The organism is Faecalibacterium sp. AF10-46 (genome assembly GCF_003604105.1).
Classification (GTDB): domain Bacteria; phylum Bacillota; class Clostridia; order Oscillospirales; family Ruminococcaceae; genus Faecalibacterium; species Faecalibacterium taiwanense.
Genome location: NZ_QVGY01000006.1, coordinates 1 through 57085, shown reverse-complemented (window position 1 = coordinate 57085; position 57085 = coordinate 1). Strand labels below are relative to the sequence as shown.

General features: G+C 53.1%; 54 protein-coding genes, 1 tRNA gene, 1 pseudogene and 1 riboswitch (1 of these 57 cut by a window edge). Of the genes and pseudogenes, 28 read left to right on the top strand and 28 right to left on the bottom strand.

Going from position 1 to position 57085, the window contains the following annotated elements; translation table 11 throughout:
* The 6 genes from cbiD to DWV57_RS08025 form a co-directional block, all read right to left on the bottom strand.
* Nucleotides 1-1453 carry the 5' portion of a cobalt-precorrin-5B (C(1))-methyltransferase CbiD gene (cbiD, locus tag DWV57_RS08050; RefSeq protein ID WP_120020477.1) on the bottom strand. The gene continues 500 nt to the left of window position 1, outside the view, so 1453 of the gene's 1953 nt are visible here — the first part of the coding sequence; it begins with the start codon at nt 1451-1453; its stop codon lies beyond the left edge, outside the window.
* Complete coding sequence (locus DWV57_RS08045; protein ID WP_120020476.1) at nt 1450-2469, bottom strand: iron ABC transporter permease; 1020 nt, start codon at nt 2467-2469, stop codon at nt 1450-1452. Before DWV57_RS08045 ends, cbiD begins: the two co-directional genes overlap by 4 nt.
* Nucleotides 2470-2499: 30 nt before the next feature.
* Nucleotides 2500-3639, bottom strand: coding sequence for an ABC transporter substrate-binding protein (locus tag DWV57_RS08040; RefSeq protein ID WP_120020475.1), 1140 nt, complete (start codon nt 3637-3639; stop codon nt 2500-2502).
* Nucleotides 3640-3746: 107 nt separating this feature from the next.
* Nucleotides 3747-4598, bottom strand: a complete 852-nt coding sequence (locus tag DWV57_RS08035; RefSeq protein ID WP_120020474.1) for an iron transporter — start codon at nt 4596-4598, stop codon at nt 3747-3749.
* Nucleotides 4599-4715: 117 nt separating this feature from the next.
* Nucleotides 4716-5948, bottom strand: coding sequence for a sirohydrochlorin cobaltochelatase (locus DWV57_RS08030; protein ID WP_120020473.1), 1233 nt, complete (start codon nt 5946-5948; stop codon nt 4716-4718).
* A 167-nt stretch (nt 5949-6115) separates the two neighbouring features.
* Nucleotides 6116-6329: riboswitch (cobalamin riboswitch) on the bottom strand.
* 105 nt (nt 6330-6434) lie between these two features.
* Entirely contained in the window at nt 6435-6755 is a 321-nt protein-coding gene (locus DWV57_RS08025) for an Hpt domain-containing protein (RefSeq protein WP_347562384.1), read from the bottom strand.
* A gap of 410 nt (nt 6756-7165) precedes the next feature.
* On the opposite strand from DWV57_RS08025, the gene DWV57_RS08020 reads away from it, so the two are divergent.
* Nucleotides 7166-7250 (top strand) — tRNA-Tyr (locus DWV57_RS08020).
* A 152-nt stretch (nt 7251-7402) separates the two neighbouring features.
* Nucleotides 7403-7654, top strand: coding sequence for a DUF6061 family protein (locus DWV57_RS08015; RefSeq protein WP_120020471.1), 252 nt, complete (start codon nt 7403-7405; stop codon nt 7652-7654).
* Nucleotides 7655-7751: 97 nt separating this feature from the next.
* Here the strand turns inward: DWV57_RS08015 and DWV57_RS08010 are convergent, their stop codons facing one another.
* The 4 genes from DWV57_RS08010 to DWV57_RS07995 all read right to left on the bottom strand — a co-directional run bounded on the left by DWV57_RS08010 (nt 7752) and on the right by DWV57_RS07995 (nt 11676).
* Entirely contained in the window at nt 7752-7928 is a 177-nt protein-coding gene (locus DWV57_RS08010; protein WP_236131602.1) for a hypothetical protein, read from the bottom strand.
* 17 nt (nt 7929-7945) lie between these two features.
* Nucleotides 7946-9211, bottom strand: coding sequence for a plasmid recombination protein (locus DWV57_RS08005; protein ID WP_120020470.1), 1266 nt, complete (start codon nt 9209-9211; stop codon nt 7946-7948).
* A gap of 466 nt (nt 9212-9677) precedes the next feature.
* A complete protein-coding gene (locus DWV57_RS08000; RefSeq protein WP_120020469.1) occupies nt 9678-10994 on the bottom strand; it encodes a phage/plasmid primase, P4 family in 1317 nt (438 codons plus the stop codon).
* A 73-nt stretch (nt 10995-11067) separates the two neighbouring features.
* On the bottom strand, nt 11068-11676 hold the full coding sequence (locus DWV57_RS07995) for a CHC2 zinc finger domain-containing protein (protein WP_120020468.1): 609 nt from the start codon (nt 11674-11676) through the stop codon (nt 11068-11070).
* 248 nt (nt 11677-11924) lie between these two features.
* Between DWV57_RS07995 and DWV57_RS07990 the strand changes: the two genes are divergently transcribed.
* The 19 genes from DWV57_RS07990 (at nt 11925) to DWV57_RS07905 (ending at nt 30276) form a co-directional block, all read left to right on the top strand.
* Entirely contained in the window at nt 11925-12755 is an 831-nt protein-coding gene (locus DWV57_RS07990; RefSeq protein ID WP_120020467.1) for a helix-turn-helix transcriptional regulator, read from the top strand.
* Nucleotides 12739-13404 (top strand): sigma-70 family RNA polymerase sigma factor, encoded by a 666-nt coding sequence (locus DWV57_RS07985; RefSeq protein WP_120020466.1) that lies wholly within the window; start codon nt 12739-12741, stop codon nt 13402-13404. Before DWV57_RS07990 ends, DWV57_RS07985 begins: the two co-directional genes overlap by 17 nt.
* 181 nt (nt 13405-13585) lie before the next feature.
* Complete coding sequence (locus DWV57_RS07980) at nt 13586-14050, top strand: DUF3592 domain-containing protein (protein ID WP_120020465.1); 465 nt, start codon at nt 13586-13588, stop codon at nt 14048-14050.
* 281 nt (nt 14051-14331) lie between these two features.
* Complete coding sequence (locus tag DWV57_RS07975; protein ID WP_118526360.1) at nt 14332-14721, top strand: hypothetical protein; 390 nt, start codon at nt 14332-14334, stop codon at nt 14719-14721.
* A 188-nt stretch (nt 14722-14909) separates the two neighbouring features.
* Nucleotides 14910-15320: a hypothetical protein gene (locus DWV57_RS07970; RefSeq protein WP_015564578.1), complete on the top strand. Its 411-nt coding sequence runs from the start codon at nt 14910-14912 to the stop codon at nt 15318-15320.
* A gap of 439 nt (nt 15321-15759) precedes the next feature.
* Nucleotides 15760-16200 carry a hypothetical protein gene (locus DWV57_RS14340; protein WP_005929376.1) on the top strand — a complete coding sequence of 147 codons (441 nt, stop codon included), beginning with the start codon at nt 15760-15762 and terminating at the stop codon, nt 16198-16200.
* 324 nt (nt 16201-16524) lie between these two features.
* Nucleotides 16525-16830: a type II toxin-antitoxin system RelB/DinJ family antitoxin gene (locus DWV57_RS07965; RefSeq protein WP_035393314.1), complete on the top strand. Its 306-nt coding sequence runs from the start codon at nt 16525-16527 to the stop codon at nt 16828-16830.
* The gene (locus DWV57_RS07960) at nt 16827-17147 is read left to right on the top strand and encodes a type II toxin-antitoxin system RelE/ParE family toxin (RefSeq protein WP_120020464.1); all 321 of its coding nucleotides are present in this window, start codon (nt 16827-16829) and stop codon (nt 17145-17147) included. Before DWV57_RS07965 ends, DWV57_RS07960 begins: the two co-directional genes overlap by 4 nt.
* A gap of 13 nt (nt 17148-17160) precedes the next feature.
* The gene (locus DWV57_RS07955) at nt 17161-18693 is read left to right on the top strand and encodes a recombinase family protein (RefSeq protein ID WP_120020463.1); all 1533 of its coding nucleotides are present in this window, start codon (nt 17161-17163) and stop codon (nt 18691-18693) included.
* Nucleotides 18694-19325: 632 nt separating this feature from the next.
* Nucleotides 19326-20792, top strand: a complete 1467-nt coding sequence (locus DWV57_RS07950; RefSeq protein WP_097775018.1) for an aminotransferase class I/II-fold pyridoxal phosphate-dependent enzyme — start codon at nt 19326-19328, stop codon at nt 20790-20792.
* A 13-nt stretch (nt 20793-20805) separates the two neighbouring features.
* Nucleotides 20806-21663 (top strand): polyamine aminopropyltransferase, encoded by an 858-nt coding sequence (speE, locus tag DWV57_RS07945; RefSeq protein WP_044953854.1) that lies wholly within the window; start codon nt 20806-20808, stop codon nt 21661-21663.
* Nucleotides 21663-22538: an agmatinase gene (gene speB / locus DWV57_RS07940; protein WP_005943304.1), complete on the top strand. Its 876-nt coding sequence runs from the start codon at nt 21663-21665 to the stop codon at nt 22536-22538. Before speE ends, speB begins: the two co-directional genes overlap by 1 nt.
* A 36-nt stretch (nt 22539-22574) precedes the next feature.
* Nucleotides 22575-23834, top strand: coding sequence for a saccharopine dehydrogenase family protein (locus DWV57_RS07935; RefSeq protein WP_005943308.1), 1260 nt, complete (start codon nt 22575-22577; stop codon nt 23832-23834).
* Nucleotides 23834-25051 (top strand): carboxynorspermidine decarboxylase, encoded by a 1218-nt coding sequence (locus tag DWV57_RS07930; protein WP_120020462.1) that lies wholly within the window; start codon nt 23834-23836, stop codon nt 25049-25051. The genes DWV57_RS07935 and DWV57_RS07930 overlap by 1 nt, the downstream gene beginning before the upstream one ends.
* Nucleotides 25052-25320: 269 nt before the next feature.
* Nucleotides 25321-26538, top strand: coding sequence for an ABC transporter substrate-binding protein (locus DWV57_RS07925; RefSeq protein ID WP_120020461.1), 1218 nt, complete (start codon nt 25321-25323; stop codon nt 26536-26538).
* A 145-nt stretch (nt 26539-26683) separates the two neighbouring features.
* The gene (locus tag DWV57_RS07920) at nt 26684-27562 is read left to right on the top strand and encodes a branched-chain amino acid ABC transporter permease (protein WP_120020460.1); all 879 of its coding nucleotides are present in this window, start codon (nt 26684-26686) and stop codon (nt 27560-27562) included.
* A 5-nt stretch (nt 27563-27567) separates the two neighbouring features.
* Nucleotides 27568-28722: a branched-chain amino acid ABC transporter permease gene (locus DWV57_RS07915; RefSeq protein WP_243112324.1), complete on the top strand. Its 1155-nt coding sequence runs from the start codon at nt 27568-27570 to the stop codon at nt 28720-28722.
* Nucleotides 28719-29561, top strand: a complete 843-nt coding sequence (locus DWV57_RS07910) for an ABC transporter ATP-binding protein (RefSeq protein WP_118526885.1) — start codon at nt 28719-28721, stop codon at nt 29559-29561. The genes DWV57_RS07915 and DWV57_RS07910 overlap by 4 nt, the downstream gene beginning before the upstream one ends.
* Nucleotides 29554-30276: an ABC transporter ATP-binding protein gene (locus tag DWV57_RS07905; RefSeq protein ID WP_120020458.1), complete on the top strand. Its 723-nt coding sequence runs from the start codon at nt 29554-29556 to the stop codon at nt 30274-30276. The genes DWV57_RS07910 and DWV57_RS07905 overlap by 8 nt, the downstream gene beginning before the upstream one ends.
* A 311-nt stretch (nt 30277-30587) precedes the next feature.
* On the opposite strand, the gene DWV57_RS07900 is transcribed toward DWV57_RS07905, so the two are convergent.
* From DWV57_RS07900 to DWV57_RS07860, 10 genes and pseudogenes are all read right to left on the bottom strand, one after another.
* On the bottom strand, nt 30588-31298 hold the full coding sequence (locus tag DWV57_RS07900) for a response regulator transcription factor (protein WP_118526881.1): 711 nt from the start codon (nt 31296-31298) through the stop codon (nt 30588-30590).
* On the bottom strand, nt 31291-33174 hold the full coding sequence (locus DWV57_RS07895) for a DUF4118 domain-containing protein (RefSeq protein WP_118526879.1): 1884 nt from the start codon (nt 33172-33174) through the stop codon (nt 31291-31293). The genes DWV57_RS07900 and DWV57_RS07895 overlap by 8 nt, the downstream gene beginning before the upstream one ends.
* Before the next feature lie 280 nt (nt 33175-33454).
* Nucleotides 33455-34102 (bottom strand): TrkA family potassium uptake protein, encoded by a 648-nt coding sequence (locus tag DWV57_RS07890; RefSeq protein ID WP_120020457.1) that lies wholly within the window; start codon nt 34100-34102, stop codon nt 33455-33457.
* 11 nt (nt 34103-34113) lie between these two features.
* A complete protein-coding gene (locus tag DWV57_RS07885) occupies nt 34114-35451 on the bottom strand; it encodes a potassium transporter TrkG (RefSeq protein ID WP_120020456.1) in 1338 nt (445 codons plus the stop codon).
* A 168-nt stretch (nt 35452-35619) separates the two neighbouring features.
* Nucleotides 35620-35745 (bottom strand): annotated as a pseudogene (locus DWV57_RS14790) (DUF6061 family protein); the annotation flags it as partial.
* 13 nt (nt 35746-35758) lie between these two features.
* Complete coding sequence (locus DWV57_RS07880) at nt 35759-37318, bottom strand: recombinase family protein (RefSeq protein ID WP_243112323.1); 1560 nt, start codon at nt 37316-37318, stop codon at nt 35759-35761.
* A gap of 195 nt (nt 37319-37513) precedes the next feature.
* Complete coding sequence (locus tag DWV57_RS07875; protein WP_120020455.1) at nt 37514-39868, bottom strand: ABC transporter permease; 2355 nt, start codon at nt 39866-39868, stop codon at nt 37514-37516.
* Complete coding sequence (locus DWV57_RS07870; RefSeq protein ID WP_005942816.1) at nt 39865-40548, bottom strand: ABC transporter ATP-binding protein; 684 nt, start codon at nt 40546-40548, stop codon at nt 39865-39867. Before DWV57_RS07870 ends, DWV57_RS07875 begins: the two co-directional genes overlap by 4 nt.
* A 101-nt stretch (nt 40549-40649) precedes the next feature.
* A complete protein-coding gene (locus tag DWV57_RS07865; RefSeq protein WP_120020454.1) occupies nt 40650-41687 on the bottom strand; it encodes a HAMP domain-containing sensor histidine kinase in 1038 nt (345 codons plus the stop codon).
* Between the two features lie 9 nt (nt 41688-41696).
* A complete protein-coding gene (locus tag DWV57_RS07860; protein WP_120020453.1) occupies nt 41697-42377 on the bottom strand; it encodes a response regulator transcription factor in 681 nt (226 codons plus the stop codon).
* A 1095-nt stretch (nt 42378-43472) separates the two neighbouring features.
* On the opposite strand from DWV57_RS07860, the gene DWV57_RS07840 reads away from it, so the two are divergent.
* From DWV57_RS07840 to DWV57_RS07805, 7 genes are all read left to right on the top strand, one after another.
* Nucleotides 43473-43796, top strand: a complete 324-nt coding sequence (locus DWV57_RS07840) for a helix-turn-helix transcriptional regulator (RefSeq protein WP_117530195.1) — start codon at nt 43473-43475, stop codon at nt 43794-43796.
* The gene (locus tag DWV57_RS07835; protein WP_118554025.1) at nt 43793-44380 is read left to right on the top strand and encodes a DUF2812 domain-containing protein; all 588 of its coding nucleotides are present in this window, start codon (nt 43793-43795) and stop codon (nt 44378-44380) included. The genes DWV57_RS07840 and DWV57_RS07835 overlap by 4 nt, the downstream gene beginning before the upstream one ends.
* Before the next feature lie 344 nt (nt 44381-44724).
* Entirely contained in the window at nt 44725-45600 is an 876-nt protein-coding gene (locus DWV57_RS07825) for a hypothetical protein (RefSeq protein ID WP_120020451.1), read from the top strand.
* A gap of 137 nt (nt 45601-45737) precedes the next feature.
* A complete protein-coding gene (locus tag DWV57_RS14785; RefSeq protein WP_243112322.1) occupies nt 45738-46115 on the top strand; it encodes a hypothetical protein in 378 nt (125 codons plus the stop codon).
* A 385-nt stretch (nt 46116-46500) separates the two neighbouring features.
* Nucleotides 46501-46719: a hypothetical protein gene (locus DWV57_RS07815; protein WP_080545308.1), complete on the top strand. Its 219-nt coding sequence runs from the start codon at nt 46501-46503 to the stop codon at nt 46717-46719.
* A 183-nt stretch (nt 46720-46902) separates the two neighbouring features.
* Nucleotides 46903-47367, top strand: coding sequence for a hypothetical protein (locus tag DWV57_RS07810; RefSeq protein ID WP_120020450.1), 465 nt, complete (start codon nt 46903-46905; stop codon nt 47365-47367).
* Nucleotides 47368-47450: 83 nt separating this feature from the next.
* Nucleotides 47451-49088 (top strand): recombinase family protein, encoded by a 1638-nt coding sequence (locus DWV57_RS07805; protein WP_227612070.1) that lies wholly within the window; start codon nt 47451-47453, stop codon nt 49086-49088.
* A gap of 257 nt (nt 49089-49345) precedes the next feature.
* On the opposite strand, the gene DWV57_RS07800 is transcribed toward DWV57_RS07805, so the two are convergent.
* The 8 genes from DWV57_RS07800 to DWV57_RS07765 all read right to left on the bottom strand — a co-directional run bounded on the left by DWV57_RS07800 (nt 49346) and on the right by DWV57_RS07765 (nt 56829).
* Nucleotides 49346-50278 (bottom strand): M14 family metallopeptidase, encoded by a 933-nt coding sequence (locus DWV57_RS07800; protein ID WP_120020448.1) that lies wholly within the window; start codon nt 50276-50278, stop codon nt 49346-49348.
* Nucleotides 50275-51069, bottom strand: a complete 795-nt coding sequence (locus DWV57_RS07795) for a dipeptide/oligopeptide/nickel ABC transporter ATP-binding protein (RefSeq protein ID WP_120020447.1) — start codon at nt 51067-51069, stop codon at nt 50275-50277. The genes DWV57_RS07800 and DWV57_RS07795 overlap by 4 nt, the downstream gene beginning before the upstream one ends.
* The gene (locus DWV57_RS07790; RefSeq protein WP_120020446.1) at nt 51062-51895 is read right to left on the bottom strand and encodes an ABC transporter ATP-binding protein; all 834 of its coding nucleotides are present in this window, start codon (nt 51893-51895) and stop codon (nt 51062-51064) included. Before DWV57_RS07790 ends, DWV57_RS07795 begins: the two co-directional genes overlap by 8 nt.
* Nucleotides 51892-52716, bottom strand: a complete 825-nt coding sequence (gene opp1C / locus DWV57_RS07785) for a nickel/cobalt ABC transporter permease (RefSeq protein ID WP_005935744.1) — start codon at nt 52714-52716, stop codon at nt 51892-51894. Before opp1C ends, DWV57_RS07790 begins: the two co-directional genes overlap by 4 nt.
* Before the next feature lie 2 nt (nt 52717-52718).
* Nucleotides 52719-53657, bottom strand: a complete 939-nt coding sequence (gene opp1B / locus DWV57_RS07780; protein WP_165853678.1) for a nickel/cobalt ABC transporter permease — start codon at nt 53655-53657, stop codon at nt 52719-52721.
* Nucleotides 53658-53717: 60 nt separating this feature from the next.
* Nucleotides 53718-55343 (bottom strand): nickel ABC transporter substrate-binding protein, encoded by a 1626-nt coding sequence (gene nikA, locus DWV57_RS07775; protein WP_120020444.1) that lies wholly within the window; start codon nt 55341-55343, stop codon nt 53718-53720.
* A gap of 165 nt (nt 55344-55508) precedes the next feature.
* Nucleotides 55509-56411 carry a LysR family transcriptional regulator gene (locus tag DWV57_RS07770; RefSeq protein ID WP_120020443.1) on the bottom strand — a complete coding sequence of 301 codons (903 nt, stop codon included), beginning with the start codon at nt 56409-56411 and terminating at the stop codon, nt 55509-55511.
* 166 nt (nt 56412-56577) lie between these two features.
* Complete coding sequence (locus DWV57_RS07765; protein ID WP_120020442.1) at nt 56578-56829, bottom strand: DUF6061 family protein; 252 nt, start codon at nt 56827-56829, stop codon at nt 56578-56580.
* Between the last annotated feature and the right edge of the window lie 256 nt (nt 56830-57085).

Below are 57085 nucleotides of genomic sequence, written 5' to 3'. Positions count from 1 at the left end.
GCCGCCGGGGGCCTGGGGCATTTTTTGCGCGCAGTGCGGCCTGATTCATTTCCAGCTGGATGGTATCCAGAATGGCCTGCTGGCTCATGGGCTCCACGATGCCGCTGGTGCCCAGAATGGAAAGCCCGCCCTCCACCCCGATGTGCGGGTTGAAGGTGCGCTTTGCCGTCTCGGCACCGCCTTCCACAGAGATGGTCACCGCAAAGCCGCCGGTGTAGGCAGCATTTTCAGCTTCCCGTTCCAGCGCTTCGGCAATCATCTGGCGGGGCACATGGTTGATGGCGGCTTCGCCTACGGGCTGGTCAAGGCCGGGCTTCGTCACCCGGCCCACCCCCTCGCCGCCAAGGATGCGTACGCCGGGGGCATCCGGTTCCAGCACCACCGATGCAATCACCGGCAGGCCCGTGGTCACATCCACATCGTCGCCGCCGTCCTTGCGGATGGCACATGCGGCACCTGTGTCCGTGCTGCGGCACCAGAGGGGAGCCACCTCCACCACAATGCCCTTGGGCGTGCGCAGAGCCACCGTTTCCGGTTCGCGGCCGGTCAGCAGCAGACGCGCCGCCCCGGCAGCCCCCAGCGCGGCACAGGTGCCGGTGGTATAGCCGCAGCGCAGCAGCTTCTGCCCGCTGCGGACGTAATGCTCAAACTGCGGCTTTCCGGCGGGTGCCTTTTCGGCTTCCGGCTCCGGTGTGCCGAACAAAGCCGTGTACTGCTGTTCGGTCAGGCCGTACAGGGCGCGGATGTTCTCCGGCTGAAACGCCTGTTCCGGGGTCAGCACGCCGGAAACACCTGCGGGCGAAACGCACACCACCGTGTCCGCTATTTTTTCGGCCAATTCCAGCTCGTGCAGGCTCAGGATCACCGCCAGCTGACCGGTATGGGCCAGCTCCTTTAAAATGGTGAGCAGCTCGATCTTGCCCTTGATATCCAGAAAAGAGGTCGGCTCGTCCAGCAGAATCACTTCCGGCTGCTGGCACAGTGCCCGGGCCAGCAGGATGCGCTGGCGCTGGCCGTCGCTGATGCGGTTAAAATCCCGGTCTGCCAGCTGCGCCGCACCCACCAGCTCCAAAGCTCTGTGCACCTGCTGCCTGTCCTCGGCAGACAAAATGCCCAGCCGTCCGGTGTAGGGATAGCGCCCCGCCGAAACAAAGTCAAAGCAGGTGGTCAGCTCCATGCGGCGGCTGTGGGGAGCCATGAGAGCCAGCTTTTTGGCTCGCTCCGTTCCGGTATAGGCAGTAAGGTCCTTCCCCGCCAGCAGCACTGTGCCGCCCATGGGGGCAAGCTGGCCCGCCAGTGTGCGCAGTAAGGTGGATTTGCCTGCGCCGTTGGGGCCGATGAGGGTCAGGATCTGGCCCGGCTGCACCCCGAGGCAAATATTCGAGAGCAGCGGTGTCTTGCCATAGCCAATGGCAAGCTCCCGCGCAGTGCAAAGTGCTTTTTCGTTCATCATGCGCCCTCCCGCTCTGAATTGCGCCGCACCAGCAGCCAGATGACCACCGGTGCGCCGAACACGGCCGTGACCGAGCTGATGGACAGCTCCGTGGGCGCGAACAGACTGCGGGCCAGCAGGTCGCAGAACAGGCAGAAAGCCGCACCGCCCAAGCAGCACCCCGGCAGCACATACAGTGGCTTTGCGCTGCCCAGCAGCTGCTTGACAAGGTGCGGCACTGCGATGCCTACAAAGGAGATCGGCCCCGCAAAGGCGGTGACACAGGCCGCCAGCAGGCTGGAAAGCAGAACCAGCGTTGCCGAGAAAGGCTTGACCTTCACGCCCACGCTGCGGGCATATGCTTCGCCCATCTGGTAGGCGGCCATGGGCTTGGAAAGCAGAAAGGATGCCGCCAGCGCAGGCAGCGTCACCAGTGCCGCAGCCTGCACATTGGCCCATGTCACGCCGGAAAAGCTGCCCTGCGACCAGTTGTGCAGATTGACGATGTTGGAATCCTGCGCAAAGGCCACCACGATATCGGTGATGGCGGAGCAGATATAGCCGATCATCACACCGCAGATGACCAGAATGCTCATGCGCTGCACCCGCCGGGCCACCGCCAGCACAAAGGCCATGGCAGCCATGGCCCCCGCAAAGGCAGCCACGATCATCGTGGCCGAGCTGGTCAGCATCCCGCGGTCCAGAAACACCACCATGGTCAGGGCCACCGCCAGCTTTGCGCCGCTGGAAACGCCCATAACAAATGGCCCGGCAATGGGGTTTGCAAAAAAAGTCTGCAGCAGGTAGCCTGCCGCGCTGAGGGCTGCCCCCAACAGCGCCGCCATGACCGCGCGGGGCAGGCGCAGCTGCAGGATGATGTTCCCCGCAAGCGCATCGCCGCCCTTGCCCAGCAGCGCCGTCAGCACCGCACCCGGTGCAAGGGATACGCTGCCCCAGAACAGGTTCAGCGCAAAAAGCACAGCCACGGCTGCCGCAAGGGCAATATAGGCGGCTGCAAGGCGTCTGGTACGGGTCATAGGCTTTCCTTTCTGTAAAATTTTCCTTCTTTAATCCACATGGGTGAGGAATTTCAGGGTACTGGCGGCAGGTGTGCCCTTGGTAAACACCCGGTTCATATCCACGATCAGGTCTGCCAGCTCCATGCTCTGCTGGAACAGGCTCTGGGTGGTGCACCACACCTGACCGTTCTGCACCGCTTTGAACTCGTTCAGCAACGGGAAACGCTCGGTCAGCTGGCTCACCGATGCGATCATGCCCTCGATGGCGCTGTTGTAGATGAGCACGTCGGCATCCTTTGCGCCTGCATAGAAGTCCTCAAGCGGCAGGTTCATGGTAGCAAGGCTGTTGCCATTGTCCGTCAGGTCCGCAAAGACATAGCTGCCGCCTGCCATTTCGATCATACGGGCTACATAGTCACTGCCCTTGCGCACAGTGGCAAGGTTGTTGGTGGTCAGCGAGAAAAAGGCGCAGCTTTTTCCCGTGGGTTCCTGCGAGAGGATGGGCTGAACGGCTGTCTCCTGCGCGGAAAACACCTGCTCGGCCTGTTCTTCCCTGCCCAGCAGGATGCCGTAAAGCTTGATCCACTCCATGCGGGCCAGCGGGTCGCTCTCGTAGCTGGAACGCTCCACCAGCACCGGGATGCCAAAGTGCTCCAGCTGTTCCTTTACCTCCGGCGTGTGCAGGATCATGGTATTTTCAATGGCAAGGCGGCAGCCTGCCGCCAGGATCTGCTCGTAATCCGGGGCGCTGTACTTGCCGGCGTAGGCGATTTTTCCCTCTTCCATGGCCTGCTGCACCGCGGGCAGATACCAGCCCTCGGCCTTGGTGCCGGAAAAGGCCACGCTGTCCAGTGCATCCAGATGCAAAAGCAGATCCATCACCGAGGTGGAGACCAGATAAATATTCTCCACCGGCTGGCGCAGCACAGTCACGTCAGCGGGCAGGCTGTCCACCTCCGCAGCATCTTCCGGCACAACAAGGAACCGCGCATCCGACTCCGCGATGGTCAGCATGGTATAGCCGCCCTCATAGCAGTCCGCTGTGAACTGCTGCGCATAGTCCAGCTGGTAATGATGGGAGAAAACAAGACTTTCCGTATTGGCAGGTTGAGTCTTGCTGCCGCAGCCGGTCAGCGTCAGCGCCGCAGCGGGGATCAGTTTCAGAAATTGGTTGCGGGTGATCTTCATAGGGAACTCCTTCCGTCACGGCTTACGCCGCGCCACCTCCCTCATAGAGGGAGGCTTTGGCAGTACGGTAAAGTTTATCTTTTTGCCAAAGAAGGTGACTGGAGGAGTCACTTCAGACTTGCAGAATCAAAGGTCAGCGTATACTCGATCTCGTGGGGAGTGCTCATGGCAACGGTGTCGGCAGTGACATCCAGTGCGGTATCCAGCGCCGATACCGGAATTTCAAAGGTGGAGTTGCCCTCGGTGTTGGTGGGCAGATACTTCTCGCCGTCCACGAGCATATAGTCGTAGTTGGGGCTGCTCCACACGATGGTGGCGGTCATCTTGCCATCCGCCACGGTCAGCGCGGCGGGGCTGTCCACAGCAGCACGGCCAGAACCGCCCTCCAGCGTCACATCACAGGTGTAGGTGCCGTCTGCCGGGGTCTCGGCTTCCGCAGCCTTTTCCACGGCATCGCGCACGCTGACGACATGGTCGTACCACTTGCCCTTGGTGCCCAGAATGGCAAGGTCAAAGTCCGTATCCACAGCAGAAACCGGGATATCGAAGCCATACACCTCCTCCGAGGTGCCGTCGGCATAGGTGACGGTATCTGTGGTGGGCTGCAGCCAGTCGGCCTCGTGGTCGGCGGCATCGGAAGCCTTGCCCAGATACAGGTTGACGATGTGGGTGGAAGCAAGGCTGACATGGAAGGTCATCTGGCCGTTCTCCACGGTTAGGGTGCCCTTGCCGTCGCAGGCTTCGTTGGCGTGGAACATGCTGCTGTCGGTGTCAAACTCGGCGGTATACACACCATCCGGCAAAGCGGCGGTCTCAGCGGCAGAAGAAGCCACAGAGGATGCCGCCTCGGAAGAAGCAGCACTGGAAGCTGCAGAAGATGCCGTGGAAGAAGCGCCGCAGCCTACCAGCAGACTCAGTGCCAGAGAAGCAGCGACAACACAGGAAAAAACGCGTTTCATAGGAAATACCTCTACATTATAAAAAATCAGCTTTTATTATACCATTGTTCGGATAAAAAATGAACCCTCTCCACCGGATGCCGCAAAGCGGCCGCGAGACGGAGAGGGTTCGTTTGATCAACCGTTCAGAGAATCGATCGCCGCCTTGGTGTGGGCGACATACAGGTTCTGGACATCCTCGATCTCACCCAGACCAGCGATCTGGCAGTCGATGCTGTCGAAAGCACCGGAAGCCTTGAACTGGCTCAGCCAGGAGTCGGCATCCTCACCGGCCATATCGTTGTTGGCGTGATCGCCGGCAACCACCATCAGCGGGCGCAGGATGACCTTGGTGTAGCCCGCAGCCTTAACAGCCTCGATCACGTTCTCGCAGGCAGTCTCTTCCGGCTTGCCCTCAACGGTGCCAATGAACACATTGTCGTAGCCCAGAGTCTGCATGGTGGTCTGCATCTGGCTGTAGCTCACCTTTGCGGTGTGAGAGGTGCCGTGGCCCATAAAGACAAAGGCGACCTTGTCCGCAGCAGCGGCATCCAGACTGTCGTAGCCGGCTTCCTTCACGGCAGCAGCGGTGACAGCCTTGGCAACATCTTCCTTATCCTGATTGATGATGGTGGCATCGGAACCGACCTCGCCCAGCAGGGGCTCAGCCACAGCGACAGATTCAAACTTGTCGCGGTAGGTGTCGATCATTTCCATCATCTCGTCGTACTCAGCACCGTGCATCAGGTGGGTGGGCTGGACGACCAGATTCTTCACGCCGTTTTCCACAGCGCGGTCCATGGCCTGCTGCATGTTGTCGATCTTTTCGCCGTCACGAGCCTGCACATGGTTGATGATGATCTGTGCGGTGAATGCGCGGCGCACAGACCAATCCGGGTATGCGGCCTGCAGAGCATCCTCGATGCCCTTGATGTCCTTCACGCGGCTGTCGTTGAAGGAGGTGCCGAAGGAGACCACCAGCAGCTCGTTGTCGCCAATGTCGTCCTGATTGCGGGCATCGTCCTTGGAAGCATCGCCGGTGTCACGGCCAAAGTAGTCGGGGTCGGCATTCTCACCTTCCACCAGTTCCTTCTGGGTGTCGGTCAGGGCATCCCATGCAGCCTTGGCGGCTTCGCACTGGGCATCGGTATCCTCATTGCGCTCCTGCACATAGATGGCATCTATCAGGTCTGCCACATTCTTTGCTGCCATTTCGTCAGCCTCCTCGCTGCTCGCTTCGCTGGAAGCGGAAGACGCAGCGGTGCTGGATGCAGTGCTGGAAGCAGCCCCGCCGCAGCCGGTGAGCACGCCGGCGCACAGAGCCAGAGCCGTAACAGCTGCGGCCAGCTTTTTGGTTTCGATCTTTCTCATTGTTCTTGTCCTTTCCTGCTGGATAAATTGCGGTTTGAACCAAACAAAGGGTACAGGAAAGAGAGATGAAAAAAGAGGCCCTTCTGTCCTGCGGATGGCATGACAAAAAGACCTCTGTTGTTTCAGGGCTTTTTGGTACAACCAATTCCTCGTGATCTGGGGTTTGCACCCCCGTACCAACAGCAGGCAGGTTTCCTGACTGAAAGATCGCCGCCCGTCATCTCCTTCCCAGAGCAAAAGCTCCAGTGGCTGGTGCAAAGCACCCTGATGCGGACTCCCTTATCACAGTGACGAGATCGTGCGGGATCTGCACCCGCTTCCCTTTTACCCTTTCCGCCGTGCAGTGCATCGGCAAAAGGCACCTGCTGTTTTTCTGTTCAGTTCGTCCGGCATTATATCATAAAACTGCGCAGAATGCAATAAAAAACGGCATCCTGCCTTTTTATAAGGAAGGATGCCGTTTGGAGATCGAGCCAAATGCGGAGCTTACTGGAGCGCACGGATCGCATTGATGGTGATTTTGTACTGGCAGGTCACGCTGTCAAACAGCTCCTTGGTACCTTCCAGTGTGCCTGTGCGCAGCACCTCGGTCAAATCGTAGGTGGGCTGATACAGGTTGGTAAAGCCCAGGTTCTGGCACACGCCCTTGAGCGTGTGTGCCGCACGGAATGCTTCCTTCACATTTCCTTCCTTCAATGCCTGCTCCAGTTTCGGATAGCTGTCGTCGTTCAAAAACATCAGCGCAAATCTGCAGATCATGCCTTCGTTGTAAAGCCGCTTGAGCACGTCCTCATAATTTGCGCCCATCTGTCTATAACATTCCTGAATCGTCATGGTTTGTCGCTATGCCTTTCCTTTTCTACTTATCCCGCCTGATTTGCCACAGAGTGACAAAAGCACCATCCATTTTGTTGCACTTTGTTACGTTTTTAATATATCACGCCTTACTGTGTTTTTCAATGCAGAGATAAAAAAGTCTTGCACTTTTCACATATTGTCCCGAGTTTTTCTTGCAATTTTCCTATCAATTTCTTCCGGCTGGCTTTTTTCTCCGACTTTGCCGTGCCTGCGTGGCTGCAGGGCTTTTCCCGCCTTTGCTCAGCCGTTTCTCTGCACGGAAAATGCATTTGAAGAAAAACGTAAAAAACAGTTGACAAAAGCCTTCCTTCATGATAAAATAAGCAAGTCGTCCGGCGAAGGACACAAAAAGTGAATATGGGCGTGTTCCCGAGTGGCCAATGGGGACAGACTGTAAATCTGCTGCTTTCAGCTTCGGTGGTTCGAATCCACCCGCGCCCACCAAACAAGAAAAATCCGAACCTATTTCCGATTGGAGAAGGGTTCGGATTTTTCGTTTTCTTCGGGTACAACAACGAAGGTTCCTGTGGACGGCGCAAAACTCCGATACCTTGTCATAGACCGTAAGCCGATAACGAGAATTGGAGGATGCGATTATGAAGTACGATGAAAGAGCCTGCAAATTCAACATGGACACCGGGTGCGTAGAACTGCTGCTCCGGGATGGGAGAAAAATCTCCATTGACTGCACCGGGGTCGAGGATGCTCTGGATGTTACCATGGAGCAGAGGTCAGAACTGGACTACCTCATCTACAATGACCCGCTTGGCTATGCGGATTTGATTCTGAACGGTGACCCGGAGGAATATTTGAAGAATGTGGCCGGGAGCCATGGGTTAGAAGATTGAGGGCAAAAAATAAGAGGTGTGCCCAACTGGACACACCTCGGCGAGATACATCTATGTAAGGCAGGGCGTTCCCTTTACTGGGAGCGTCCTGCTGTTTTTATGCTGCAACAGGCAAGGCTTGTAGAGCTTCTTGCTCTTTCAGCCATTCCTCATATTCACGCTGGCCTTCCTCGCTGTTGAAAAACTCAACCATAGAGGGATAAAAGCAACGTGCCAGCGCCTTGATTGCTTCATCCGGGTAGCCGGATTTGTTCGACTTCTTCTTTTTGTTCAAATGGTATCCTCCGAAAATCAAAGTTCCATATCCTGCCCACGCTTGCGGTTTCGCTGCGGCACATTCATGGTGCGCTCCTGCTTGGGGGCAAGAATCTTTTCCAGAAAGCCGCGCACCAGTTCGGGCGCACGGTGGAGAGCATCCAAATAGGGCTTTACATCGTACCACAGGTCGTGGTACTTGTTGCTCCAATGAATGGCTTCCTTTTTGGCAGTGGAAAGTTCTTCTTTCAGGCGGAGGTTCTCCACGTCCATCATATAGCCATGGTCGGCCTGCTTTTTCAACTTAGAAAATTCCTCTTCGGTCAGCGAGTAGTTACCGAGAAAGGTGCGCTTGCCGATATAATCCAGATCACGCGCATGAATGAGGGCTTCTTTCGTGAGCGTGGTCTTTTTCTGAATGGAGGCAAGTTCTTTCTCCTTTTGGGAGAGGGTCTGACTGGTTTTAGCAAGCGATTGTGCCTGCTGGTCGGCTTGGGCGGTCAGGCTGTCCAGCCGCTCCTGCTCCCGTTGGACTTTGAACTGGGTGACGGTCAGGTGTTCTTCAGTGCTGCCACGCTCACCGCGCTCCACATCGGTATACCCGGCAGAGCGCATATAGTTGAAGAAATCGTCTTGCAGGATGCTGTACGACTTCTTCAAAACAGGCTTGCCGTTCTTTTGCAGGACGGGCTTTCCGGCATCGTCCAGCAAGGGCTTGGATGTCCACTTCTTGCTCCGGCTGACCTGCATGACGGTCTCCTTGACTGTGCCGACCAGTGCCTTATCCTTGCAGCGTTTCGACCACAGGATCTGCTTTTCCACCACAGGTACATAGACCACATGGAGGTGGTAGTGGTAGACCTCCCTGCCTAGTGCTTCGGTCATGGCGCGGTTGATCTCATCTGCGTGCATGACTGCCGAGAGGATATACTGCTCACCACCCACGATCTGAACGGCTGCTTTGTAGGCATCCTCATAGAATTGCTTGGCGAACTCGTAGCCACCGTGATTATCAAAATAGGCCGAGTTGACATCAAAGACAAGCTCGCAATAATGGGTGGCATCCGGCTTCAGGCCGCGCGTGGAAATCGTACCAGCGGTTTCCAGTTGGGCAAATAGGTCAGTGTAGCTGGCGGTAGGCTTTTTAAAGTGGACGTTCCATGCAGTGCGCTGGGGGATAATGTCGGGGTTCCGATAGCTGTCCTTTTCGCGCTCGTTGTGCTGCTGGGTATTGCCAACGGCCTTGTCCGAAACGGCGAGATTTCGGACACTGGTGCGGTCAACGCCATCGTTTCTTGCCAAAGGGCATCCCTCCTTTCGGGGTTCTGAGGAAGGTGACGGGGACGGAGATGCACTTCTTCGGAAGTGTAATAACCCACTATAACACTTTCATCCCTATGGGCTGCAAAGTGTAGTGGGCTCTTCGAGGACTCTCCGAGGGGGAACGTCTCCTGCGGGAGAGTTAATCAAGTTCACGTTTGCGAAGCAATGAAAGCCCCAGTGGGGCTTTTAAGTGACCGAACGGTCTTGCGCCAGTAAGATGGAGGGACCTCGCCCCGACAAGTTCGCACAATGCGAACTTGATTGCTCCGTACGCATCTGAAAAAATTGCGTACGGACTTCAAATAACCCGTACGGTCTGTACGGCGTACGGCGGCACAAAATATACACGATGATGCGTTTCAATTTGCTTCTGATTGCCGTACGGGTGCGTACAAGTACAGACCGTACAGGTTGTACGAACTTCTTCCGTGAAAAAATGCACTTTTTACGGGCAGGGGTGGACAAGCGGTTCGATGCCTACAAAGCCCCGCACCCTGCGGCCACCGGGCAGATAGATGTTGTTGGTGGCTTCAAGGTTGTAGCGGCGGTCATTTTGGCGCAGCTCTGCGCTGAAACGGATGGCAGACACGCTGTGGCAGGCGTTGTCCTCGCACCACTGCTTGTAAATGTCGTAGAACTCCTTGGAACTGATGGAGTAGTCCGCCTTGAAGCGGAAATAGCCCTCGGACTCCATGAAGTCGATGACATTGTTGCTGCTGCGCTTGATGGTGTCCACGTTGGCGGCGGCTCGTTCGCTGACCGGGAAGCGGAAATCGTTCTGCACCAGCCGGTGCAGCCCTTCCAGACACCAGAGCAGGATGCCCTCCAACTCGGCACACATCTTTTCGACAAGGAAAGGGTCATCCATGCGGTCGGTGGGCTTGTCCTTGGTGGTCAGGATGAGCTGGCGGCGGAAGAAGCCATCCGAATGGTCGTACAGCGAGGTCAACGCGCCGTTGCCGAAACAGAGGAACCGGGCGTAGATGTCCCGCTGGTAGCTCTGGACACCCTTGCGCTCCAAGTCCAGCTTGGCTTCGGCGGTCACGATGGTCTTGATATAGTTGGTCTTGGGCAGGGCGTTCATGTCCATGTCATCGTCGATCATCAGCAGGCGGCGCTCCAGATCGGCACGGGCAAAGCGGTTGTTCTCGACTTTCTGGACACTGCCGTTGCTGGCGGCATCTCCCATGAGCTGTTTGAGCACCAGCCCGATTCTGGATTTGCCCTCGCCGCCCTTGCCGACAATGAGCATCATCTTCTGTCCCTTGGTGCTGGGGATGAGGCAGTAGCCCAGATACTCCTGCAAGGTGGGGATGTCAGCATCGTCCAGCAGCTCATGCAGGAAGGTCAGCCAGCGGTCAGGGGTGGCAGCTTTCGGGTCGTAGTTCACAGGCAGACGGTTCTGGCAGAACAGCCGACTCTCCTGAAAAGAGCCGTCCGGCAGATGGTACACGCCGTTCTGGAGGTGGATGCAGTCCTGCTCGATGGGGAACGGGTCGGAAAAGGCCAGCAGCTTGATGGTCTCCAGAATGTTGGTGACCTTTTTGGACAGGCCGGAGGTGACATATTCCTCGATGTTCTCCAAGATGCGCTGCTTGATCTCGCTCTCATCCTCTACCGGGCCGTCTAGCGTGTACAGCGTTCCGTTGACGCATTTCAGCGGCCACTGTTCCAGAAAGGCACGGCCAAACTGGACTTCATCGATCTTTTTGCCGTTGTACCAGTCCGGCCATAAGGGGTTGCGGGAAATGTTTTTCTTCATAGGGTGGATCTCCTTTAGAAAAGTGAAGTGGTGGGTCTCACCGTGAGACCCACCACTTCAGGTGAATAAATCGTCAGGCGCACTTTGCCAGAGCAAGGCGGTCAGTGCGCTCCTCCAGCATCAGCAGGAACGACCCGGACAGCAGCCGTGCGGCGGCATCAGCCTTCTGCTGGGGTGTTCCAAATGCAACGCAGTCCGTCAGGTGCTCGATGGTCTCGGTCGTGTGGAGGGCTTCTTCAAACCGTGGGTCATGCGGCTCCTCCGGGGTGGCGGGCTTGTAGCGCTCCTGCCAGTCGTGCAGCAGGTCAAGATAATCGGTCAGCACCCGCAGGCAGTAGGCGATGTCTGCCCACTGCTCGTCCGTCAGGTCACGCTTGGGCGGCGGCAGGGCGATGGCATTGGCGGGCGGCTTATCCGGGTCAAGCCCGAAGTCGCGTGCGAGCTTCTCGGCGGCTTGCCGGGGGTTCAGGTCGAACAGCTTGGCGGTGAGGTCAATGGCATCTCCGTTGGCTCCGCAGCCAAAGCAGTAATAATAGGTGTCGTTCAGCTTCATGCTGGGGTCGCTGTCAGAATGGAACGGACAGCACACCATGCCATGGCGGTCTGGCTCCATGCCGTACATCTCTCCCACCTGCCGAACGGTGATAGCGGACTTGACAGTTTGATACAGGCTCAAGGGCATTCCTCCTTTGTTTCGTGCGTTGTACCAGAGTACCCAGCGTGGGAACTCTGGTGTTTTTTGCCTTGTGCCTGAATATACGGAAAATTTTGCAGGAAAGGCGAAAAAGCGGCAGAACTGCAACGGAAAAAGAAAAAAGCCCTTACCGGTTGCAGGATTGCAACAGCAAGGGCGGAGAGGAAACCGTATATTGAACAAAACGGCAGAGCGTATTATAATGAGGAAAAAGCTCAAAAAGGAGGGCCGACCACATGGCACAGGAATATCTGCCTGCACCATCCAACATCCGTCTTGCGGACTTGATGAAAGAGCACAACATCAGCCAACCGGAGCTTGCCAAGGAAATCGGCTGCTCTAAAAGCACTATCAGCCGTTTTATCAGTGGTGCGAAAGGAACTCTGACCCATGAGCAGGTGCTGAAGATCGCAAGGCTGTTCAACGTGTCCACGGATTTCCTGCTGGGAGAAACCAACATCCCTGACCGCAAGAACTACGACATTGCCGAGCTGGGCTTGTCCGTAGAAGCTGCAAAGAACCTCTACACAGGGCGTGTCAATGCAGAGGTGGTCAATCTGCTGCTGGAAAACACCCGCTTTGCAGAGCTTACTTACCGCATAGCGCAATATTTTGATGATACTTTTGCATCCGGCATCGCAGCACAGAATGCCATGCTCACGACATTGAGCACCTTGCTGCGCACCAAAGTCAGAACCCCAGAAGCAACCAATGCCGCAAAGGACATCAGTCTCCGAAGAAAGCCGGTGTACCAAGGCGACCTTGATAACATTGAAATGTACTTCATGGCGGCGGTCAAGGAAATCAAAAAGGGCATCGGGAGCCATTACGCCGAACAGGAAGCCATGAGCAAGAAAGTGGCGGAGAAAATGTTCACCGAATTGACCAAAGGGCAGGATGTGCAGCACCCAACGATCACGGCAGAGCAGTTGGCGGATGCCATGCTGGACAGCGTTTCGGGCATGGAAGGAGCTACGCCGGAAGCACTGGAACAGCTGCGGAGCGGTCTGCTGGGAATCTTGCAGTCTGCCGCAGAGCAGGAAAACGCCCATGAAGCAGACGAATGAACGGCTTTGTGTGCTGGCGCAGAAAGGCGATGCAACTGCGCTGGACAGCCTGATTGACAACAACAAGTCCTTTATTGGCAAGGTGGCAAATGACCTTTTTCGCAGCATGAATCTGGCACAGGCTGGCTTGAACCTTGACACGGACGATTTGAAACAGGCGGGCAATCTGGGCTTATGGAAAGCTGTGCCGAAGTTCGATGCAGCGCGCGGCATGAAGTTCCTGACCTATGCGGCTCCTGCCATTCATAACGCCATGATGGACATGGTGCGGGATGCCTTTGCCGCTTTTGAGCAGCGGATGGTGACGGAGGACAAGGACGGTATTTGCTACCAGCGCGTTTCGCTGGACGATGTTCTGCCGGGAGAAGAGCAGCTGCGGCGCATTGAAGCCATAGCCGACCCCTACGCCATGCAGCCGCAGAGCGTTATGGAAGAGCAGGAATCGCGCCGGGAACTGTACGATGGCCTGAAACGGCTGACCCAGCGCGAGCAGACCTACCTACTGTACCGTTATGGCTTTACCGATGGCAAGGAACATCCGCTGATTGGCACGGCGATATACTTTCACCTGACAAAAGGCCGCGCCAAAAAGACGGAGGAACAGGCCATGGATAATCTGTGGCTGGAACTGCCGTGGTGGTTTCTTTGAATAAAAAGAAAAAAATCGTGATTGTGCTACAAGCTTTCTGGAAATTTATGTGCAACCATACGATTTTGAAAAAAATTGTGGACGGATGAAACAAAATAGGATTAAATCTAAGTATCTAAGGAACGTTGATTTCACGAAGCTGCTGATTACCGACTGTAGGATTTGAGGAGGATGCCGTTTTATGAAAATTACACGAGATAAAATGTTTTTTTCAAAAGATCTTATTCATACACTGGCATATGTCGGAATGTTCGTGGCGGCAATTATATCGGTTGGAGCGTGTAAGTCTGGTATTTGGGTGGCTGCGATATTAGCATGGATTGTAGCAGGTATAATTATCGGATTGGCGATTATTTCCGACTATAAAAAGGCAGAACTTTTGAAAAATGGAACAAGAATCATCGGAAAGGTTACAGCAACAAAACGAGTACATATAAAATTTCATATGAGTACCTACCACCTTGCCGATGAAGATGTAATCTATCCATATGTGGTACATTATCAGTATAAAGTTAAAGGTGAAACCTATAATGGAAAGTCGCAGTGGTTTTCGTTCAATCCATGTATTCCGAAAGGGGCACCAATAAAAATTCTAGTAGACCCAAAGAATCCGGCCCGAAGTACAGTTCTCAAACCAGAAAGCTAAAGATGGCTTTCAATCGAGGTAAAACAAAAAGTTTATCCTTATAGCGTGTTTATTTAAAAGAAGATTGCGATTGTGCTACAAATTTTCAGGAAGTTTATGTGCATCTATACGATTTTGAAAAATTTTGTGGACAAACGAAATAAATCAGGCTTAAATTTCGTTATCTAAACAAAAAAGCAAGGCGGGAAGGTTTGATGATTTGTAAAAAATGAGGGCATAAAAATAAAGTAGGCGTTTGATATTTCCAGCAATGTGGGCAGTAGTGAAAGAAGGTATAGACAATGAAGAAAACTTTATATACATTTTTGGTTTGGAATTTTCTGTTGTTTGTAGCTGGTTTAAGTGATATTATTTTTTATAGAAATCTTACATCGGTAGAAGGTATGACAATAAGCTGGACCCAGCCAGCGCTTGTAAGTATTACTTCATTTTTAATATTGCTTTCAATATATTATGGGATGCACCAGCTCCTTTTCGGGAAAAATTTTTATTTGAAACTGGAAATCAAGCAGGAAGACATAGATAAATTGCGAAATTCAATTTATGATTTTCTGAAAAAAGGCGAAATTGACCCCGAAAAATTGCAGCAACACTTGAAGTGTTTGATAATTGCTGAAGTTGTTTTGTGGGGTGGATTCATCGTTTACTTATTTATATCAAAGGGCTACTAATTTTCAATTCTAATAATGGGGTAAAGTGGTACGAATGAAAAAGATACAGAACTTTTTCTCGACGATTTTGCAAAAGCTGTGGAAAAGTTCGATAACTATCGTTTATCATTAAAAACTACGGAAGCTTTACGCTGAAAGCTGTAACTTTAAGCAGACCGGAAAGCTTATAATGAGGGTAGAACAGAAATATGACCAACGAAGATACCACTGATTTTGACGAGCACTTCGCTAAAATTTCGTCCTATATTGTGGACACATTGCACGGCGTTCCACTTGAGATGACCGAGGATGAAAAAGAACAATTTCGCATACAGGTTATTTCAAATCAGTATGCAGAACGGTTGCTAAGTGAGGCCGAAAAGACAGAAACGTATAGAGGTTTATCAAAAATTGATATTCTCCATACAGTTTCTATCCCTCAACTGGCTAGAACAATCCCACTTAAAGGTTTGAATCTCAGTTTAGAAAAATACAGAATGCCGGATGGTGTAATAATAGAGGTTGAGAGTTCGTCACATTATTTGGGGTCATTTAGTGAGAAAAATGATTCTTCCACAAATTGGATAGAAAAGATCATGGAGGGTGTCGGTATTCACTAGATGGATTCTCAAGAAGCATAAACAGCCCGCTATTTGCAGAGAATTCTGGAAGAAAATTGAAGAAAGCATCCTTCCGGCAACAGCACCCCGGACGTTTGTGAACTCTCACAACAGAGATCAAGAACCAATCCCTGCTTTGCGCTTACACCGTTTTGGTGACATTTTTTCTCCGTCTTGCTACAATATTGTGGGTTTTTTTCTATTTGTGCTTTGCTATTATCAACATCTAAAATGAAAACCGTGATGGAGGTGATTCCAATGCAGATAATTTCCTTGAAAACAAATTGAATGCTTTGGCAAACGGTGGCCAGTTCTCCATTTCCTACGACATCACGATTCCGTAATAAAAGCATTAGATAATGGGTATAAAAGCCACGATTCTTTAGAGTCGAAAGAAAAGAATCGTGGCTTTGTACGTTTGAATTATGGAGCAAACCAAATGAATAAGAAATTGGAATTTTTTAGCAGTATGGCGGTTGCCTTTATAGTTTTGATATTGGTCTTTCTTTGCATTCGTTTTTCAGGTCAGGGAAAATTTGCTACACATGGAGGAACCAATCCGTCTGATGTAAAATGTATTTATACTTCAGTTTGGCCGGATAATGAATACACTAGGCTTATTTGTGAGCCGGAAAGTGGAACGATAGAATATATATTGGATGGTTCTAATGCTGGGTATTATGCAATCTTTTATAATAATATCTCTGAAGAAGAAATACAAAAATATATTGACCAATTGAAAACCTTAGGATACGCTGAAGAGGCATCGGCTTCAGAAAGCGTTTCGACAGGCGTTTTGCTAAGAAAAGATGAAACATGGATAAGCATTGCATACTCAGAGGGAGGATTTGGAATCCGGATTTCAGTAGAAAAATCCTGAATAAAAGAGATGCTGGGGAATTCCGGTTATCCCTATGATGCAGTGGAAAGAAAATGGATTGCTCAATATGCGAGCCTCCATGACTTGATTTTGATGTTCGGTCACTCAAACCAATGCCGTCAAGCCGGTGGTGGATATATAGTTTCTGATTGTGCTAAACTCCAGTGGGAACTTACTATCGCAAGAGGAGTAAGCGATTTTGATATCGAACATCGACAATTCGGCAATAAGTATATTGTACAATACAGAGAATTTTCAATTGAGGTTTCGTGCTTGATTGACTTGCAACGCAAAATACGTTACAATGAGACTGAGGTGATAACCATGGAAAAAACAATGACGCTCAATCTCCGTGTGAACCCTACCGTCAAGCAGCAGGCCGAGGATGTGCTGAAGCAGCTCGGCATCCCGATGGCAACAGCTATTGATATGTACCTGCGCCAGATCACTCTGACGGGCGGCATCCCCTTCTCGCTGTCTTTGCCGAAAGCTCCTGCGGCTCTGAATGCTGACACCATGACCGATGATCAGCTTCATGCAGCCTTGCAGGTAGGCATTAAGGAGATTCAGAACGGTGATACCGTGGATGCTGCAAGCGCATTCGCACAGTTCAGGGAACAGCACCGATGAAGCAGTATGACGTGAAAATTTCTCGTGCAGCCCTCAGCGATATGGGGCAGATTTACAGCTATATTGCTGACCGTCTGCTGGAGCCTGACACGGCTATGGGACAGTATAATCGTATTGCAGAAGCCATCCAATCGCTGAACATCCTGCCGGAACGCTGTGCGCTGGTGGAAAGCGAGCCGGAGCGCACCCAAGGGCTGCGGCAGATGCTGGTGGACAACTACTCGGTGTTCTACATCGTGGGCGAAGATGCCGTGTCGGTGGCGCGTGTGCTGTATAGTGCATCCGATCTTGTGCGCCGCCTGCGGAGAATGAAGTGAAAGGGGTGTTTGCATGACCGCCGTGATTTACGCCCGCTATTCCAGCGATAACCAGCGTGAGGAATCCATCGAAGGGCAGATTCGTGAATGTACGGCCTACGCCGAAAAAAACGGCATCACCGTGGTCAAGCACTACATTGACCGCGCCCTTTCCGCCAAAACCGACAACCGCCCGGACTTCCAGCAGATGATCAAGGACAGCGAGAAACGGTTGTTTGACATTGTGCTGGTCTGGAAGCTTGACCGTTTTGCCCGAAACCGCTATGATTCGGCCCACTATGAGTACCAGTTGGAACGAAATCATGTCAAGCTGGTATCTGCCACGGAGCCTATCTCTGACAGCCCTGCGGGTATCATGGTCAAGAGTATGCTCACCGGCATGGCTGAATACTATTCCGCAGAACTTTCTGAAAAAGTTGTGCGCGGCATGACTGAGAATGTGCTGAAAGGCAAGTACAACGGCGGCACGATTCCCATTGGCTTCAAGGTGGACGAAGAGAAGTTCTTTCAAGTCGACCCGCTGAAAGCTCCCTTTGTGGTAGAAGCCTTCCAGCGGTACAACGATGGTGCGACTATGAAGGAACTGATGAACTGGCTGAATGACAGTGGCGTGACCACCAATCGCAACCAGAAGTTCACCTACAACAGTGTTCAGAAGCTGCTGACGAACAAACGGTACATCGGAGAAAACCACTTCAAGGACATCGTAATGCCGGACAGCATCCCGGCCATCGTGGACAAGGACTTGTTTGAAGAAGTGCAGCTGAAAATCAAAAAGAACAGCCGCGCTCCTGCCCGCCACAAGGCCGAGGATGATTATCTGCTCACCACCAAGCTGTTCTGTGGAATGTGCGGCGCGATGATGTTCGGCGAGTGCGGTACGGGTAGAAACAAGGTCGTTCATCATTATTATAAGTGCGCCACCGCGAAGCGTTTCAAGACCTGCAAGAAAAAGACCGTCCGTAAAGAGTGGCTGGAAGATCTGGTCGTAGCTGAAACCATGAAGCTGATTCAGGACGATGCCGTGATTGATGCCATCGTTGCGGAAGTGATGGAGTTGCAGGATCAGGAAAACACCACGCTTCCTTTGCTGGAAAAGCAGATGCGCGAGGTAGAGAATGGCATTGAAAATATGCTGAACGCCATTCAAGCAGGTGTGCTGACCAACTCCACCAAATCGCGTTTGGAAAAGCTGGAAGCCCAACAGAAAGAACTTGAAGTTCGGATTGCCGAAGAAAAAATCGCTCGGCCTCGGTTGAGTGAAAATCAGGTTCGGTTCTGGCTGACCCGGTTCCGCAAGCTCGACCCGAACGTGAAAAGCCACCGGGAAACGCTTATCAATACATTCGTGAATGCTGTTTATCTCTATGATGAAAAAGTTTTGATTACATTCAACTACAAAGACGGCACAAAAACCATCACTTTCGATGAGATCGCCGCGAAAGATGCCCCAGAGGGCAATGGTTCGGATTTAGGTTGCTTCGCTCCACCAAAAAACCTCAACGTATGCAAGTACGCTGAGGTTTTTGTTTTGCGACAAGGCTAAACTTATCGGGCGGGTGGATTCGAACAGCTGCGGCACCGTTCAGCAGGACGATCTCCAGCAGTGCAAGGATCAGCAGAACAATAAGAACTGTAGTAACCATAGTGTACCGTGCATCATAATATTTTGCAACGGTATTCAGGTTGGTACTCTGTGCAATGATTTTTTTAATTTTTCAAAAAATCATTGACAACGCTTTCTGTGCATGATAAAATCACATTTGATTTTGAGAGACAAAGCATGGCAGAGTCTTTTCAAAGCAATTTACCATGGACCGCCCAGCGGGGCTAAGGCCATACGGACAGCCGGGTCCACTGCCGACCGGCGGCACGGCCGCCATTATTGATTGAGCGTAGCAGCTCAAATTTTATAAGTTGGTTCCTTTACAACCATGAAATTGCGCAGTCAGTGTGCAGACTTGTGAAACGGTCAATAAAGAGCAGTAAAAGCAGAATTGCTATATAGACTCTCATAATCCCGTCTTTTTGAATCATGCGAAGCGGCCTTTGTACTCTGGTGTTTCTTCCGGGGGTCTTTGGCGGCGCATTCAAATGCTTTTCAAAGCGCAAGTCTGCACTTTTTGTGCGGTACTTGCGCTTTTTTGTTTGCATCGGGATCAGGGACGGAGGAAAAACATGAGTGAGAACCGAACACGGTTCCGGCTGAACCAGAACCGTGCGCCCATCTATGAAGCGCTGGAACAGTTCCGCAAAATGCGGGTGGTGCCCTTTGATGTGCCCGGCCACAAGCGGGGCCGCGGCAACCCGGAGCTGACCGCCTTTCTGGGCCAGCAGTGCGTGGGCGTGGATGTGAACAGCATGAAGCCGCTGGATAATCTCTGCCACCCGGTATCGGTCATCCGGGAAGCAGAGGAGCTGGCCGCAGATGCCTTTGGCGCTGCCCACGCGTTCCTCATGGTGGGTGGCACCACCAGCAGCGTGCAGAGCATGGTGCTCACCGCCTGCAAGCGGGGCGATGAGATCATTCTGCCCCGCAACGTGCACCGCAGTGTGCTGAACGCACTGGTGCTGTGCGGCGCAGTGCCGGTATACGTGAATCCCGAGGTGGACAAGCGCCTTGGCATTTCGCTGGGCATGAAGCGGGAACAGGTGGAAAAGGCCATCAAAGAGCATCCGAATGCTGTGGCTGTGCTGGTGAATAACCCCACCTACTACGGCATCTGCTCCGACCTGCGTGCCATCGTAAAAATGGCCCACGATGCCGGGATGCTCTGCCTTGCGGACGAAGCCCACGGCACCCACTTCTACTTTGGCGGCGGCCTGCCGGTGTCTGCCATGGCGGCAGGGGCTGATATGGCATCCGTCTCCATGCACAAGAGCGGCGGCAGTTTAACGCAGTCCAGCCTGCTGCTCATCGGCCCCAATGTGCACCCGGGCTATGTGCGGCAGATCATCAACCTGACCCAGACCACCTCCGGCAGCTACCTGCTCATGTCCAGTCTGGATATCTCCCGCCGCAACCTTGCGCAGCGCGGGCGGCAGGTATTCCACCAAGTGGCCGACATGGCCGAGTATGCCCGCGAGGAGATCAACGCCGTGGGCGGCTACTACGCCTTTGGCAAGGAGCTGTGCAACGGCGACTCCGTTTTTGACTTTGATACCACCAAGCTCAGCGTCCACACGCTGGATATCGGCCTTGCAGGCATTGAGGTATACGACATCCTGCGCGATGAGTACGACATCCAGATCGAGTTCGGCGACATTGGCAACATTCTGGCCTACCTTTCCATCGGCGACCGCCCGCAGGAGGTGGAGCGTCTGGTCAGCGCGCTGGCCGAGATCAAGCGCCGCTACCAGACCGACGGCTCCGGCCTGCTGAGCCAGGAATACATCGACCCCGTTGTGGCCGCCAGCCCGCAGGAAGCGTTCTATGCGCCCAAAAAGAGCCTGCCGCTCCGGGAGACCGAGGGCATGGTGTGCAGCGAGTTCGTCATGTGCTACCCGCCGGGCATTCCCATTCTGGCCCCGGGCGAGCGCATCACCAAGGAAATTTTGAACTACATCGAGTACGCCAAGGCCAAGGGCTGCAGCATGACCGGCCCCGAGGACCCGGACATCGAGCGGCTGAACGTTCTGGCATAAGGAGGGAATGCAGATGGAATTTTGGTTTTCCGAGTTTCACACCCCGGATGTGAAGCACAGCATCCGGGTGAACAAACAGCTCTACTCCAAGCAGAGCGATTACCAGCGCATCGATATTTTTGAAACGCCGGAGTTTGGCCGGGTGCTCACATTGGACGGCAATGTGATGCTGACCGAGCGCGACGAATTCATCTATGACGAGATGATCGTGCATGTGCCCATGGCGGTGCACAAGCAGGCAAAAGACATCCTTGTCATCGGTGCCGGTGACGGCGGCGTGGTGCGGGAGCTGACCCGCTACGACCGGGTGGAGCGCATCGACCTTGTGGAGATGGACCCGCAGGTGGTGGAAGCCTGCCGCGCCTTCCTGCCCAGCAACGCCTGCCGCATGGATGACCGCCGGGTGCACATCTATTTTGAGAACGCCCTCAAGTATATCCGCCGCTGCGAGGAGGAGTACGACCTCATCATCGTGGACTCCTCCGATCCCTTCGGCCCATCCGAGGGTCTGTTCACCCGCGAGTTCTACGGCAGCTGCTTCAATGCCCTGAAAGCGGACGGCATCATGGTGAACCAGCAGGGCAGCCCCTTCTATGCCGAGGATGCCAGCGCCATGCAGCGCAGCCACAAGCGCATTGCGTCCACCTTCCCCATCAGCCGAGTGTATCAGGCACACATTCCCACCTTTGCAGCTGGGTACTGGCTGTTCGGCTTTGCCAGCAAAAAGTATCATCCCATCGATGATCTGGATGCAGACGCATGGAAGGCGCTGAACATGCGCACCCGCTATTACACCGCCCGGCTGCATGTCGGCGCATTTTACCTGCCGGCATTCCTTGAGGAAATGCTGCGGGAAGTGGAGGAACACTGATGCAACCCAACATTGAAAACTTCATCGGCTGTGACAGCAGCTACCGCGCCGCCAGCATCGTGCTGTACGGTGCGCCCTACGATTCCACCACCAGCTACCGCCCGGGCGCACGGTTCGGCCCGGCGGCCATCCGACACGAAAGCTATGGTCTGGAGACCTACAGCCCCTACCAGAATGCCGACCTGACCGATTTTGACATCTTCGACAGCGGCGATCTGGAGCTGTGCTTCGGCTCCAGCGAGAGCGCCCTTGCGGACATCGAAGCCCGCGCAGAGGAGATCCTGCAGGACGGCAAGTTCCCGTTGCTGCTGGGCGGTGAACATCTGGTGACGCTGGGTGCCGTGCGGGCTGCTGTGAAGAAATATCCGGATCTGCACATCGTGCACTTTGATGCCCACGCCGACCTGCGGGACGACTACCTTGGTGCAAAGCTGAGCCACGCCTGCGTGCTGCGCCGCTGCCACGAGCTGGTGGGCGACGGCCGCATCCATCAGTTCTGCATCCGCAGCGGCGACCGCGCCGAGTTCGAGTTTGCAGCCCAGCACACCGAGATGCACAAATTCGATTTTACCGGCCTTGCCGAGCTGACGGAACAGCTGTGCGAGAGCAAGGTGCCCGTCTACCTGACCATCGACCTCGACTGTCTGGACCCCTCCTGCTTCCCCGGCACCGGCACGCCCGAAGCCGGCGGCGTGAGCTTTTTGCAGCTGCTGGATGCCATCCGCACCGTGACGAAAGCCAACATCGTAGCCGCAGACCTCAACGAGCTGGCTCCCACGCTGGATACCACCGGCGTTTCCACCGCCACCGCCTGCAAGGTGCTGCGCGAAACGCTGATTGCGCTGGACAAGGGCTGGCCCGGCTTTCAGGTCTGACCGAATTTGCACACATTGACATAAAGGAGAAAAATCATGAGCAAAGTTCTGATTATCGGCTGCGGCGGCGTGGCCTCCGTTGCCATCCACAAGTGCTGTCAGGTACCCGAGGTGTTCACCGAGATCTGCATCGCCAGCCGTACCAAGTCCAAGTGCGACAAGCTGGCTGCAGAGCTGGCCCCCAAAACCGCTACCAAGATCACCACCGCACAGGTGGATGCCGACAAGGTGGACGAGGTGATCGCCCTCATCAAGGCTTATCAGCCCGACCTCGTGATGAACATTGCCCTACCCTATCAGGACCTGACCATCATGGATGCCTGCCTTGCCTGCGGCGTAAATTACATGGACACTGCCAACTACGAGCCGGAGAACACCGACGACCCGGAGTGGCGTGCCATCTACGAGAAGCGCTGCAAGGAAGCAGGCTTCTCCGCCTACTTTGATTACAGCTGGCAGTGGGCCTACGCAAAGAAGTTTGAGGAAGCCGGCCTGACCGCCCTGCTGGGCAGCGGCTTCGACCCGGGCGTGACCCAGGCTTACTGCGCCTACGCCAAAAAGCACGAGTTCGACACCATTGACACCATCGACATTCTGGACTGCAACGGCGGCGACCATGGCTATGCCTTTGCCACCAACTTTAACCCGGAGATCAACCTGCGCGAGGTGTCTGCCCCCGGCAGCTACTGGGAGAACGGCCACTGGGTGGAGATCCCGGCTATGAGCATCAAGCGGGAATACAACTTCGATCAGGTGGGCGACAAGGATATGTACCTGCTGCACCACGAGGAGATCGAGTCCCTTGCCAAGAACATCCCGGAGGCAAAGCGCATCCGCTTCTTCATGACCTTTGGCCAGAGCTATCTCGACCACATGCGCTGTCTGGAGGATGTGGGCATGCTGTCTACCACCCCGGTCAACTTCAACGGGCAGGAGATCGTTCCCATCCAGTTCCTCAAGGCTCTGCTGCCGGACCCCGCCAGCCTTGGCCCCCGCACCAAGGGCAAGACCAACATCGGCTGCATCTTCACCGGCAAGAAGGACGGCAAGGAAAAGACCTACTATATTTATAATGTGTGCGACCATCAGGAGTGCTACAAGGAGGTCGGCTCTCAGGCCATCAGCTACACCACCGGCGTACCGGCCATGTGCGGCGCACTGATGCTGCTCACCGGCAAGTGGACCACCAAGGGCGTGCACACTGTGGAAGAGTTTGATCCGGACCCGTATCTGGACGCTCTGGACAAGTACGGCCTGCCCCGTTCCGAGAGCCACAGCCCGGCGCTGGTGGACTGATGCGGCTGGCCGATACCCGCCCGCCCTTTGCGGGCCTTGCAAACCTTTCTTGGGAAGCGCTTGCCTCTCTGCCCACCCCCTGCTACCTGCTGGACGAGGGGCAGCTGCGCCGCAACGGCGAACTTCTGCTGGGGGTGCAGCAGCGCACCGGCTGCAAAATTCTGCTGGCGCAGAAGGCTTTTTCCAACTTTAATGTTTACCCGGTGCTGGCTCCTTATCTGGCGGGCACCGAGGCCAGCGGCCTGTACGAGAGCCGCCTTGGCAAAGAAGAGCTGCCGGAAAAAGAGAACCATGTGTTCTGCGCGGCCTACCGGGCAGACGAGTTCGCGGAGCTGCTGCAGTACGCCGACCACATCGTGTTCAATTCGCCCAGCCAGCTGGCAAAGTTCGGCCCGTCAGCAAAGGCGGCGGGCAAGAGCGTGGGCCTGCGGCTGAACCCGGAGTGCTCCACGCAGGAAGGCCATGCAATTTACGACCCCTGCGCCCCGGGCAGCCGCCTTGGCACCACCCGCGCCCAGTGGGATGCCGCCGTGCAGGCAGACCCGGCCCTGCCCGAATTACTGGACGGACTGCACTTCCACACCCTGTGCGAGCAGGATGCCGATGCACTGGCCTTAACGCTGGCGGCGGTGGAAGCAAAGTTCGGGGATCTTCTGCCCCGGATGAAGTGGCTCAACTTTGGCGGCGGGCACCATATCACCCGCCCCGGCTACCGCCTTGCCACGCTGGAACAGTGCATTACCGAAACACAGAAAAAGTACGGCGTGCAGGTGTATCTGGAGCCGGGCGAAGCATGGGCGCTGAACGCCGGGTATCTTGTTACCACTGTGCTGGATACTTTGCAAAATGGCGAGACGAGCCTTGCCATTCTGGACATGTCTGCGGCCTGCCACACCCCGGATGTGATCGAGATGCCCTACCGCCCGCCGCTGCTGGATGCCGGGGATCCCGGCGAAAAGCCGTACCTCATCCGCCTTGGCGGCCCCACCTGCCTTGCCGGGGATGTGGTGGGCGACTACAGCTTTGCCTCCCCGCTCACCGAGGGGCAAAGGCTCATTTTCGGCGATATGGCCATCTACACCACCTGCAAGAACAACACCTTCAACGGGATGCCGCTGCCGCCCATCTGGGCAATGGACGAAAACGGCACCTGCCGGGAGCTGGTGAAGTTCGGTTACAGCGATTTCAAGATGCGGCTGGGACGTGCAGCGGATTAAAGTATGACCCTTACGGCAAATCTGTATTTAACCAAAAGACAGTCTGTATCAAAACCGCCCAAAATGCACGCCGTTCAAATACAGTTTCTTTTTATCATCTGACGAAAATTTAAAAATATTCATATTCAGCCTAGACAAGTTCCTTTTCATGTGCTAAAACAATGCTAAGAAACCCGCAACGATGCAGGATCTGAGGATCACTGCGCCGCTGCGGGTTTTTCTTGTTTTATCTGGGAAAGTGTTAAGAAATAATAGAGGAGGCAATTCTTATGAAAGCATTCATTTCTCGTCGTGATTTCCTGAAAGCGGCAGGCATCACCGCCGCAGCAGCAGCTTTGGCAGGCTGCTCTTCTTCTGGCGGTTCCGCAAGCGGCTCTTCTGCAGGCGGCAAGACCATTAAGATCGGCGTGTTTGAACCGGCTTCCGGTGATAACGGCGCAGGCGGCAAGCAGGAAGTGCTGGGTGTCGAGTATGCCAACAGCCTTGCTCCCACCGTGGAGATCGGCGGTGAGACCTATAACGTGGAGCTGGTGGAAGTGGATAACCAGTCCAGCACCGATAAGGCCGTGACTGCTGCACAGGAGCTGGTCTCCAAGAAAGTCTCCATCGTGCTGGGCAGCTACGGCTCCGGTGTTTCCATTGCAGCCGCTCCCACCTTCCAGTCCGCTTCCATCCCGGCCATTGGCTGCTCCTGCACCAACCCCGCCGTGACTGAGGCCAACCCCTACTACTTCCGTGTCTGCTTCCTTGACCCGTTCCAGGGCTCGGTCATGGCAAACTTTGCAAAGGATGAGTTCAGTGCTGCCAACGCCTACGTGCTGAGCATGCTGGGCGAGGACTACGGCTCCGGTCTGGCCACCTACTTCGTCAACGCTTTTGAGGATCTGGGCGGCACTGTTACCAGCGAGCAGTTCCCCGAGGGCACCTCGGACTTTTCCGCCTATATCCAGAACGCCATCAACGCCGGTGCAGATGTGATCTTTGCTCCCTGCGCCACCACCTACGCAGCCCAGATCATCACACAGGCTGCTTCTGCAGGCTTTGACAAACCCATTACCGCAGGCGACACATGGGAGTCCAGCGTTATTCTGGATGCCCAGAAGGGCACCAGCGTGCAGGTGTATTGCTCCACCTTCTTTGATGAGAACGATGATTCCGGCGCAGCCAAGGAGTTCGTGACCGGCTTTAAGGAGTGGCTGAACGCCGACAGCCAGAAGCTGACCAACAACGGCGGCAATGACATCGTGGCAGCTGTTTCTGCACTGGGCTACGACGGCTACATGGTGGCTCTGGAAGCCATCAAGGCAGCAGGCAGCACCGACGGCACCGCCATCCGCGATGCTCTGTACGGCGTAAACTATGACGGCGTGACCGGCAGCATCACCTTTGACCAGACCACCGGTGATGCCAACAAGGATATGGCTTACATCAAGAAAGCTGCCGACGGCGCATTTGAGTTCGTCAAGACTCAGAGCGTGGAAGGCTGAACAAAACTTTAAACTCCCTCAGTCAGCGAGGGAGCCTTTTTGTAGCCTTCCGGCAGGTTTGGCCCCCTCTGGGAGGGGGCTGTCACCGGAGGTGACTGGAGGAGTTTATTTTATTAAAAGTTGTAAGAAATGGAGGGTCCCCCTTATGGCTGCAAAGTTTCTGCCCTATTTGCTGGCAGGTATCTCGGTGGGCGGCCAGTATGCATTGATCGCCATTGGCTACACAATGGTGTACGGCATCCTGCGCCTGATCAACTTTGCCCACGGCGATATCTTTACCGTAGCCGGTTTTCTGATGGTGTACGCTACTGCTTCCCTTCCGCTGACCATTTCCATCCCGCTGGTGGTGGTGGCAACGGTACTGCTGGGTATCACAGTGGAAAAGATCGCCTACAAGCCCCTGCGCACTGCGCCGCGCATGTCGGTAATGATCTCCGCGATCGGCATGTCCTACCTTTTGCAGAACTCGATGTGGTATGTCACCGGCGGTCTGGCCAAGCAGTACCCTGCTCTGCCGTGGATCAGCGACACCGTCACGGTGCTGGGCTGCCAGACCAAGCGGGTGACGGTGGTAACGCCGTTCCTCGTCATTGTGCTGGTGGCAGCGCTTGTTACCCTGATCCAGAAGACCAAGATCGGCATGGCCATGCGCGCCGCTTCCCGCGATTTTGAGACCGCCCAGCTCATGGGCATCAAGATCAACAATATCATCTCCTTTACCTTTGCGGTGGGCAGCTTCCTTGCGGCCATCGGTTCCATGATGTATTTTTCCAACTACACGGCAGTCACCCCCACTGTGGGTGCCATGCCCGGCCTGAAAGCCTTTGTGGCTGCGGTGTTCGGCGGCATCGGCTCCATTCCCGGTGCGGTGATCGGCGGCTTCATCATCGGCATCTGCGAGAGCCTTATTAAAGGTGCAGGCGCTACCACCTTCAGTGATGCGTTCACCTTTGCACTGCTGATCGTGGTTCTGGCCGTCAAGCCTACCGGCCTGTTCAGTGAAAACCTGACCGAGAAAGTGTGATGACCATGAAACAAGAGAAAAAACGCATCTATCTCCGGGCCGCACTGGCGCTGGCCGCTCTGCTGGTGGTGCTGCTGGCACTGGATAACCTGAGCTTTGTGCCCTCCATGCTGCTCACCGTGCTGCGCAAGGGTGCCATCTATGCACTGGTGGCTGTCTCCATGAACCTGCTGAACGGCTTTACCGGCCTGTTCAGTCTGGGTCAGGCAGGCTTTATGCTGCTGGGTGCCTACACCTACGCCATCCTCACCATTCCCGCCGCTTCGCAGAAGTCCATCTATCAGCGCTATGCAAACGGCGGCATCGGCTTCTCCATCCCGGAACTGCTCTCCAAACCTCTGGGCGGCTTCGGCCTGCTGCTGGGTGTTGTGTTCTGCCTGATCCTGGCCGGTTTTATCGCAGCGCTGTTCGCCTTCCTCATCGGCCTGCCGGTGCTGAAGCTCAAGAGCGACTATCTTGCCATTGCTACACTGGGCTTTGCCGAGATCATCCGTGCCGCCGTGGTTTACGAGGGCTTTGGCCCGTTGACCAACGGTTCCAACCTTCTGTACGGCTTTACCAGCTTTGCCAGCTTCAACCTTTCGCTGGGCAGTGTAACTCTGCATCTGGAGACCGTGATGCCCTTCCTCTTCTCCGGCATCTGCATCGCCATCATTCTGCTGCTCATCAACTCCACCTATGGCCGTGCCTTCAAAGCCATCCGTGATGACGAGATCGCTGCCGAAGCCATGGGCATCAACCTTGCCAGCCACAAGCGCATGAGCTTTATCATCAGCAGCTTCTTTGCCGGTATCTCCGGCGCAATGCTTGCCATGTATCAGGCCAGCGTGCAGGCCACCACCTTCAAATCCAGCATGACCTACGAGATCCTGCTGATCGTGGTCATTGGCGGCATTGGCTCGGTGTCCGGTTCCATCATCGCATCCTTCCTGTTCATCGCCAGCTCCGAATGGCTGCTGCGCTTCCTCGACAACGAGACCTGGATCGTCGGCTTCCGTGTGCCGCTGCTGCGTTCCGGCTTCCGCATGGTGGTGTTCAGCATCATCATTATGGCGGTGATGCTGTTCTTCCGCAAGGGCATCATGGGCGACCGTGAATTGTTCCAGAAAAAGCCCGCATCCACTGCAAAAGCTGCCAAAAAGGAGGCGCGTTCCAAATGAGTGAAAACGTATTGACCATTGAAAACGCCACGATGCAGTTTGGCGGCGTGGTGGCTGTGGACAATCTGAACCTGAAGGTGGATAAAGATCAGATCGTCTCCCTCATCGGCCCCAACGGTGCCGGCAAGACCACCGCGTTCAACGTTGTCACCGGCGTGTATGCGCCCACCAACGGCGCGGTGTGGTTCGAGGGACGCAAGATCATTGAGAACACGCCCCACGGCAAGATGAAAAAGCTCTATAAGGGCCAGAACGCGGGCAGGTATTCCCACATGATCGTCCCCACGCCCGATAAGATCACCCAGATGGGTATTGCCCGCACCTTCCAGAATATCCGTCTATGGAAGAGCCAGACCGTGTTTGAGAACGTGCTCATCGCCAAGCACTGCCGTCGCTCGGCCAACCTGCTGAGCGCCACCTTCCGGCTGAACGCAGACGAGGAAAAGCGCCAGCGCGAGGAGTGCGAAAACCTGCTGCATGTGCTGGGACTTGAGGATGTGCGCAATGAACTGGCTACCGGCCTGCCCTACGGCCTGCAGCGTCGGGTGGAGATCGCGCGCGCGCTTGCCACCGAGCCGAAGCTGCTGCTGCTGGATGAGCCTGCTGCCGGTATGAACCCGCAGGAGACCGAAGAACTGACCGCCTTTATTGACCGCATCCGCACCGATTTCAGACTGACCGTGTTCATGATCGAGCACCACATGGATCTGGTGATGGATATTTCCGACCGGGTCTATGTGCTGGACTTTGGCCGCTTGATCGCCGAGGGTACGCCCGCCGAGGTGCAGAACGACCCGCGGGTGATCGACGCTTATCTGGGGGTGGACGAAGATGCTTGAGATCAAGGATTTACATGTTTCCTACGGCGGCATTCAGGCCTTGCGCGGTGTGTCGCTGAACGTGCCGGACAGCAAGATCGTTACCCTGATCGGTGCCAACGGCGCAGGCAAGTCCACCCTGATGCGCACCATTTCCGGCCTTGTAAAGGCACAGAGCGGCTCCATTTTGTGGAACGGGCAGGAACTGCTGGGCAAGCCCATCGACCAGATCGTTTCCAGCGGCATTGCCATGTCGCCGGAGGGCCGCCGGGTGTTTGCCGACCTGACTGTGCTGGAAAATCTGAAGATCGGCGCATACCTGCGCAAGGATAAGGCCGAAACCGAGAAAGACCTTGAGTGGGTGTACAGTCTGTTCCCCCGTCTGAAGGAGCGCAGCTGGCAGAGCGCCGGCACCCTTTCCGGCGGCGAGCAGCAGATGCTGGCCGTGGGCCGCGCCCTGATGAGCAAGCCGAAGCTGCTCATGCTGGACGAGCCAAGCCTCGGCCTTGCGCCCATCGTGGTACGGGAAATTTTTGATATCATCCGCACCGTGAACCAGCAGGGCATCACCGTGCTGCTGAACGAGCAGAACGCCAACATGGCCCTGAAGGTGGCCGATTACGCCTATGTGCTGGAGACCGGCACCCTGACCCTTTCCGGCACGGGTGCTGAATTGCTGACCAATGAACAGGTCAAGGCCGCATACCTCGGCAAAAAGCGCGCTGACCGCACCTGAAACTTTATAAGAACCGCTAACGGCAGAGAGGGGCTGTTGCAAAATAGCTCCCTGAAGAAATCATGCATAAAACCCGGAACCTTTTCGGGGCCAAAATGGTTCAAAAAGGGTTCCGGGTTTCTGATTTTGCGCTATTTCTTTGTGCAAATTGTTCAGTCCAAAGACAGTCATATTATAAACAGCGGAACAGGCTCATCATGCAAACAACGAAAAACAGGAAGTTCCCGCTGGGGAACTCCCTGTTGTACATATCGCTATCGTATATGGATTTTTCAGGGTGCGTTCTATTCGGGGGCGCACCCTGTTTTTTACTATGCTTCATCGTTTTCCACACGAAGCATCCGGTATCCGACACCAACATGGGTCTGGATCAGATGCGGCGCATTCGGGCATCGTTCCAGTTTTTTGCGCAGGGCTGCCATATAAACACGCAAGGAGGCAATATCATTTTCCTGCGTGCTTCCCCATATTTGCTGTGTGATGGATGTATGCGTCAGCACTTTGCCCACATTATGCGCCAGCACACACAGCAGTTTGTACTCGATGGGGGTCAGATGCAATTCATTCTCACCCAGCCAGACGCACCCGGCCGAGAAGTCGATCTTTAAAGGACCATTGACAAAAACCGGACTGTTTATGCCGTCAGAAGCCAGCAGATTCAATCGACGCTGCGTTACACGCAGTCTTGCCAGCAGCTCATCCACGGAAAACGGCTTTGTCAGATAATCGTCTGCGCCGTTGTCCAGTGCTTCGATCTTATCAGAATCTTCGCTCCGGGCACTCAGGACGATGATGGGCAGGTTCGACCATGTGCGGACGCTGCGGATGACCTCGATGCCGTCTATATCGGGCAGCCCAAGATCCAGCAGCATGATGTCCGGATTGTGGCTGGTGGCCATCATGATCGCCGTTTCCCCATTGGAAGCAGTCAGATATTTATAGCCGTGGGTCTTCAGGGTCGTTGTGATCAGACACCGTACAGGAACATCATCCTCTACGACCAGAATGGACGGCTTATTCATGAATGTTCACCTCACTTTGTGGCAATGCAAAGGAAAAGACACTGCCATTGGGAATGTTGTCACACAGGGTCAATGTTCCGCCGTGAGCCGTCAGGATCGCACGGCAGAGGGGCAAGCCCAAGCCAAGGCTGCGGTGGCTATCTGCAATACGGCTCTGCCCGGTATAAAACATCTCGAACACCTGTGCTTTTGCGCGATCCGGAATACCGGGGCCGTTATCTGCAACTTCCACTACGACCTGATGGTCTTTCCGGTAAGCCGAAATCCGAATGACCGAGCCCACAGGGGTATATTTGATGGCGTTATCCACCAGATTGACAACGACCTGCATGATCAGCCGTGCATCCACATTGACCAGGAGGATCTCGTCCCCATACTGTGTTGTGATGGTGTGTTCACAGCTTTTCCGGTTGACATGGTGCAGTGCTTCTTCGATCATTTCGTCCATCAGCTGCGGTGAGATCTGCAGATTCATCCGGCCATCTTCAATGCGGGTGATGGAAAGCAGATTTTCCACCAGACCGATCAGCCATTGTGCATCATCAAAAATATCGGTGCAGATCTTGTTCCGGGTCTCTGTATCCAGCGTTTCTCCGTTGGAAAGCAGATTGCTGGCATTGCCGGAAATGGAGGTCAGCGGGGTGCGCAGATCATGCGAGATCGTGCGCAGCAGATTTGCCCGCAACTGTTCATTCTGCGCCTGCATGGTAGCTCGTTCTTTTTCCAGCGCAATGCGACGGTTTTCCACTGCCAATGCGCATTCACCAAGGATCGACAGCAGGACGCTGTTTTCAAACGCATCCATGGAGCGTTCTGACAGGTCGATGCCGATAACACCAAACACACCGCTGCCTGTACGAATCGCAAGGTACAGTCCTTTTGCATCGGTACAGTAATCCGTTGATGCACCCGAACGCTTCTTATTTGCAAAGCACCACTCAGCGGCACTGCGTTCCGGCGCAGAATCAAAACTGAGTCGGCTGCTTTCTTCCACTGTGTTAAAAATTTGCCCCTGTCCAAGAGAACCATCCTGCTCTGGATACACGATCAGGTTCCGGTTTAGCAGTTTGGTAAGCTGCGCTGCCGTCAGGGATAAAATTTCGTCTTCGTTGGTCGCTTTCTGCAAAAGCTGGCTGGTATCAAACAGCACCTTCGTCCGAAACGCCGCCTGTGCAGACATTTTTGCCTGATCTTTCAACCGGGTCGTCAGCGTACAGGTGACGATGGCAGAAGTCAGCATCAGCACAAAGGTGATTTGATACCCCGGATCATAGGCATGGAATGTCAGTCTTGGCTCCGTCAGGAAGAAGTTATAGAGCGCAACGCTGGCAATCGAGCCCAAAACGCCGCAGGAATAGCCAGATGTTGTAAGAGCCGTGAGCAAAACACCCAACATGTAGAACATAATGATATTGTAGCGCGCAAAGTCCAGTTGCAGGAACAAAAAGCCGATCACCGTGATGCAGGCTAGAATCCCTGCCGTAATCAGCAGGTCACGGAACGATGGGACGATGGAACGGGCAAACAGCCTTCTGCCAGAGCCGTAATCCTGCTCCACTGCTGCATCCGGGATGATATAAATATCCAGATTGGGCGCAGTCAGCGTCAATTTTTCAGTCAGTGACGGTCCACTCCAGAAATGGCGGCGATGTACGCTGGAGCGCCCCAGTACGATTTTTGTAATGCCGGAGATCCGGGCAAACTCTGCGATCTGCTGTGGAATGTCATCGCCGTAGAGGGTCGTAATATCTGCGCCCGCCTGTTCCGCCATGTGGATATGCTGCTGCAAGCGCTGTTTGTCCTGCGCACTCATCCAGTCGGCATCCGGTGTTTTGACATACAACGCAGTAAAAGAGCCGCCGAATGCCTTTGCCATTGTTGCCGCCGTCCGCACGATTTTTGCATTGGAGGGAGAGGACGACAGACACGCCAGAATATGTTCTGTGGGTGGGTCGTTCTGATTCATAAAAATCACCTGCCTTGCCCACAGTATAGCACAATTTGACGGTCACGACCACCAGCCACGTCTTTTTCCTTCCTGTCGAAGGATCTCCTTCCGCATGTGATCCAACGCATCTGCTGCCCAAAAGCCACTCAACATGACTCCAAGAACCATCAGTAACAAAACGACATCCATATGATCCGTCCTATCCTTTTTAAAGCCGGAAACACTTCTGGATCGATGCGTATTTTCCCAAAACCAGCATACTTTCATCCCGGCACAGCTGCGTATCCGGCGTGATGTTCATATCAAGCTTTCCGTCTTTTTTCAGCGCAAGAATATTGATGTTATACTTTTTTCGGATATTGATCTCACCGATCGTGCGATCCGTCCATTCCGGCGGAATGGTCACTTCCATGATGGCGTGGTCGTCCTGCAGCTCGATATAATCCAGAATGTGTTCGGAGCTGTATCGGATCGCTGCCCACTTTGCCAGCTGCTTTTCCGGGTAGACCACTTCATCCGCACCGTTGCGCAGCAGAAACTTGGCTTGTACATCCCGCTCTGCACGCGAGACCACAAGCTTTGCACCCAGCTCCTTGAGCAGCGATGTTGTTTCCAACGAATTCTGAAAATTGCCGCCGATGGTTACGATACACACATCAAAATTGCCAACACCAAGGGAGCGCAGAAAGTATTCGCTGGTGCTGTCACCGATCTGTGCATTCGTCACATAGGAAAGCACGGCGTTCACACGGTCTTCGTTGCTGTCGACCGCCATGACCTGATGACCCAGCTCATTCAGTTCCTGCGCAATATGGCGGCCAAAACGGCCAAGCCCAATCAAAAGAATCGATTTCATACTTGTCTCCTTTATCCGATCGCGATTTTCTCCTGCGGCAGACGAGAGTGGGCAGGGCTGCTGCCAAATGCCGCATAGATCAACGTCAATCCACCAACACGTCCCAAAAACATCAGTGCGATCAGCACCCCCTGCGAAAGGACCCCCAACTGCGGCGTGATGCCCAATGTCAGACCTACCGTTGCCACAGCCGAAGCAGTCTCATACAGACAGACTGACATCGGCAGCTGCTCGGCCGCAGCAATGACAAAGGCTCCGAGGAAGAACAGCGTCAAATACATTCCTGCAATGGTGGCAGCATTCTTGACCGCAGAACCATCTATGCGCCGCCCGAAAAATTCGGCATCTTCTCTGCGGCGGAATGTCGCCCACATATTGGCCAGCAGAACGGCGAATGTTGTGGTTTTCATGCCGCCTGCCGTGGAGCCGGGCGAACCGCCCAACAGCATCAGAACCACCATCAATGCCTGTGAAGTGCTGCCCATCGCAGCAAGATCAGCAGTGTTAAAACCGGCAGTACGGGGGGTAACGGATTGAAACATCGACAATAAAATGCGCTGCCGGGCAGAGCCTGCCGTGAACTCGAAGCAATAAAAGTACAGCGTCGGCAATACCAGAAGAAATGCCGTTGTGACAAGGATCACCTTGCTCTGCATCCGGTAACGGCGAAAATCAAGGCGATATGTACAAATGTCCTCCCATGTCAGAAAGCCAAGGCCGCCAAAGACGATCAGTGCAGCAATCACTGTGGTAAGCAATGGGTCACCTGCATACCGTGTCAGCGAAACAAATTTTGCACCCTCTGTTCCCAGCAGGTCAAAACCGGCATTGCAGAATGCCGAAATGGAATGAAACAGTGCATACCAGATCCCGCGCAACCCATAATCGGCGCAAAATGTCGGCAGCAGCAGTGCAGCACCGGCCAATTCAAACAGGGCGGTGATCCGCAGAATAAAGCCAGTCAGCCGCACGATGCCGCCCATCTGTGGGGCAGCAGTAGCTTCCTGCATCGTGCTGCGCTGCTTGAGGGAGATCTTTCGCCCGGAAAGCAGTGCAAAGGCAGCGCCCACCGTAATGACACCCAATCCTCCGATCTGGATCAGAAGAAGAATCACGCTTTGCCCAAAAGCCGACCAGTAGCTGCCGGTATCCTGAACCACAAGTCCGGTCACACAAAGGGCGGAGGTGGAGGTAAACAGTGCCTCATGGAACGGTGTGACGCACCGCTGCTGTGCAGCGATCGGGAGCATCAGAAGCAATGCGCCCACCAGATCGACTGCCGCAAAACCTGCAATAATGACCTGAAAAGAAGAAAAACGGTGCCGCTTGTAACGAAGATATTGAATCATAAAAGCTCCTTTACCTATCCGTGTGCATAAAGATTAGCATGGAATAGATAAAAGAGCCGTAAAGAAAATTGTAGAAATATAAAGATTCCATTAAAATTGATCGATCAACACCAAATAATAAATGCTGGACATCACCAGCTCAAAAAAGCGGTAATGTCCAGCATTCATTCAGATTTCTAGCCCGTGGCTCCCGGCCGCATTCTTCAAGTATTCCTCCGGGTCGCCATTCAGAATCAAATCCGCGTAGCCCAGCGGGTCATTGTAGATGAGATAGTCCAGTTCAGACCGCTGTGCGCCGCCGCCCTGTTCAAGTCCTCTTATCCGCTGTTGCAGCTAAAGGGAACCGGTCATGTAAAACAAAAAAGACAGCTATCAAAAGCTGTCTTTTTTGTGGTGCAGTTACGCAATCAAAATCCGAACCATTTCCCTTTGCTTTGGATTCCTCTACTTTTTCAAAAGGAATGGTCTGTGTACCCTCTTTATAGTTAAAGGTAATCAAAACCTTATCGTCATACAGGTAAATCGAATTGATGAATGTATCCACCAATGCCTGCCGCTGATCTTTCTGGTTCATGTTGAGCTTACGAAACCGCAGCAGCCAGAAGCGGATGAAATCTTCCGTGACCTTGGGTTTTGCCAGCTTTTCTTCCGCAATGCGGGCTTCAAGCTCACGCTTGGTTTCTTCGAGCTGTTCCAACCGCTCCTTGGTGGAACTGGTCAGGATACCGGCCTGAATCGCATTGAGCATATTCTGGATACCAGATTCCGCATCTCGAAGCTGTTTCTCATAGAGGGGAATGTTGGTGTTCTCCTTGTTTTGCAGCTCCATGACCTTGGCGATGATGGATTCCATAGCGGCATCGTCTTTCACAAGCTGCATGGTCTGGTTGACCACCAGATCTTCCAGCCACTGTTTACGGACGGTCTTTTTCTTGCAGCCCTTATGCTTCTTGGCAGTGGCACACTTATAATAGCGGTGGACTTCTCCCGTCCGGCTCGTGCCGCTTTCTCCAAACATCAGTGCCCCGCAGTAGCCGCAGAACAGCTTGGTGGTGAGCAGATAGTCGTCCTCTGCCTTTCTACGGGCAGGGGCTTTCTTATTTTTAGCGATCTTCTCCTGCACATCCTCAAACAGTTCCAGCGGAATGATGGGCGGGATAGCATCCGGTACGACCACATCCCGGAATTTCAGTTCCCCGATGTACCGCCGGTTTTTGAGCATATGTTCGACACTGTTATAAGTGAACGCACCGCCCACCGGGTTCTTGATGCCGTTTTCGTTCAGCCAGTCCCGGATCTCCTTCATGGTGGAGCCTTCATTGTACTTTTTGAACGATTCCAGCACAAAAGGCGAGGTGAGAGGGTCAATGTGGAACTTCCGCTCCGAATCCAGCGTGTAGCCAAAGGTTCCACGACCACCGTTGCAGCGGCCTTTCAGAATGTTCTCGGTCTGTCCACGGACAACCTTTTCGGCAAGGTCAGCGGAATAATACTCGGCATAGCCTTCCAGAACCGATTCCAGAATGATGCCCTCCGGCCCCTCGGAGATGATCTCGGTAGCAGACATGAGCTTGACACCGTTTTTCTTCAGTTGGGTCTTGTACCGGGCACTGTCGTAGCGATTCCGGGCAAAGCGGTCAAGTTTCCAGACCAGCACGATGTCAAACAGCTTTTTGTCGCTGTCCTTGATCATCTGCTGGAACTCCGGGCGGTTGTCCGTCTTGGCAGAGATAGCACGGTCGATATAGTGCTTGACGATGGTGATGCCATTCTTTTCGGCATAGGCCGTGCATTCCCGAATCTGACCTTCAATGGATTCTTCACGCTGGTTGTCGCTGGAATAGCGGGCGTATATCACGGCAGTCATGGCAGGCACCTCACTTTACACATCATTAAACGGCGAACGGTTCTTTCAAAATGCGGTTTCGTATAATGTATATACCATATTTTACAACGGTTTGCAATGGGAAAATCAGCGAACAGCATTTAATTCTTTTCGTAAATCAGATGCCCACCGACCTATGGTTTTCGCCATAAGCTGGTGGGCATCTGCTGTTCTGGTTTATAATTCACTGATGGTTGCAGTAATGGGCTGCATGAGGATTCGCCTGACCGGGTTATATACTGCCAGCACCACCGCCGCCAGCACGACTACGGCAATCACGGCAAGACAGCCCCACGGCACCTGCCACGCTGCACCGAAATAATGGGTGATGAGCAGGATATACAGCTTCAGATTCAGCACAAGACCCAGCGCAATGCCCACCACAAGGCCGGACACTGCATAGGTGCCAGCTTCGGCAGAGACCATGCGTTTCAGCTGTGCATCATCCATCCCGATGGCACGTAGGATGCCATACTGCTTCATTCGTGCCGACACGCTCATGGAAATGCTGTTGACGATGTTCAGAATGGTGATTCCTGCAATCACGATGAGAAACGCATAGACCACCAGATGGAACGCCCAGTAGGTGCTTTGTATCATCCGATTTCCTTCGATTCGGTTGGAAAAAACAACCCGCTTGTTTAACGTGTCACTCAGCAGGGTGTGTATTTGTGCAATGGCTGCGTCTGCTGTGGTATCTTTTAGTTGAATATCGATCACCGCATAGCGGTTTTGCCCGGTCAGCTGATGGAAGGTTTCTTCGGTGCAGATAACAATCGGGGAATCGGTACTACTGAACGGGCTGTCGTTCAATACACCCACGACTGTGAGCTTTGCATCCTCCAGCTGGATGGTATCACCCACGGTCAGGGAGTTGCTTTTGTCGAATACCGTCAGCACAGGGTATGTGCCATCCTCCGGCTCCTGCGGAAGGGTTCCGCCAATCAGGTCTTTTTTCGCCCAGCCAAACTGTATCGTATCGTATGAAATCAGGTCGATGGACCCCTGTTTTCCCTGATATTCCGCCGGGAGCGGGCAATACATCCGCCCGAATGCGTGTTTGACTTCCGGCAGAGCTTCCAGCTGCTCCACCAGCACCGGGTCAAGGACATTTTGCCCGGATGTTTCAGCCACCGATAAGTCCGGTGCGTAGGACTGCAACGGATTCAGCGCAAATCCAACCCATCGAAGCAAAACCGAAAAGCTCAAAAACAGGAGAATGCTTAACGCAAAGGAACCTGTCATCAAAAGCAGATTCTTTTTGGACGAGGTTGCATGGCTCATGCCCAAAGAAAGCTCTGCACGACTTCCAAACAACCGAGCATGACACGGAGAAGCCGCTGCATTTTCCACCGCATTCCCGGTTGCTGCTGTGATTGGAGAAGCTTTTGCCGCCCGCCGTGCCGGAGAAGATGCCGCGAACCAAACCGTGACTAGTCCCAATACCATTCCGCAAACAATGCCGACCGGGCTTATTCCGAACACCGGCAAAGAGCTGAACTCATCGCCGATAAATCCACGCAGAAAGGAACACAATCCCCATGTGGAAACGATTCCCAGCACACACCCTGCTGGAACAGCAGTTTTACACCAGAAAAGAGCTTCCAGCCGGACAAGCGTCCGAACCTGATTTTTTCCTGCCCCAAGACAGCGCAGCATTCCATAATAGCTGGTACGCTGCGCTACATTGCTGTTGATGCTGCCTGTGATCATAAAAATTCCGGCAAGGACGACCATGCCAGCCAACACAGCCGCTACCGCATATAAGCCTACAATATAATCGTTGTTGCTGCTTGCGTTCAACGCCATCAGGTAAGTATTTTCGGAGATTTTTTCTTCTGAAATTCCGTACTTGTTTTCGATGTTCACAATGGACTGCCGCAAATTGGTATGTGGCTTGAACTGGATGAAATACTGTGTTTCAAAGGATTCTTCTACCTGTGCGGCAATCTGAGAAAATGTACTGCGGTTCATCACCAGCACAACAGCATCATACTGGTTCGCATCGGAGGTATCCTCATTGAAACCTGCGACAGTAAGCGAAATGGTCTGTCCATCCGGGAGCGTCAGCGGAATCGCTGTACCGACCGTGACATCCAGCCAATCCCGGATGTTTGCTGTCACGAGCACTTCGCCATCCGCCGGGGCAGTGCTGCACTGCATTCCCGGAAAGATTTGAAGGATCGCATCATCTGCTCCTACCAGTGCGGCACGTTTATCTCCGGCAAAGTAGTTTTCCGTAAGGGAAGCGTTGATGTCGCTATACGCCGAAAATGCAGCAACATCCTCCTGTGCGGCAAGCTCTGCGGCTGTTTCAGGGGAGATATCCTTTACCATGATATGCCAGTTTCCGTTTTTGTTCAGCTGGTTTGAGGTTTCCATCCGAATCGCCATATCTGCCATACTGAACACCGCCGTAACCAGAAACACCGCAAGGACGATGCACAAAATCGTCATGCGGTTCTGCCGTCTGCGTACCTTGGCAGAAATCGGGATCAGGCTCAGATAGCTTTTCATTTCTGTGCTGCTCATTCCCGGCACCTCCCAAAATCGGTCAGGCAGCCGTCCGATACCTGCAACACCCGGTCTGCCGTCTGCGCAATGCTGCGGTTGTGGGTGATCATCAGGATGGTCTGCTCGTATTTTCGGGATGTTTCTTTTAGCAGGGCAATGACCTCGCTGGTGTTCTGGGTGTCCAGATTGCCGGTCGGCTCATCTGCCAAAATCAGTGAAGGGCGGGTCATCAGGGCGCGGCCGATGGCTACCCGTTGCTGCTGCCCACCGGAAAGCTGGCTTGGCAGATGCTTCCGACGGTCTTTCAGATTCAGCACGGTCAGCAGTTCTTCCAGATATGCCCTGTCCGGCTTTTGGTAGTCCAGCAGCACCGGGAACAGGATGTTCTGCTCCACGGTCAGCTCCGGGATGAGGTTGAATGCCTGAAAGATAAAACCGATATTGCGGCGGCGGAAGATCGTCAGTTCCCGGTCTTTCATGGCAAAAACATCCTTGCCATCAATCAGCACCTTGCCGGAAGTCGGCGTATCCAGTCCGCCAATCAGATTGAGCAGGGTGCTTTTGCCGGAGCCGGATTCGCCAACGACCGCCACATATTCGCCTTTCGGCACGGAAAAGCTGACATCTTTCAGCGCATGGACAGCAGTTTCTCCGCTGCCGTAGGTCTTGCAGAGATGGTTGACTTCTAAAAGTTCCATAGTGTATCCCTCACTTTGCAGGTTCCTTCGATTCAGACGGATTATCTCTGTCTGTGCAGAAAAGGATAACACGTCAACCTTACTGCAAGCCTACACGCAGCCTACAATTTTGTAGGAATCGGAAAATTCAGAGTAAAGGTCGTGCCCTTTCCCAGCTCGCTGTCTACTTCAATGGTGCCGTGGTGGGCTTCCACAACGGCTTTTGCCAGCGGCAGACCCAGCCCGATGCCCTGTGTATCCTGTGAAAAGCGGCTGCGATAAAACCGTTTGAAGATATGGTACAAATCTTCCGGATGGATGCCGCTGCCGTTGTCGCGCACTTTGATCTGAACCATGGACGGCAGTGCATTCCACTCTACCCGAATCGTATCTCCGCTCTTTGTGTGGTCAAGGGCATTCTTTACAAGATTGTCCACAGCTTCCTGCATCCAGTCACGGTCGCACCAAAGTGTAACCGCCGCTGAGCCAGACAGAACGAGCTTTTTCTGTTCCCGCTCTGCACGATAGTGATACTGCCGCGCGATGTCCTGCACCATTTCAGCAACATTTTCGTCTTTCTTCTCCAAGACGACCGAACCGGCATCCAGCCGGGTGATTTTGAGCAGATTCTGCACCAGCGTTTCGATGCGGTCCAACTCCTGTTCGGACAGGTCTGCAAACTCTTTGACCTCCGACGGCGAAACAGCTTCGTCCTGAAGCAGACCGTTGTAGATATTCAACGCCGCCAGCGGTGTTTTGAGCTGGTGCGAAATATCTGCAATGGTATTTTTCAAAAAACGCTTCTCCCGTTGCTCGTTGTCTGCGTGTGCGCTCAGAACTGCCGCCAATGCATTAACGGAGTGAAACAGACGGTAAAGTTCTCCCTCCCGGTCGCAGTCCAGTCGTGCATCCGGGTTGCCATCCAGACAGCTTTGGATTTGCTGGACTGCCTGTTCCAGAAGCGCGCTCTGCCTTTGGAAATAGCGAAAAAGCACGCCCCAGAGACAGCCGCCCAGAAGCAGAAAAACCAATAGTAATCCGAAAGAAAATACATGCGTCGTATGCCATACGATGCCCTGCGTGAGAGCCAATGCCGCCGCCCAGACCGCCAGCACGGCTTGGAACAAATTTCGGATCTCCCGGTTTGCGAATACTTTCATACGGCACCTTTACCCATTCCATTTATAGCCCATGCCGCGGACAGTCAGCAGCATCTGCGGTTTGCCGGGATCGTCCTCGATCTTCATCCGCAGCCGCCGGATGTACACTGTTAAGGCACTGCTGTCAATGTAATCCCCATTGCAGTCCCACAGTGCATCCAGAATTTGTTCCTTGGATAGCACGGCATTCGGATGCTGCATAAAGAAGCAGAGCAGCTTGTACTCTGCACCGGTCAGTTCCAGCAAGATTCCGTTTTTGTATGCCTGCCCCTGCAACAGCCGGACGGTGATGCTGCCCGATTCCAGCACGGGTTCTCCTGCGCTGGACGCATTTGCACGGCGAAGCAGTGCATTGACCCGCGACAACAGGACACCCAGCTTGAACGGCTTGGTCAGGTAATCATCCCCGCCCAGTTCCAGTCCCATGATGATATTCATTTCCTCATCCGAAGCAGTCAGGAACAGAATCGGCACGTTGGATGTGCGCCGCACCTTCTGGCAGAAATCGAAGCCAGAGCCATCCGGCAGGGAAACATCCAGCACCAGCAGGTCATATTTTCTGTCCGACCACAGCACCTCGGCTTCTGCCAGCGTCCGGGCTGTATCCAGTGCAAAGCCCTGTTTCTTGAATGCAAAGGTCAGCCCACTGATCAGGCTCAGATCATCTTCCAAAAGGAACAGTTTTCTCATGATTTCCTCTCTTTTCTGCGTTTTGTGTGTCCTACAGGTTCAAAAGCATTATAAGTTTTTTCTGCGAACATTACAATGCGCGAAACGGAAATTGTTTCTTGCCGTATGTTAAGTATAAGTCCTACTATCACCGCTTTACTGCAATAAAATTTGCAAAATCATCTTGACGCACCCCACGAACCATGATATTCTCTGTCACAAATCCCACTGATTTTGCGGATTGGTCAAAAGCCATTCACAAGATGTGGTCGTGTTCATTCTGAACACTGCCTCACCGTGGATTATCCCTAAAAGATTAACCGCCCCGCAACACACCCGATTCATTTTGCCGCTTACTTCACCCGACAAAATCATCGCTGCGCTGCGAGGGCGGTATTTTTCTTTATGGGAGTTGTACCTTGAAAATTTTATGAGCCGACTGGACGTGATACCGACTTTCCGTCAACGCCGCTGCACAAACAGGGGCAGGAACTTCGTTCGGAGCAAACGGTGACCCACATACATGAGCAGCACAACCTCTACTTATTTTTACGCCTTAACAATTCGGAAACAATTACCTGGAAACGATTTTGAGCGCAGCGGTAGAGGGCAAGAACCGTCCCGTGGCCACAAATTTTCAATTCTTGAAAATTTCCTGTCCATCCGGGACTTCACTTCTACAATGCGTCTGCATTTCCGAAGTGATCTTGTTGGGGTAGCGCTTGTCGGGGCAACGCCCCTCCATCTGCTATCGCAGACCGCGCTGCCGCTTAAAAGCCCCACTGGGGCTTTCATTGCTGCGCTGCGCTTCGCAAACGCGGTCCCACCCCAAACCCTGCTCATGGTTCGCACCTGACGGTGCGAACAGCAACGGCGTGTCGTGCTTTACATAACTTCACCGAGGAGTTATCGAACAGACAGGAGGTACAATGACCAAAACGAATGTCAAAGCAAATCCTAGCACGCCCCACCGCCACGACACGCCGAACAACAAACCAAATAGAGAGCAGACTGTTCTTCTTTCACACACCCATTATATAATTTTCCTGAATCTGCTTGACGAATATTACGGTTAGTGATATATTTATTACAGTAACCGTAACAAGGAGGCAAACCATGCGCGATAATGCAAAAGGTGGTGCGCTTACAGAAGTCACCTTTTATATTTTGCTTTCTCTTTATACGCCAAAACACGGATACGCTGTTATGCAGTTTATTGAAGAAAAAACAGACGGACGGCTTTCCCTAGGCGCAGGCACTTTATATGGAGCATTAAACTCTTTGCAGGACAAGAAGTGGATTGAACCTTATGGCGATAGTGAGGGAAGAAAAAAAGAATACCACATTACAGCACAGGGAAAAGAAATTGCAGAAAAAGAGCTTGCAAGACTAAACGAACTTGTAAGCATTGCAAGTGAAATTATTGGAGGTGCAGTATGAGTAAAAAATGTTATCGCTTCTTTGGTGGATTGCTAAATGCACAGGCAAAATGGTTAAACAAAATGTCCGAAAAAGGCTATCGACTTGTCCGGACAGGGAGGGTGCTCTATGAATTTGAAGAATGCAGTCCTGATGAAGTGACCTATTGTGTAGAGTTTATCGGAGAAAAATCAAAAGAGAATGCAACGGACTACGCTGATTTTTTGGAGGATATGGGCTACAAGGTATTTTTCAAGAATATCAATCTAAACTATTCTGTCGGAAAAGTTCGATTGCGTCCATGGGCGGAAATGGGCGGTCGTATTGCAACAAACGCAACAACTTTTAACAGGGAACTATTGATTGTAGAAAAATCAAACGACGGAAAGCCTTTTGAACTTCATACTTCTTACGCCGACAAAGAAAAATACTACCGCAATTTGCGTAACCCATGGCTATTCCTGCTGCTCCTATTCGCACTGTTTGCGATTATCAAGCATTCTATTGTCTTGGGTATTTTTTCATTGGTTTCTGCAATTCCCAGCATTCTATACCAGCTCCAAATTATAAATGTCCGACAAAAAGCCAAAACGTGGGAACAATAAATAATAATCAAGAGGGCGACAACAGAAGCTGTCGCCCTCTTGATTATTATTTATAGAAATACCAAAAAGATTGCTCCGCAGCCTTTGAAGAACAGCACCGTGCAGAGCTGACAGGGTACCGGGCGGCAGCAGCCTATCTCAAGGCAAACAACATCACCAAGCTGCCCAGCCCGAAAAAGCTGGAAGCCGAGTATGCACAGCTGGCATCCGAAAAGGCGAAGTTCTACGAGCAGTACAAGGAAGCCAAGGAAGAACTGCTCAAACTGAAAACCGCAAAGCAGAATGTTGCGTCCTACTTCCGGGAGGAAGAACCGGCGCAGCAGGAGAGATAAAGGAGTGTGCGTATGATCAACTTGAAAATCGACCCGGAGTTCCAGTCCCAGATTCCCCCTCTGACCGATGATGAATTTAAGCAGCTTGAAGAAAATATCCTCAAAGAGGGCAAGCTGCTCTCTCCTTTGATCGTGTGGAACAATACACTTGTTGATGGCCATAATCGTTATGAAATCGTTCAGGAGCATCCCGAAATCTCTTTCTCCACCATGCCGCTCCCCTTTGAAAGCAGGGAAGAAGTTCTCGCTTGGATTTGTAAGAACCAGTTGGGGCGGCGCAACCTCACCCCGGAGCAGAAGAAGTTCCTCATTGGAAAACAGTACAGTGTGGAGCATCGGAAGCCCGGTGGAAACGGCAACAACCAGCACACGGCTGCTGCCAAGAAAACCGTCCCGGAGGAATTGTGTCAATTTGACACAATTCCTCCCACCTCTGCGGAAGCAAGCATCCGCAAGCAGATTGCAGAGCGGAACAACGTCAGTGAATCTTACGTTGCCCGTTCTGAAAAGTTCATGCGAGGCGTTCAGATCATGGATCAGATGATACCCGGTATGCAGGAGAAAATCCTGTCCGGGCAGTTCAAAGTCCGTGATGCCGATATGCACCGCCTCGCCAGAGCCGATTTTCCGAACCGCAAGCAGATCGTGCACGAGATTCTGCACCCGGAGGACCGCTCTGCTCCGCAGAAACGCATCTACGGAATCAACTATTCTGCGCTGGAAGCTGCCGTCCGGCGAATCCAGCAGGATGTTGATTTCCTGATGAAGTATCTCCCCAAGGTGCCTGATGATGCCTATGTGAAAGTGGAGACCACGAAGATTCTCAAACAACATAAGGCATATATGGCACAGTTTGAAGAAATGCTGAACGATGAAAAAGTCGCATAACGACAGGCAGTTGTAAGCCATCAATGAGCCACCAGCCGCAAGTGCAGGGCGGAAAGCATCCGCGCCCTTGCGCCTGATAAAAATTGGAACTTTGATTTTCTCGCCCGACTTTGCCACGGTGGGATGATCAAAGGAGCGTGCGTTTGAACAAAAAGAAAAAGTCCACAAACACTTCCCCTTACCCTGATGAAGTCATTGACCGTCTGGCACGGGCGTTCTATCCGGCCATCCTTGCCTGCTGGAACAGCGAGGAAGGTCAGCGGGAGTTTGCCGCGTGGCAGGCAGAGCAGGCTCATCATGCCCCCAGCAAAGAGAAACAGAGCGTTCCCAACTGCTGGGTATCCGTAAAACAGTTTTCGAAAAATGACACGGCAACTGCCTGTCAGGATTGGTTACGGAGTACCCGGCTAGGCCGAGGAAGCATCAAGTCCCATGTCCGCACCGTTAAGGTGTTGGGTATGGGGCTTTTTGCATTTCAGGAACGTATACACCTCTGGAAAGGTGTAACACACTAGACTTTGTACCAAAGTCGTGTGCCAAGGGTGCTGCGCCCCTTTGGAATCCCTGCTTACATCGCCTGTGGGCGATGTGGATTCGCCGCACAGAAAGCTCTCACAAAAGGCACACCCGGCTGTCTGCGGCGAGGAGAAGGCACTTCTGCGGAAGTGTAATAACCCACTATGACACTTTCATCCCTGTGGTCTGCAAAGTGTAGTGGGCTCTCCGAGGGGGAACGGCTGTATAGAGTGCGTTTCGGGCAAATCGCCGCATACGTGTATACGGAAGATGGGTACGCACGTACGCAGTAAATCGGCCAAGTTCTCCCATGTAGAGGGTGTAATTTCGATAAAGAACGTGGTATAATTGACTCAACAAATCGATTTGTGGAGGCGATTATTTATGAAAAAAGAAACCAAGAAATCTATCTTATTCTATGCAGCTTCTGCTTTGTTATATATGGCTTCACTTATTAGCTTCATAAGTGGAAATGATAATTCTATGGCTGTTGTATGGTTGTGTCTTGGTTCATCATTTCTTTGCCTTGGCTCGACGCATCTTTGTTTAGGTTTGTCTCGTAAGAAAAAGGGAAACGACAAAACCGATGCAAGCAATAAATAAATTCCTAGTATATCGCACTCACTCCTAAGCAGGGTTTGGGGCAGGCACGCCCCAACAAGAAGCTGTCCCAAAAGGGCAAGAATTTTCAAGAATTGAAAATTTGTGGCCACGGGACGATTCTTGCTCTCACGAAAACCCATACTTTTTGAAAATCCACTTTTCGCAGCCAAAGGAGGATGCACCATGAAAAAAGAGATCGAAGCCTTCGTCAACGCAGCCAACGAGCAGGAGTTGGAAGCCGCATGGAATAACCTCTCGGCAGAGGAACAGCGAGTTTTCGAGCAGCTCATGGAGGAAGAGCCACCCGAAGATGCACTGGCATTTTTCGCACAGCTGTATGATGATGCCCCGAAAGAGCGGACCAGCGAGACTGTGAACATCTCCGAAAATGAAATCTATTTCAAGCGGAAGCCCTTGACCGAAGAGCAGAAGAAACACAGCTCTTATGTGGACGAGAACGGCAACCTCCATGTCAAGAACCTGTCCGCTTTCTGGATTCCAGAACTGACCACCACGGAGAAAGTCGGTCACACCACCTACACCGTGACCGGCAGCTATGAGGGCAAGGAGTCCTTTTTGAAGAAGCTGGAGCGCATTGTTGCCAAGAACGCCCAGCAAAAATTTGAAGATGAGGGTGCAGACGAATGACAACTGCGTCCAATTCTGCTATACTTGACCCGGTAACCAATCCTGTACCGACAGTTGCTCCACAGAGTAAGGAGGACACAACAATGTCTGGAGCAACGAATAAAATCACCGCACTTTACTGCCGACTGTCGCAAGAGGACGCACGGCTCGGCGAAAGCCTGTCCATTGAGAACCAGAAGGCTATTCTTCTGGAATACGCTAAGAAGAATCACTTTCCGAACCCGGTGTTCTTTGTGGACGATGGATATTCCGGCACGAACTACGACCGCCCCGGCTTTCAGAGTATGCTGGTCGAGATTGAAGCGGGGCGTGTAGGAATCGTTATCACGAAGGATTTGTCCCGACTGGGACGCAATTCTGCCTTGACAGGTCTGTACACAAACTTCACTTTTCCCCAGTATGGCGTTCGCTACATTGCCATTAACGACAACTACGACACCATTGACCCGAACAGCGTAAACAACGATTTTGCGGGCATTAAGAACTGGTTCAACGAGTTTTACGCCCGTGATACCAGCCGCAAGATTCGGGCTGTTCAGAAGGCCAAGGGAGAGCGTGGAGTACCGCTGACGGTCAATGTGCCGTACGGCTATGTGAAAGACCCGGAGAACCTGAAACATTGGCTTGTTGATCCAGAAGCGGCTGCAATCGTGAAGCGCATCTTCTCCATGTGCATGGAAGGCCGTGGCCCGACCCAAATTGCAAACCAACTGTGGGTGGACAAAGTTCTGACTCCCACCGCCTATAAGTTGAGCCATGGCCTGAGTACGAACTCACCCGCCCCGGAAGACCCTTATCGTTGGGATAAAAGAGCAGTAAGTTCGATTCTGGAACGCCTGGAGTACACTGGCTGCACAGTCAACTTTAAGACCTATACTAACTCTATCTGGGATAAAAAGAGACATCTGAACCCCGTGGAAAATCAGGCTATCTTCCCGGATACACATGAGCGCATTATTGACGATGATGTATTTGAAAAGGTTCGGGAGATTCGTAGCCAGCGTCACCGCATGACCCGGACAGGCAAGAGCAGCATTTTCTCCGGTATGGTCTACTGCGCTGACTGCGGTTCCAAGATGCAATATGGTTCGTCCAATCACAGGGACTTCAGTCAAGACTTCTTTGATTGCTCTCTGCACAAGAAGAACGGGAGCAAGTGCAAGGGACACTTCATCCGGGTAAAGGTTTTGGAGGGCCGTGTGCTAAGCCATGTTCAGCGGGTGACGGACTACATCCTCTGTCATGAGGACTACTTCCGCAAGGTCATGGAGGAGCAGCTTCGGGTGGAAAGCACCGAAAAGCTGACTGTCCTGAAGAAGCAGCTTGCCCGGAATGAGAAGCGGATCGCAGACCTCAAACGGCTGTTCATGAAGATTTACGAGGACAATGTTAACGGAAAGCTTAGCGATGACCGCTTCGACATGATGAGCCAGAGCTACGATGCCGAACAGAAGCAGCTGGAAGAGGAAGTTCTCTCCATCCAGCAGGAAATTGAAGTACAGGAACAGCAGATCGAGAATATTGAAAAGTTCGTTCAGAAAGCGCACAAGTACGTTCATATTGAAGAACTCACCCCTTATGCTCTCCGTGAACTGGTGTCGGCCATCTATGTGGATGCCCCGGATAAGTCCAGCGGAAAGCGGGTGCAGCACATCCATATCAAGTACGATGGGCTGGGGTACATCCCTCTGGATGAACTGGAAGCAAAAGAAAAGGCGTGACCGAAGTCACGCCAAATCTTCCCCATTTCGGGAGCTTTTGCAAATACTGTTTTATGGGAACTCTGCTACGGGGAACGCCCTGTTGTACATATCGCTGTCGTATGCGGATTTAATCGCAAGTTTTTCAAGCAGTGCAATTCTCAACAACGTATTTGCGATATGCAATTCACGGTTGTTGCCAACAAATCAAATTGTGAATTGCGATGGCAGGGTGCGTCCTATTCAGGGGCGCACCCTGTTTTTGTTTTTATGGAAACTCATGCTGTTCCATATGCAACGAGCGGGTCATTTCTGCGAACGCCCAGTGCAGTGGTCTCGTACAAAACCCGCCCTGCAAATCTTGCACGGACCTCGCAGTTCTGCGTCCCATCGGAGCTTTTCCACCTGCCCAGCAGTGCATCCTTTAATACTTCCTGCCCAGCACAGACTTGCGGAAACCAGTATCCATCTGCCGGTGCTTCTTCGTAGACGGCTTTTGCAATTTCTGTTTGCGGAACAGCATCGAACGCTTCTTTTCTTATTCCAAGATGGTTCATCAGACGGAGTACATCTTCGCAATCTGCATCCACCTCTTCGGGAGTCCAGCGGCCATTTCCGCCCCGCTCCAACAGCAAAGCAGGGATTCCTTTTTGTGCTGCCAAGCTGTACAATCCATTTCGGGCTGTTGAACAGACCCGCATGGAAACAGAAAGAGCCTGTGCCGCCCTGCGGGTCTCCTGCTCCACTTTTTGCCCGGCTCCACAGGGAAAGAATACCAACGGGGCCAGTTCTTCATTCCAGTCTCCGCCGTGAAGATCCAGAAGAAAATCCGCTTCCGGGTAAAGGATTTTTTCGATCGTCCATGCCATCCGCTGTGTTTCGGTTCCGTCCGCCTTACCGGGAAATTCCCGGTTCAGGTTCCTGTCATCTGCCGGATTCAGTTGTTTTACCCCTGCAAAAAATCCTTTGGAATTGACTAGCGGCAGCAAAATGACCTGTCCAAAAAGAGTGGCACAGTCCAGCGTTTCCACTAATTTTTGCAGAGCCAGAATGCCGACGTACTCACAGCCATGCACCCCAGCTGTGACCACCAGCGTCTTTCCGGGGTGCGCCCCGCACAGCAGCCATGCTTCCAGCGGTGCACCGCCGGGAACAGGCAGTTTCACCTGCCGTTTTTCGCCGGGGGCGATTTCAAAGCCGCACAGCGTCATGCAGATTCCTCCGTATCAAAGACGACAATGGATTCCAGCAGCTTACGGGCATACTCGTCCTTCGTTTCACTGATGCGCTCTACCGGCAGATTCTCTGTTACCCGGCCCTGATACAGGAACAACACATCATCACAAAGATAGGTAATGGAGGTCAGGTCATGGGTGATAAAGATGTACGTCAAACCAAGGCGGTCTTTCAGTTCCCGCAGCAAATCCATGACCTGTACCTGCGTGTGTGCATCCAGCGAGGAGATTGCTTCATCAAACAGAATGATCTCCGGCTTGCAGGCCACTGCGCGGGCAATGCAGACACGCTGCAGCTGTCCGCCGGAAAGCTCATGGGGAAACCGGTCAGCAAAATCGGCAGGCAGACCGACCAACGCCAGCAAACGGCTCGTTTCTGCTTTCCGATCCAGTTTTTTGCCCTCTCTGCGTTCCTGTACGGTCAGACCTTCCCCAATAATATCCCGAATGCGGAACCGGGGATTTGCGGACGTCGTGTAATCCTGAAACACGATACTGAGTTTGTTTTGCAGATTTTGACGTCCGGCACGGGAAGCGTAGACCGAAACGCCATCCAGAACGGCTTCGCCACTGTCCGGTTTGAGCAGTCCGCAGAGCACACGGCCCATCGTAGATTTGCCGGAACCGCTTTCCCCCAGAATACCGAGACAGGTGCCCTCTTTTACGGTAAGTGACACATCAAACAACACCTGCTGCCGGGTATGGCCAAAAATTTTATCCTGCCGCTCACTGCGGAAGCTTACATTGATGTTTTTGAGTTCAAGCATGGGCAGTCTCCTTTTTGCCATTCAAAACAGCGGTGTACCGACGCATAACATCCGCGCGCTTCTCCACCAGCAGTTTCGTATAGGGGTCTTGTGCATGATGCAGGATATGCTGGAAATCGCCGCGGTCCACCACTGCTCCGTGATTCAGCACCACGATACGGTCTGCCACGCGAGAAATGGCATTCAGGTCATGTGAAATAAAGATCATGGCCGTGTTATGATTTTCTTTGATATGCAGAAGTTCGTTCAGAATCTCATACTGGGTGATGGCATCGATCGCCGTGGTAGGTTCGTCTGCAATCAGAAGAGACGGTTTCATGGCTGTTGCAATGCCGATCATAATGCGTTGGAGCATACCGCCGGAAAGCTGATGCGGATATTTCTCCAGCACTTCCTCCGGGTTTCGGATGCGCATTTTTTCCAGCAGTTCCAGTGAGCGGATATGGATTTCCTCTGCTGTCCAGTTATTATGCGCCGAAAACGTCTCAGCGATCTGTTGCCCAATGCGGTACAGCGGATCAAAGCAGGTCATCGGGTTCTGAAGAATGATGCCCACCTTTCCACCGCGCAGACGGCGCAGTTCCTCGGCACTCTTGCCCAGAAGCTCTTCCCCCTGAAACTGTGCACTGCCCTTGACATGGAAGCTGTGGTCCAGCAGGCCCATCGCCGCTTTCATCGACATTGACTTGCCGGAACCACTTTCCCCCAGAATGCCGAGGCACTCGCCGGGATCAACCGCGAAGGACACCCCGCGCACCAATTCGATTTCCTTATGGTGGCTCTGCAAAGAAACGTGCAGATCGTTCAATTCAAAAACAGGGTTCATTTCTGCACCTCCTTGGGGTCCAGCACATCGCGCAGAGCATCGCCCATCAGGTTGAACACACAGACCAGCACCACAATGGCGATACCGGGAGCGATCATCTGCACCGGGTTCGACGTCATCACATTTTTTGCCTCATTGAGCATTGCGCCCCATTCCGGCGTGGGAGCCTGTACGCCCAGTCCCAAGAACGACAGCGTGGAAATGTTGATGATCGCCCAGCCCACATCCAGCGAAGCCAGAACCACCAAGTCTGAAGTGATGGAGGGCAGCAGATGGCGGAACAGGATGAACCGCTCCGGCATTCCTACGCAGCGGGAGAACTGGACAAAGTTCCGGTCGCGGTACTGCATGACGCCCGTGCGGATCATACGGGCATACCACGCCCACTTGATGAAAACATTTGCAATAATGACGTTCTGAACGCTGACACCCAGCAATGCCACCACAGCGAACACCATGATCTGGCTGGGAAAAGAGAGCATCACATCCACCACACGCATGATAACTTCTTCTACGATGCCCCGGAAATAACCTGCCATGATGCCAAGGATCGCACCCAGACTGATGGTGCCGAACATGGTCAGCAGAGCAAGGCCGAGGGTGGGACGGATGCCATAGATCATGCGGGAAAGGACACAGCGGCCAAGCTGGTCGGTGCCCAGCGGATATTGCAGGCTGTAGGATGCAAATTTGTTCAGGATATTGGTCTCATAGGGATCGTTGGGCGCAATGACAGGAGCCAGAATGCCTACAAGACCCACCAGCAGCACAAACACAACGGTAAACACTGCCGTGCGGTTGCGGAAGAATCGTTCTTTCATGGTCAGTCCTCCTTGCGCAGACGGGGATCGGAGACGGTCTGCAAAATATCAAACAGCAGATTGAACAGGACAAACAGTACACCGATCAGCAAAACATAGGTCTGGATGACCGGGTAATCCCGATTGAAGATGGAACTGATGCAGAGCGTACCAAGTCCCGGCCACGAAAAAACATTTTCGACCACGATGGTGCCGGAGATCAGCTGCGGGATGCTCATACCCATCGCCACGATGCAGGTGTGCATGGAGTTTTTCAGAATGTGCTTGACCAGAATCGACTTCTGCGGCAGCCCGCGCACATTGGCATAGAGCACATAGTCCTGTTTCATGTTTTCCAGCATATTGTTACGGATCAGACGGATATACGTCGAAATATAGCTCAATGCCACCGTAAAGGACGGCAAGATCAGATGCCGCCATGTTCCGTTGCCGTTGGTGGGAAGCCAGTTCAATTTAACGCCAATGCCCCACATCAGCAGCAGACCCACCCAGTAGGCAGGCATGGCAGTCGTCACAAAGACCAGTCCACGCATAATTTTGTCAAACCAGCCGTCCTTATAGACTGCACAGAGGAAGCCGATAGGGATGCTGAGCACCGCCACAATGACAAAAGAGGTTCCTGCCAGCTGAAGCGTTGCAGGCAGGCAGCGCAGAAGCTCGCCCGCCACGGTACGTTTCGGGTTGACATAGCTGATGCCAAAGTCGCCGTGGAGACAGCCCAGCACCCAGTCAAAATAACGGACAAAGAAGGGTTTGTTCAAACCAAGCTGCTCTTCCATCGCAGCGATGATTTCCTCCGTGATCACCGGGGTCTGCTGGACGCGCAGCGCGACTTCCGCCGGGTTGGACGGGATCAGATTGATAAAACAGAAGCAGACGAACGAAATGGCCAGCAGCAACGGAATCGCCATCAACAGTCTGCGTACAACATAGCGTTTCATGGACAGTCCTTTCTTCAAGAAAAGCCGCTCCATACCCGAAGCGGCTTTCCCTGTCAATTCTTATTCAAAATACATATCCGCAAAGGGCACATCATACTGGTCGGTGCCAAAGTGGACGCCGTGCAGAGCAGAGGTGTACAGAGCCTTATTGCACTCATAGGTCAGCGGCAGATACATTGCATCTTCGTGCAGGTTGGTCAGAACCGACTTGTACAGCTCCTGACGCTCGGTCTCGTCCGTAGAGGTCAGGATTTTGGTAATGGCATCGTCGATCTCTGCCTTGTCCTCAAGACCCTGCTGAGCGGCATAGTCGCCATAGACCGGGGCACGCATCGCAGCCAGCGAGGACTGCGGGTCATACGGCATACCCCAGCAGATATTGAACACCATATCGAAGTTGCCGGCCTTCATGTTATCACGGTAGGACTGCTCTTCTTCGCCGTGAATGGTCATGGAAATGCCCAGCTTGAGGTACTCGCTCTGAAGATATTCGGCAATGGTCTTTTCTGTCACGCTGTCGCTGTTGTAGAGCAGGTCGAGCGCCAGCTGCTTGCCATCCTTGGCGCGCATCTTGTCGCTGCCCAATACCCAGCCTGCTTCGTCAAGGAGCTGCGCTGCAGTCTCGGTGCTGTACTCATAAGGCTTCAAGCCGACATTGCAGTAGGGGACCGTGGTGGCGTAAAGCATATCCGCAGGCTGCTCCAGACCGTAGAAGATGCCGTCAGAGATGGTCTGACGGTCAGTAGCGTGCTGCAACGCCTTACGAACTGCCGGGTCGCTCAGGATCTCATGGGTGGTGTTCATAACGATATGCCTGGTAGAGGTGGGGTCAGACAGACCGACCGTGAACTTGTCGCTGTCCAGATACTGGCTGATGGCATCGGCGTCGATCATGTTCTTGCCGAAGATCAGGTCGATCTCGCCGGATTCCAGAGCCATGATACGGGTCTGGTTGTCGGGAATGACCTTGACTGTGATCTTGCGGATGGCCGGAGCTTCGCCCCAGTAATTCTCGTTCCGCTCAAACACGGCATATTCATCGGTCACAAAATCCGTCAGCACATAGGGACCGGTGCCAATGTGGCCATTGACGCCATCCTTCGTGCTGCCGTTGATCATGCAGTTGGGGGAGATCATGGCAAAGGGACGGATGCAGCCCAGCTCCGTCAGCATGGGGTAGTAAGGCTCGCTCATCTCAATGACGAAGGTATTTTCATCGGGAGCCGACACGCCCACCAGCAGGTTCATCATTTCCAGCCAAGTGTGGCGCTCGCGGTTTTCCAGAATGGCATTGAAGTTGGCAAGAATGGCATTGGCATCGCACTTTTCACCGTCCGAGAACAGAACATTGGGACGAATGTGGAAGGTGTAGGTACAACCATCCTCGCTGATGTCCCAGCTTTCTGCCAGACAGCCTTCATAACCGTCCGCCGTAATGCTGACCAATGTATCGTAGAGGATGCTCTGGGCATACATTTCGCCTGCATACAGATGCGGGTTCAGATCACGAATATCCCGATAGTTGACAAAGATCAGTTCATCACGGACTTCGCCGGATGCCGCCGCAGAAGCGGATGCTGCGCTGGACGAAGCAGTGGACGAAGAACTGGAGCCGCAGGCAGCCAGCACGCCGGTGCAGCAGGCACCCGCCATCAGCAGGCAGAAGTTTCTGCGAGAGATTTTCATAGTGTGTTTCCTCCTGTGGTATCAAAAAACATCAGTTATAACGAAAAAGGAGCCCCACGCTTGCTGCGCGGCGCTCCCATAGGATACCACAGTTTGTCTTGCCTGACCAGTGATAAAATCGGCATAGCTTTCCATAACAAATCGTTATAGCAGGTCAAGCCTTTCCTAGAGCAGCTTTTTGAAATTTTCGATGAACCATTGTGCTGCTTCGCTCAGTTCATCGCCTTCTGGTCGAACGATTCCGATCAACAAAAACGGCTCACATCCGTTGATTTTCAGATTTTTAATGTCGTAGTGTTTATACGGCTGGTGCATAAAATTGATGCCAAGGCTGCACAGGTCGGTCTGCGTCAGCGCATTGATGGTCATGTGGTCGCTGTTCGAGTAAATGGCATAGTTCAGGTCTTTGGTACTGATGGCACCCAATGAGACCCGGTCCAGATGATGCTCCATAGAAAAGTAATCCCGTACCGCCCCGATGAAGCGCAAGCTGGACAACTCCGAGAAATCCACGCAGTCTCTCTCGTAGTATGGGTGATTGGGGCCCACATAGACACAGGCTTCTTTTACATCGAGCGGTTCAAATTCCAGATTTTTATGCCCAAGAATGTGCCGAAACGCCGCCAGCTGACGCTGTGCAATGTAGACGATACCGATTTCCGTCTGCCCACTGGCCACCCAGTTGCTGACCTCTTCGACACTGCCCTCCTGATGCTCGACAATGTACCCGTTGCCCCAGTGCCGGTAAAAATCCACCAGAAGATTCGTGATCATATTGCTGGGGTAAGTTGCCAACGTAAATTTTTTGCCATTGTGGTGCGTCGCCATCGAGCTGATCAGAGAAGCGTGTTTCAGAATGACTTTTGCATAATCGCGCACGGTCTCACCGTAGGGCGTGATCCGCAGCCCCCGGCTGCTCCGCTCCACCAGTTTTCGCCCCAGCTCTTTTTCCAGCGAGGAAATCACCTTGCTGACATTGGGCTGTGATGTATAAAGACATTCTGCCGCTTGGCTGAAGCTTCCTTTTTCACATACAATGGTAAAATACTCTAGCTGTTTGAGTTCCATCTTCTTTCGCGATCTCCTGAATTCGGTCAAATATGCATCGGTTAGCTTTAGCTTACCAAGTATAGCATTCTTTCCCGTGCAGTGCAAGATGAAAATCGCCTTTATGCAACTCAAAAAACGGAGCACCTTATAAAAGGTCTCCGTTTTGGGTATTTATTGATTTATCTTATGATTTTAGTCCATGACCTCCAGCTATATTTTTCAAATATTCCTCTGGGTCACCGTTCAGAATCAAATCCGCATAGCCCAGCGGGTCATTATAGATGAGGTAATCCAGTTCTGACCTCTGCGCCATGGTCACGTCCAATTCATCCTCGATCCCGGTGCAGTCGATAGAGATCTTCCTCCCATCCCGGAGCAGCAGCTCCACGCAGCCGGTGTCCATGTTGAACTTACAGGCTCTTTCATCGTACTTCATGTTTGTGTCCTTTCTGCCTTACGGAACCTTTACAGTTGTGACTTTCGTGATACGTCTTTTTTGATAAGGTTTTGGACACACAGCCGTTTGGAAAGAGCCTCCGTTCTGCTTTCCGAAGAAAACAAAAAATCCGAACCCTTCTCCTATCGAGAAAAGGTTCGGATTTTCATCGTTTGGTGCGAGTAGTGATACAGCATTTTTTGAAAACAATCGTAGTACAATTTGTTTTTGAGGTCATCGGATAGCAACTTGCTTG

Bases quoted from the DNA above. Each gene is read 5' to 3' on its own strand.
- DWV57_RS07935 (WP_005943308.1), top strand. From the start codon at position 22,575: ATGAGCAAAGTTCTGATTATCGGCTGCGGCGGCGTGGCCTCCGTTGCC.
- DWV57_RS08040 (WP_120020475.1), bottom strand. From the start codon at position 3,639: ATGAAGATCACCCGCAACCAATTTCTGAAACTGATCCCCGCTGCGGCG.
- opp1C (WP_005935744.1), bottom strand. From the start codon at position 52,716: ATGAAAGAACGATTCTTCCGCAACCGCACGGCAGTGTTTACCGTTGTG.
- DWV57_RS07860 (WP_120020453.1), bottom strand. From the start codon at position 42,377: ATGAGAAAACTGTTCCTTTTGGAAGATGATCTGAGCCTGATCAGTGGG.
- DWV57_RS07840 (WP_117530195.1), top strand. From the start codon at position 43,473: ATGCGCGATAATGCAAAAGGTGGTGCGCTTACAGAAGTCACCTTTTAT.
- DWV57_RS07980 (WP_120020465.1), top strand. From the start codon at position 13,586: ATGAAAATTACACGAGATAAAATGTTTTTTTCAAAAGATCTTATTCAT.
- DWV57_RS07770 (WP_120020443.1), bottom strand. From the start codon at position 56,411: ATGGAACTCAAACAGCTAGAGTATTTTACCATTGTATGTGAAAAAGGA.
- DWV57_RS07930 (WP_120020462.1), top strand. From the start codon at position 23,834: ATGCGGCTGGCCGATACCCGCCCGCCCTTTGCGGGCCTTGCAAACCTT.
- DWV57_RS08035 (WP_120020474.1), bottom strand. From the start codon at position 4,598: ATGAAACGCGTTTTTTCCTGTGTTGTCGCTGCTTCTCTGGCACTGAGT.
- DWV57_RS07835 (WP_118554025.1), top strand. From the start codon at position 43,793: ATGAGTAAAAAATGTTATCGCTTCTTTGGTGGATTGCTAAATGCACAG.
- DWV57_RS08000 (WP_120020469.1), bottom strand. From the start codon at position 10,994: ATGAAGAAAAACATTTCCCGCAACCCCTTATGGCCGGACTGGTACAAC.
- DWV57_RS07865 (WP_120020454.1), bottom strand. From the start codon at position 41,687: ATGAAAGTATTCGCAAACCGGGAGATCCGAAATTTGTTCCAAGCCGTG.
- DWV57_RS07805 (WP_227612070.1), top strand. From the start codon at position 47,451: ATGTCTGGAGCAACGAATAAAATCACCGCACTTTACTGCCGACTGTCG.
- DWV57_RS07975 (WP_118526360.1), top strand. From the start codon at position 14,332: ATGAAGAAAACTTTATATACATTTTTGGTTTGGAATTTTCTGTTGTTT.
- DWV57_RS14340 (WP_005929376.1), top strand. From the start codon at position 15,760: ATGAATAAGAAATTGGAATTTTTTAGCAGTATGGCGGTTGCCTTTATA.
- DWV57_RS07815 (WP_080545308.1), top strand. From the start codon at position 46,501: ATGAAAAAAGAAACCAAGAAATCTATCTTATTCTATGCAGCTTCTGCT.
- DWV57_RS07875 (WP_120020455.1), bottom strand. From the start codon at position 39,868: ATGAGCAGCACAGAAATGAAAAGCTATCTGAGCCTGATCCCGATTTCT.
- DWV57_RS07970 (WP_015564578.1), top strand. From the start codon at position 14,910: ATGACCAACGAAGATACCACTGATTTTGACGAGCACTTCGCTAAAATT.
- DWV57_RS07790 (WP_120020446.1), bottom strand. From the start codon at position 51,895: ATGAACCCTGTTTTTGAATTGAACGATCTGCACGTTTCTTTGCAGAGC.
- DWV57_RS07890 (WP_120020457.1), bottom strand. From the start codon at position 34,102: ATGAAATCGATTCTTTTGATTGGGCTTGGCCGTTTTGGCCGCCATATT.
- DWV57_RS07900 (WP_118526881.1), bottom strand. From the start codon at position 31,298: ATGAATAAGCCGTCCATTCTGGTCGTAGAGGATGATGTTCCTGTACGG.
- DWV57_RS07925 (WP_120020461.1), top strand. From the start codon at position 25,321: ATGAAAGCATTCATTTCTCGTCGTGATTTCCTGAAAGCGGCAGGCATC.
- DWV57_RS07885 (WP_120020456.1), bottom strand. From the start codon at position 35,451: ATGATTCAATATCTTCGTTACAAGCGGCACCGTTTTTCTTCTTTTCAG.
- DWV57_RS07910 (WP_118526885.1), top strand. From the start codon at position 28,719: ATGAGTGAAAACGTATTGACCATTGAAAACGCCACGATGCAGTTTGGC.
- DWV57_RS08015 (WP_120020471.1), top strand. From the start codon at position 7,403: ATGAAGTACGATGAAAGAGCCTGCAAATTCAACATGGACACCGGGTGC.
- opp1B (WP_165853678.1), bottom strand. From the start codon at position 53,657: ATGAAACGCTATGTTGTACGCAGACTGTTGATGGCGATTCCGTTGCTG.
- DWV57_RS07965 (WP_035393314.1), top strand. From the start codon at position 16,525: ATGGAAAAAACAATGACGCTCAATCTCCGTGTGAACCCTACCGTCAAG.
- nikA (WP_120020444.1), bottom strand. From the start codon at position 55,343: ATGAAAATCTCTCGCAGAAACTTCTGCCTGCTGATGGCGGGTGCCTGC.
- DWV57_RS07915 (WP_243112324.1), top strand. From the start codon at position 27,568: ATGAAACAAGAGAAAAAACGCATCTATCTCCGGGCCGCACTGGCGCTG.
- DWV57_RS07825 (WP_120020451.1), top strand. From the start codon at position 44,725: ATGATCAACTTGAAAATCGACCCGGAGTTCCAGTCCCAGATTCCCCCT.
- DWV57_RS07950 (WP_097775018.1), top strand. From the start codon at position 19,326: ATGAGTGAGAACCGAACACGGTTCCGGCTGAACCAGAACCGTGCGCCC.
- DWV57_RS07985 (WP_120020466.1), top strand. From the start codon at position 12,739: ATGAAGCAGACGAATGAACGGCTTTGTGTGCTGGCGCAGAAAGGCGAT.
- DWV57_RS07990 (WP_120020467.1), top strand. From the start codon at position 11,925: ATGGCACAGGAATATCTGCCTGCACCATCCAACATCCGTCTTGCGGAC.
- DWV57_RS07920 (WP_120020460.1), top strand. From the start codon at position 26,684: ATGGCTGCAAAGTTTCTGCCCTATTTGCTGGCAGGTATCTCGGTGGGC.
- DWV57_RS07765 (WP_120020442.1), bottom strand. From the start codon at position 56,829: ATGAAGTACGATGAAAGAGCCTGTAAGTTCAACATGGACACCGGCTGC.
- DWV57_RS07795 (WP_120020447.1), bottom strand. From the start codon at position 51,069: ATGCTTGAACTCAAAAACATCAATGTAAGCTTCCGCAGTGAGCGGCAG.
- DWV57_RS07810 (WP_120020450.1), top strand. From the start codon at position 46,903: ATGAAAAAAGAGATCGAAGCCTTCGTCAACGCAGCCAACGAGCAGGAG.
- DWV57_RS08045 (WP_120020476.1), bottom strand. From the start codon at position 2,469: ATGACCCGTACCAGACGCCTTGCAGCCGCCTATATTGCCCTTGCGGCA.
- DWV57_RS07870 (WP_005942816.1), bottom strand. From the start codon at position 40,548: ATGGAACTTTTAGAAGTCAACCATCTCTGCAAGACCTACGGCAGCGGA.
- DWV57_RS08025 (WP_347562384.1), bottom strand. From the start codon at position 6,755: ATGGGCGCAAATTATGAGGACGTGCTCAAGCGGCTTTACAACGAAGGC.
- DWV57_RS07960 (WP_120020464.1), top strand. From the start codon at position 16,827: ATGAAGCAGTATGACGTGAAAATTTCTCGTGCAGCCCTCAGCGATATG.
- DWV57_RS07905 (WP_120020458.1), top strand. From the start codon at position 29,554: ATGCTTGAGATCAAGGATTTACATGTTTCCTACGGCGGCATTCAGGCC.
- speE (WP_044953854.1), top strand. From the start codon at position 20,806: ATGGAATTTTGGTTTTCCGAGTTTCACACCCCGGATGTGAAGCACAGC.
- DWV57_RS07895 (WP_118526879.1), bottom strand. From the start codon at position 33,174: ATGGCAAAGGCATTCGGCGGCTCTTTTACTGCGTTGTATGTCAAAACA.
- DWV57_RS07955 (WP_120020463.1), top strand. From the start codon at position 17,161: ATGACCGCCGTGATTTACGCCCGCTATTCCAGCGATAACCAGCGTGAG.
- DWV57_RS08030 (WP_120020473.1), bottom strand. From the start codon at position 5,948: ATGAGAAAGATCGAAACCAAAAAGCTGGCCGCAGCTGTTACGGCTCTG.
- DWV57_RS07995 (WP_120020468.1), bottom strand. From the start codon at position 11,676: ATGCCCTTGAGCCTGTATCAAACTGTCAAGTCCGCTATCACCGTTCGG.
- DWV57_RS07880 (WP_243112323.1), bottom strand. From the start codon at position 37,318: ATGACTGCCGTGATATACGCCCGCTATTCCAGCGACAACCAGCGTGAA.
- speB (WP_005943304.1), top strand. From the start codon at position 21,663: ATGCAACCCAACATTGAAAACTTCATCGGCTGTGACAGCAGCTACCGC.
- DWV57_RS07800 (WP_120020448.1), bottom strand. From the start codon at position 50,278: ATGACGCTGTGCGGCTTTGAAATCGCCCCCGGCGAAAAACGGCAGGTG.